At 61.2% G+C, this 56,170-nt stretch carries 56 protein-coding genes (2 of these 56 cut by a window edge); 41 read left to right on the top strand and 15 right to left on the bottom strand.

What is annotated here, in order from left to right; translation table 11 throughout:
- On the top strand, positions 1 to 124 hold the final stretch of the coding sequence (gene aceA / locus RMQ97_RS07735; protein ID WP_413660283.1) for an isocitrate lyase. It extends 1,169 nt beyond the left edge of the window; 124 of the gene's 1,293 nt are visible here — the last part of the coding sequence; the start codon falls outside the window, past its left edge; the stop codon is at positions 122 to 124.
- Between the two features lie 84 nt (positions 125 to 208).
- Positions 209 to 1,849 (top strand): malate synthase A, encoded by a 1,641-nt coding sequence (gene aceB / locus RMQ97_RS07730; protein WP_413660282.1) that lies wholly within the window; start codon positions 209 to 211, stop codon positions 1,847 to 1,849.
- An 81-nt stretch (positions 1,850 to 1,930) separates the two neighbouring features.
- Here the strand turns inward: aceB and RMQ97_RS07725 are convergent, their stop codons facing one another.
- Together RMQ97_RS07725 and acs are read right to left on the bottom strand one after the other, a co-directional pair.
- On the bottom strand, positions 1,931 to 2,293 hold the full coding sequence (locus RMQ97_RS07725) for a hypothetical protein (protein WP_413660281.1): 363 nt from the start codon (positions 2,291 to 2,293) through the stop codon (positions 1,931 to 1,933).
- Between the two features lie 216 nt (positions 2,294 to 2,509).
- On the bottom strand, positions 2,510 to 4,456 hold the full coding sequence (gene acs, locus RMQ97_RS07720; RefSeq protein WP_413660280.1) for an acetate--CoA ligase: 1,947 nt from the start codon (positions 4,454 to 4,456) through the stop codon (positions 2,510 to 2,512).
- Positions 4,457 to 4,635: 179 nt separating this feature from the next.
- Between acs and RMQ97_RS07715 the strand changes: the two genes are divergently transcribed.
- The 9 genes from RMQ97_RS07715 to RMQ97_RS07675 all read left to right on the top strand — a co-directional run bounded on the left by RMQ97_RS07715 (position 4,636) and on the right by RMQ97_RS07675 (position 13,685).
- On the top strand, positions 4,636 to 4,944 hold the full coding sequence (locus RMQ97_RS07715; RefSeq protein ID WP_413660279.1) for a YerC/YecD family TrpR-related protein: 309 nt from the start codon (positions 4,636 to 4,638) through the stop codon (positions 4,942 to 4,944).
- Entirely contained in the window at positions 4,941 to 5,822 is an 882-nt protein-coding gene (gene hisG, locus RMQ97_RS07710; protein ID WP_413660278.1) for an ATP phosphoribosyltransferase, read from the top strand. Before RMQ97_RS07715 ends, hisG begins: the two co-directional genes overlap by 4 nt.
- A gap of 4 nt (positions 5,823 to 5,826) precedes the next feature.
- Positions 5,827 to 7,722: a histidinol dehydrogenase gene (gene hisD, locus RMQ97_RS07705; RefSeq protein ID WP_413660277.1), complete on the top strand. Its 1,896-nt coding sequence runs from the start codon at positions 5,827 to 5,829 to the stop codon at positions 7,720 to 7,722.
- Positions 7,719 to 8,318 (top strand): imidazole glycerol phosphate synthase subunit HisH, encoded by a 600-nt coding sequence (gene hisH, locus RMQ97_RS07700; protein WP_413660276.1) that lies wholly within the window; start codon positions 7,719 to 7,721, stop codon positions 8,316 to 8,318. The genes hisD and hisH overlap by 4 nt, the downstream gene beginning before the upstream one ends.
- Positions 8,318 to 9,052 (top strand): 1-(5-phosphoribosyl)-5-[(5-phosphoribosylamino)methylideneamino]imidazole-4-carboxamide isomerase, encoded by a 735-nt coding sequence (hisA, locus tag RMQ97_RS07695; protein ID WP_413660275.1) that lies wholly within the window; start codon positions 8,318 to 8,320, stop codon positions 9,050 to 9,052. The genes hisH and hisA overlap by 1 nt, the downstream gene beginning before the upstream one ends.
- Positions 9,034 to 9,801, top strand: coding sequence for an imidazole glycerol phosphate synthase subunit HisF (gene hisF, locus RMQ97_RS07690; protein WP_413660274.1), 768 nt, complete (start codon positions 9,034 to 9,036; stop codon positions 9,799 to 9,801). Before hisA ends, hisF begins: the two co-directional genes overlap by 19 nt.
- Entirely contained in the window at positions 9,798 to 10,421 is a 624-nt protein-coding gene (hisIE, locus tag RMQ97_RS07685) for a bifunctional phosphoribosyl-AMP cyclohydrolase/phosphoribosyl-ATP diphosphatase HisIE (RefSeq protein WP_413660273.1), read from the top strand. Before hisF ends, hisIE begins: the two co-directional genes overlap by 4 nt.
- Positions 10,422 to 10,538: 117 nt before the next feature.
- A complete protein-coding gene (locus RMQ97_RS07680) occupies positions 10,539 to 12,488 on the top strand; it encodes a TonB-dependent receptor (RefSeq protein WP_413660272.1) in 1,950 nt (649 codons plus the stop codon).
- Positions 12,489 to 13,685: a serine hydrolase domain-containing protein gene (locus RMQ97_RS07675; protein ID WP_413660271.1), complete on the top strand. Its 1,197-nt coding sequence runs from the start codon at positions 12,489 to 12,491 to the stop codon at positions 13,683 to 13,685.
- On the opposite strand, the gene hutC is transcribed toward RMQ97_RS07675, so the two are convergent.
- Together hutC and RMQ97_RS07665 are read right to left on the bottom strand one after the other, a co-directional pair.
- A complete protein-coding gene (hutC, locus tag RMQ97_RS07670; RefSeq protein WP_413660270.1) occupies positions 13,682 to 14,419 on the bottom strand; it encodes a histidine utilization repressor in 738 nt (245 codons plus the stop codon). The genes RMQ97_RS07675 and hutC overlap by 4 nt on opposite strands.
- A complete protein-coding gene (locus tag RMQ97_RS07665) occupies positions 14,416 to 15,786 on the bottom strand; it encodes a formimidoylglutamate deiminase (RefSeq protein WP_413660269.1) in 1,371 nt (456 codons plus the stop codon). Before RMQ97_RS07665 ends, hutC begins: the two co-directional genes overlap by 4 nt.
- A gap of 79 nt (positions 15,787 to 15,865) precedes the next feature.
- Between RMQ97_RS07665 and hutI the strand changes: the two genes are divergently transcribed.
- Genes hutI through hutU form a run of 4 tightly spaced genes read left to right on the top strand, consistent with a single transcriptional unit; the run spans position 15,866 to position 21,073 of the window.
- Positions 15,866 to 17,074, top strand: a complete 1,209-nt coding sequence (gene hutI / locus RMQ97_RS07660; RefSeq protein WP_413660268.1) for an imidazolonepropionase — start codon at positions 15,866 to 15,868, stop codon at positions 17,072 to 17,074.
- On the top strand, positions 17,071 to 18,594 hold the full coding sequence (hutH, locus tag RMQ97_RS07655; RefSeq protein ID WP_413660267.1) for a histidine ammonia-lyase: 1,524 nt from the start codon (positions 17,071 to 17,073) through the stop codon (positions 18,592 to 18,594). The genes hutI and hutH overlap by 4 nt, the downstream gene beginning before the upstream one ends.
- Positions 18,594 to 19,406, top strand: coding sequence for an N-formylglutamate deformylase (gene hutG / locus RMQ97_RS07650; RefSeq protein ID WP_413660266.1), 813 nt, complete (start codon positions 18,594 to 18,596; stop codon positions 19,404 to 19,406). Before hutH ends, hutG begins: the two co-directional genes overlap by 1 nt.
- Entirely contained in the window at positions 19,403 to 21,073 is a 1,671-nt protein-coding gene (gene hutU / locus RMQ97_RS07645) for a urocanate hydratase (RefSeq protein WP_413660265.1), read from the top strand. The genes hutG and hutU overlap by 4 nt, the downstream gene beginning before the upstream one ends.
- A gap of 3 nt (positions 21,074 to 21,076) precedes the next feature.
- Here the strand turns inward: hutU and RMQ97_RS07640 are convergent, their stop codons facing one another.
- Both RMQ97_RS07640 and RMQ97_RS07635 read right to left on the bottom strand, forming a co-directional pair.
- Positions 21,077 to 21,739 carry an HAD family hydrolase gene (locus RMQ97_RS07640; RefSeq protein ID WP_413660264.1) on the bottom strand — a complete coding sequence of 221 codons (663 nt, stop codon included), beginning with the start codon at positions 21,737 to 21,739 and terminating at the stop codon, positions 21,077 to 21,079.
- A 140-nt stretch (positions 21,740 to 21,879) separates the two neighbouring features.
- Complete coding sequence (locus RMQ97_RS07635) at positions 21,880 to 22,743, bottom strand: DUF5694 domain-containing protein (RefSeq protein ID WP_413660263.1); 864 nt, start codon at positions 22,741 to 22,743, stop codon at positions 21,880 to 21,882.
- A gap of 194 nt (positions 22,744 to 22,937) precedes the next feature.
- Between RMQ97_RS07635 and kbl the strand changes: the two genes are divergently transcribed.
- The 9 genes from kbl (at position 22,938) to RMQ97_RS07590 (ending at position 31,181) form a co-directional block, all read left to right on the top strand.
- Entirely contained in the window at positions 22,938 to 24,140 is a 1,203-nt protein-coding gene (kbl, locus tag RMQ97_RS07630; protein ID WP_413660262.1) for a glycine C-acetyltransferase, read from the top strand.
- A gap of 194 nt (positions 24,141 to 24,334) precedes the next feature.
- Positions 24,335 to 25,513, top strand: a complete 1,179-nt coding sequence (locus RMQ97_RS07625; protein WP_413660261.1) for a hypothetical protein — start codon at positions 24,335 to 24,337, stop codon at positions 25,511 to 25,513.
- 154 nt (positions 25,514 to 25,667) lie between these two features.
- Positions 25,668 to 26,825 carry a hypothetical protein gene (locus RMQ97_RS07620; RefSeq protein WP_413660260.1) on the top strand — a complete coding sequence of 386 codons (1,158 nt, stop codon included), beginning with the start codon at positions 25,668 to 25,670 and terminating at the stop codon, positions 26,823 to 26,825.
- Between the two features lie 9 nt (positions 26,826 to 26,834).
- Complete coding sequence (locus RMQ97_RS07615) at positions 26,835 to 27,029, top strand: hypothetical protein (RefSeq protein ID WP_413660259.1); 195 nt, start codon at positions 26,835 to 26,837, stop codon at positions 27,027 to 27,029.
- Positions 27,030 to 27,151: 122 nt separating this feature from the next.
- The gene (locus tag RMQ97_RS07610) at positions 27,152 to 27,538 is read left to right on the top strand and encodes a membrane protease subunit (RefSeq protein ID WP_413660258.1); all 387 of its coding nucleotides are present in this window, start codon (positions 27,152 to 27,154) and stop codon (positions 27,536 to 27,538) included.
- Between the two features lie 370 nt (positions 27,539 to 27,908).
- Positions 27,909 to 28,580 carry a hypothetical protein gene (locus RMQ97_RS07605; protein ID WP_413660257.1) on the top strand — a complete coding sequence of 224 codons (672 nt, stop codon included), beginning with the start codon at positions 27,909 to 27,911 and terminating at the stop codon, positions 28,578 to 28,580.
- Positions 28,581 to 28,604: 24 nt separating this feature from the next.
- The gene (gene tdh / locus RMQ97_RS07600) at positions 28,605 to 29,633 is read left to right on the top strand and encodes an L-threonine 3-dehydrogenase (protein ID WP_413660256.1); all 1,029 of its coding nucleotides are present in this window, start codon (positions 28,605 to 28,607) and stop codon (positions 29,631 to 29,633) included.
- A gap of 51 nt (positions 29,634 to 29,684) precedes the next feature.
- Entirely contained in the window at positions 29,685 to 30,356 is a 672-nt protein-coding gene (locus RMQ97_RS07595; RefSeq protein WP_413660255.1) for a nitroreductase family protein, read from the top strand.
- A gap of 123 nt (positions 30,357 to 30,479) precedes the next feature.
- A complete protein-coding gene (locus RMQ97_RS07590) occupies positions 30,480 to 31,181 on the top strand; it encodes a nitroreductase family protein (RefSeq protein WP_413660254.1) in 702 nt (233 codons plus the stop codon).
- Here the strand turns inward: RMQ97_RS07590 and RMQ97_RS07585 are convergent.
- The gene (locus RMQ97_RS07585) at positions 31,178 to 31,384 is read right to left on the bottom strand and encodes a superinfection immunity protein (RefSeq protein ID WP_413660253.1); all 207 of its coding nucleotides are present in this window, start codon (positions 31,382 to 31,384) and stop codon (positions 31,178 to 31,180) included. The genes RMQ97_RS07590 and RMQ97_RS07585 overlap by 4 nt on opposite strands.
- A gap of 193 nt (positions 31,385 to 31,577) precedes the next feature.
- Entirely contained in the window at positions 31,578 to 33,221 is a 1,644-nt protein-coding gene (locus RMQ97_RS07580; RefSeq protein WP_413660252.1) for a long-chain-fatty-acid--CoA ligase, read from the bottom strand.
- Positions 33,222 to 33,377: 156 nt separating this feature from the next.
- Here RMQ97_RS07580 and RMQ97_RS07575 point away from each other — a divergent pair, with 156 nt between their 5' ends.
- Positions 33,378 to 34,370, top strand: a complete 993-nt coding sequence (locus RMQ97_RS07575; RefSeq protein WP_413660251.1) for a threonine/serine dehydratase — start codon at positions 33,378 to 33,380, stop codon at positions 34,368 to 34,370.
- Positions 34,371 to 34,530: 160 nt separating this feature from the next.
- Here the strand turns inward: RMQ97_RS07575 and RMQ97_RS07570 are convergent, their stop codons facing one another.
- Both RMQ97_RS07570 and RMQ97_RS07565 read right to left on the bottom strand, forming a co-directional pair.
- The gene (locus RMQ97_RS07570; protein ID WP_413660250.1) at positions 34,531 to 35,604 is read right to left on the bottom strand and encodes a DUF2268 domain-containing putative Zn-dependent protease; all 1,074 of its coding nucleotides are present in this window, start codon (positions 35,602 to 35,604) and stop codon (positions 34,531 to 34,533) included.
- A 115-nt stretch (positions 35,605 to 35,719) separates the two neighbouring features.
- Positions 35,720 to 37,795 carry a transglycosylase SLT domain-containing protein gene (locus RMQ97_RS07565; protein WP_413660249.1) on the bottom strand — a complete coding sequence of 692 codons (2,076 nt, stop codon included), beginning with the start codon at positions 37,793 to 37,795 and terminating at the stop codon, positions 35,720 to 35,722.
- 147 nt (positions 37,796 to 37,942) lie between these two features.
- Between RMQ97_RS07565 and dapA the strand changes: the two genes are divergently transcribed.
- Both dapA and smpB read left to right on the top strand, forming a co-directional pair.
- Positions 37,943 to 38,830 (top strand): 4-hydroxy-tetrahydrodipicolinate synthase, encoded by an 888-nt coding sequence (dapA, locus tag RMQ97_RS07560; RefSeq protein ID WP_413660248.1) that lies wholly within the window; start codon positions 37,943 to 37,945, stop codon positions 38,828 to 38,830.
- 5 nt (positions 38,831 to 38,835) lie between these two features.
- The gene (smpB, locus tag RMQ97_RS07555; protein WP_413660247.1) at positions 38,836 to 39,303 is read left to right on the top strand and encodes an SsrA-binding protein SmpB; all 468 of its coding nucleotides are present in this window, start codon (positions 38,836 to 38,838) and stop codon (positions 39,301 to 39,303) included.
- Here the strand turns inward: smpB and RMQ97_RS07550 are convergent.
- The 3 genes from RMQ97_RS07550 to RMQ97_RS07540 all read right to left on the bottom strand — a co-directional run bounded on the left by RMQ97_RS07550 (position 39,300) and on the right by RMQ97_RS07540 (position 41,885).
- Positions 39,300 to 40,358: a GlxA family transcriptional regulator gene (locus RMQ97_RS07550; protein WP_413660246.1), complete on the bottom strand. Its 1,059-nt coding sequence runs from the start codon at positions 40,356 to 40,358 to the stop codon at positions 39,300 to 39,302. The genes smpB and RMQ97_RS07550 overlap by 4 nt on opposite strands.
- A gap of 271 nt (positions 40,359 to 40,629) precedes the next feature.
- Positions 40,630 to 41,355, bottom strand: coding sequence for a uracil-DNA glycosylase (locus RMQ97_RS07545; protein WP_413660245.1), 726 nt, complete (start codon positions 41,353 to 41,355; stop codon positions 40,630 to 40,632).
- Positions 41,355 to 41,885 (bottom strand): NYN domain-containing protein, encoded by a 531-nt coding sequence (locus tag RMQ97_RS07540; protein WP_413660244.1) that lies wholly within the window; start codon positions 41,883 to 41,885, stop codon positions 41,355 to 41,357. Before RMQ97_RS07540 ends, RMQ97_RS07545 begins: the two co-directional genes overlap by 1 nt.
- A 19-nt stretch (positions 41,886 to 41,904) precedes the next feature.
- On the opposite strand from RMQ97_RS07540, the gene folK reads away from it, so the two are divergent.
- From folK to era, 8 genes are all read left to right on the top strand, one after another.
- On the top strand, positions 41,905 to 42,447 hold the full coding sequence (gene folK / locus RMQ97_RS07535; RefSeq protein ID WP_413660243.1) for a 2-amino-4-hydroxy-6-hydroxymethyldihydropteridine diphosphokinase: 543 nt from the start codon (positions 41,905 to 41,907) through the stop codon (positions 42,445 to 42,447).
- 84 nt (positions 42,448 to 42,531) lie between these two features.
- Entirely contained in the window at positions 42,532 to 42,915 is a 384-nt protein-coding gene (gene rpoZ / locus RMQ97_RS07530; protein WP_413660242.1) for a DNA-directed RNA polymerase subunit omega, read from the top strand.
- 17 nt (positions 42,916 to 42,932) lie between these two features.
- Positions 42,933 to 45,152, top strand: coding sequence for a RelA/SpoT family protein (locus RMQ97_RS07525; RefSeq protein WP_413660241.1), 2,220 nt, complete (start codon positions 42,933 to 42,935; stop codon positions 45,150 to 45,152).
- Entirely contained in the window at positions 45,149 to 45,733 is a 585-nt protein-coding gene (pyrE, locus tag RMQ97_RS07520) for an orotate phosphoribosyltransferase (RefSeq protein WP_413660240.1), read from the top strand. Before RMQ97_RS07525 ends, pyrE begins: the two co-directional genes overlap by 4 nt.
- Entirely contained in the window at positions 45,733 to 46,479 is a 747-nt protein-coding gene (locus RMQ97_RS07515; protein WP_413660239.1) for a pyridoxine 5'-phosphate synthase, read from the top strand. The genes pyrE and RMQ97_RS07515 overlap by 1 nt, the downstream gene beginning before the upstream one ends.
- 1 nt (position 46,480) lies before the next feature.
- On the top strand, positions 46,481 to 46,894 hold the full coding sequence (gene acpS / locus RMQ97_RS07510) for a holo-ACP synthase (RefSeq protein ID WP_413660238.1): 414 nt from the start codon (positions 46,481 to 46,483) through the stop codon (positions 46,892 to 46,894).
- Positions 46,887 to 47,579 carry a ribonuclease III gene (rnc, locus tag RMQ97_RS07505; protein WP_413660237.1) on the top strand — a complete coding sequence of 231 codons (693 nt, stop codon included), beginning with the start codon at positions 46,887 to 46,889 and terminating at the stop codon, positions 47,577 to 47,579. Before acpS ends, rnc begins: the two co-directional genes overlap by 8 nt.
- Positions 47,572 to 48,546 (top strand): GTPase Era, encoded by a 975-nt coding sequence (era, locus tag RMQ97_RS07500; RefSeq protein WP_413660236.1) that lies wholly within the window; start codon positions 47,572 to 47,574, stop codon positions 48,544 to 48,546. Before rnc ends, era begins: the two co-directional genes overlap by 8 nt.
- On the opposite strand, the gene RMQ97_RS07495 is transcribed toward era, so the two are convergent.
- Positions 48,543 to 49,241: an SdpI family protein gene (locus RMQ97_RS07495; protein WP_413660235.1), complete on the bottom strand. Its 699-nt coding sequence runs from the start codon at positions 49,239 to 49,241 to the stop codon at positions 48,543 to 48,545. The two genes, era and RMQ97_RS07495, sit on opposite strands and share 4 nt — an antisense overlap.
- Positions 49,238 to 49,573: a metalloregulator ArsR/SmtB family transcription factor gene (locus RMQ97_RS07490; protein ID WP_413660234.1), complete on the bottom strand. Its 336-nt coding sequence runs from the start codon at positions 49,571 to 49,573 to the stop codon at positions 49,238 to 49,240. Before RMQ97_RS07490 ends, RMQ97_RS07495 begins: the two co-directional genes overlap by 4 nt.
- Positions 49,574 to 49,659: 86 nt before the next feature.
- Here RMQ97_RS07490 and recO point away from each other — a divergent pair, with 86 nt between their 5' ends.
- The 6 genes from recO to RMQ97_RS07460 all read left to right on the top strand — a co-directional run.
- Positions 49,660 to 50,388, top strand: a complete 729-nt coding sequence (recO, locus tag RMQ97_RS07485; RefSeq protein WP_413660233.1) for a DNA repair protein RecO — start codon at positions 49,660 to 49,662, stop codon at positions 50,386 to 50,388.
- A gap of 84 nt (positions 50,389 to 50,472) precedes the next feature.
- Positions 50,473 to 51,225, top strand: a complete 753-nt coding sequence (locus RMQ97_RS07480) for an SDR family oxidoreductase (protein WP_413660232.1) — start codon at positions 50,473 to 50,475, stop codon at positions 51,223 to 51,225.
- A 142-nt stretch (positions 51,226 to 51,367) separates the two neighbouring features.
- A complete protein-coding gene (locus RMQ97_RS07475) occupies positions 51,368 to 52,642 on the top strand; it encodes a hypothetical protein (protein WP_413660231.1) in 1,275 nt (424 codons plus the stop codon).
- A gap of 78 nt (positions 52,643 to 52,720) precedes the next feature.
- Entirely contained in the window at positions 52,721 to 54,994 is a 2,274-nt protein-coding gene (gene parC, locus RMQ97_RS07470) for a DNA topoisomerase IV subunit A (protein WP_413660230.1), read from the top strand.
- Between the two features lie 45 nt (positions 54,995 to 55,039).
- Positions 55,040 to 55,591, top strand: a complete 552-nt coding sequence (locus RMQ97_RS07465; RefSeq protein WP_413660229.1) for a LemA family protein — start codon at positions 55,040 to 55,042, stop codon at positions 55,589 to 55,591.
- A gap of 29 nt (positions 55,592 to 55,620) precedes the next feature.
- Positions 55,621 to 56,170, top strand: partial view of a M48 family metallopeptidase gene (locus tag RMQ97_RS07460; protein WP_413660228.1) — the 5' portion only. 494 nt of this gene lie beyond the right edge of the window; 550 of the gene's 1,044 nt are visible here — the first part of the coding sequence; it begins with the start codon at positions 55,621 to 55,623; its stop codon lies off the right edge, out of view.

Genomic DNA, 56,170 nt, shown 5'->3' with positions numbered 1-56,170 from the left:
CCAGCGCGAAGTGGGTACCGGCTATTTCGACAAGGTCTCCCTGGCCATTTCCGGCGGTAATGCATCCACCACCGCCATGGGTGAATCCACCGAGACCGCCCAGTTCACCACGGCTGCTGAATAAGCAGTCGTGACCGAGGCCCGGGGCGGGCAGGTCCGTCAGACTGCCTGTCCGTCCCGGCTTTGATCCCGAAAGGAGGCAAATGCCATGACACATGTATCGCCGAGCGGCGTTGATATTCTGGGCCCGCTGGAGCCCGGCTATCGGGACATTCTCTCTCACGACGCCCTGAGCTTTCTTGCCGAACTGCACCGTCGGTTCGAGCGCCGTCGCCAGTCCCTGCTGCGTCGCCGCAAGGAGCGCCAGGCTGAACTCGACCAGGGTGCGGTTTTGTGTTTCCCGCACGAAACCGCCGACATCCGGGCTGCGGACTGGAAGGTCCGTCCGGCCCCCCATGACCTGCAAGACCGCCGCGTGGAAATCACCGGCCCGGTCGACCGCAAAATGGTCGTCAACGCCCTGAATTCCGGCGCGCGCTGTTTCATGGCCGATTTCGAGGACGCGTCCACGCCGATCTGGGAAAACATGGTTTCTGGCCAAATCAATCTACGCGATGCCATTCGTCGCGAGATCGATTTCGAAGATCCCAAATCCGGCAAGCGCTACAGCGTTAACTCCAATGCGGCGACCCTGATTGTACGTCCGCGCGGCTGGCATCTCGACGAGCGTCATGTCCGTGTCGGGGGTGTGCCGGTGTCCGGATCCCTCTTCGATTTCGGCCTCTATCTCTTCCACAATCACGACGCGCTCAAGGAGCGCGGCACCGGTCCGTATTTCTATCTGCCCAAATTGGAAAACCGCCACGAAGCTCGGTTGTGGAATCTGGTCTTCCGCCATGCCGAAGACCTGCTGGGACTGGAGCTGGGCACGATCCGTGCCACCGTGTTGATTGAGACCCTGCCGGCGACGTTTGAGCTCGACGAGATCCTGTACGAGCTGAAGGATCACATTGTCGCGCTGAACTGCGGTCGTTGGGACTATATCTTCAGCTATATCAAGCGGCTGCGTGCGCATCCCGGTCACATCCTTCCCGACCGTTCCGCGGTGACCATGACGGTGCCTTTCATGCGGGCCTATTCAAAACGCGTGATTTCGGTCTGCCATCGTCGGGGCGCCCACGCCATGGGGGGCATGTCCGCCTTCATTCCGGTCAAGGGCGATGCCGAGGCCAATGAGGCAGCCCGCGCCAAAGTGCGTGAGGACAAGCTGCGCGAAGTGACCGACGGTCATGACGGGACCTGGGTGGCTCATCCCGATCTGGTTCCGATCGCCATGGATGTCTTCGACACGCATATGAAAGGGGCCAATCAGATTGATGAAGAGGTCGTCAGCACGGTCTCGGCCCGTCAGCTGTTGGAAGCACCTGAAGGCGCGATCACCGATGCGGGCGTGGATGGCAATATCGATGTGGCAATTCGCTATATCGCCGCCTGGATTGGTGGGCGCGGTGCTGTGCCGATCCATGGTCTCATGGAAGATGCGGCCACCGCCGAGATCGCCCGGGCCCAGTTGTGGCAGTGGCGGACCTATGGCGCCCAGACCGAGAGTGGCACAGCCCTGACGGCTGACTATCTCGAGGGCCGTATTGCCGAGATCGCGCAGAGCATCAAGGCAGAGGCCGACGGCAATGACGCGCTGAAACTGCGCATCGAGACCGCCACCGGCCTGTTGCGGGACCTCGTGATGTCGGAGGATTTCGAGGAATTCCTGACCCAGCCGGCCTATGACGTGCTGACAGGGTCTCTCAAGACGCCCATGCGTCTGACCGAGTTCGAAGACGAGCTTTAATGATCTCGATCATCACTCCTTGAGCGATCAGGTGTGATGCCTCCGGGACACTCAGGCTGGCTGCCGGTCCTTCTCGCAGGGTCAGGCGGTCAGCCATTTTTCTGCGGTGTCGCGATCCGTGAACGTGCGCACACCACCGCCTTTCAGGAAATTCTTGGTATCGGTGAGCATGGACTGGTCGCGCTGGCTGATGGCATTGAACACCATGGCGACCTGCAGGCCCGATCCCAGTCGATCAAACCAGTCGTCCAGCCGGCCCATGAATTCCGCGTGCGTAATACTCAGCGCACCTTCGGACCAGTCGACAAGTACGGGCCGGTTGGAGCCGGACAGGTGTGCCGCCAGCTCATCCAGCGCCTGATCGATATCGGTCAGAAGTATCGTGTCCGAATAGACAATGCGGAGATACATGGCATCTCCGTCAGCCTCGATATGTACGCTCATGGTGATGTGCACGCCCCAAACAATTGACAGCGAGAGTCATACCGGACGGCGTCATAAAATGAATAGAAATATTCCGTCTAAGTGTCTTAATCTGCACGCAGTTTCCCAAGAGTACCACAAAAGGACCACGCCCAGTTGCGGCCGAGCGGGCTTGCCCGAAATAGGGGCGTTTGTGTGCTTCCGCTTTCTCGCGTGAGTTGAAGGGTTTGCGCGAGTTTACCGGTTGAGGCGACCGGCGATGAGAGAATCAACCACACCGGGATCCGCGAGCGTGGATGTGTCCCCCAGATTCGCGAATTCATTCTCCGCGATCTTGCGCAAAATACGCCGCATGATCTTTCCCGAGCGGGTCTTGGGCAGGCCGGTGGTGAACTGGATGAGGTCGGGGGTGGCCACCGGTCCGATCTCATGGCGCACCCATTGTCGCAGGGTCCGGACATCGTCTTCGGCGGCCTCACGTCCGCCCATCAAGGTGACATAGCAATAAATGCCCTGACCCTTGATATCGTGCGGATAGCCGACCACGGCGGCTTCGGCGACATCAGGGTGAGCGACTAGCGCACTTTCAATTTCCGCAGTGCCCAGGCGGTGACCGGAAACATTGAGGACATCATCCACCCGGCCGGTGATCCACCAATAGCCGTCCTCATCCCGGCGTGCGCCATCTCCGGTGAAATAGAGGCCGGGATAGGTGGAGAAATAGGTGTCGATAAAACGCTGGTGGTCGCCATAGACGGTACGCATCTGACCCGGCCAGGAGCGTTTGATCACCAGATTACCTTCCACCGCTCCGGTGTCGGGCAGGAACTGGCCGTCATGATCGACCAGGGCGGGCTCGACGCCCAGGAAGGGCATGGAGGCTGAGCCGGGTTTGAGCTCGGTCGCGCCGGGCAGGGGGGTGATCAGGGCGCCGCCCGTCTCTGTCTGCCACCAGGTATCCACGATTGGACAGCGCTCCTCACCCACCACGCGGTGATACCAGAGCCAGGCTTCCGGATTGATAGGCTCTCCCACCGTTCCCAGCAGTCGGAGGCTGGTGCGTGCATGCTGTTTGACGGGGGCGTCGCCCTCGCGCATCAGCGCACGAATGGCTGTGGGCGCGGTATAGAAGATCTCGACCTTGTGCTTGTCGACCACCTGCCAGAAACGATCCGGGCCGGGATAGGTGGGCACGCCTTCGAACATGAGGGTTGTCGCGCCATTGGCGAGCGGTCCGTAGACAATATAGGTGTGCCCGGTGACCCAGCCGACATCGGCCGTGCACCAGTAGATTTCACCCGGGCGGTAATCGAACACGTATTCATGGGTCATCGAGGCCCAGACCAGATACCCGCCCGTGGTATGCAACACGCCTTTGGGTTTGCCTGTCGAACCCGAGGTATAAAGAATAAAGAGCGGGTCCTCGGCGGCCATGGGCTCGGGATCGCACTGGGCGGGAAGGCCTGCGGTCAGTTCGTGATACCAGTGATCGCGTCCGGTCTCCCATGCGATCTCGCCACCGGTGCGTTTGACAACCAGCACGCCGTCGACACCGCCCGCAATGCGCGCTGCTTCATCGACATTGCGTTTCAGCGGTATCGGCCGACCGCCGCGGACACCTTCGTCGGCGGTTATGACAAACCGGCTTTCACAATCGGAAATACGCCCCGCCAGCGCGTCGGGTGAGAAACCGCCAAACACCACTGAATGTACGGCGCCCATGCGGGCACAGGCCAACATGGCGTAGGCGGCTTCCGGGATCATCGGCATGTAGAGTGTGACCCGATCGCCTTTTTTCACGCCCATGGCCTTGAGACCATTGGTCAGCCGCGCGACATGATCATGCAGGTCCTGATAGGTGATGTGAGCATCATCGGCGGGGTCATCGCCCTCCCAGATAATGGCCGTGTCGTTGGCCCGGTCCGGCAGGTGCCGGTCGATGCAATTGACCGAGACATTCAGCACACCATCGGCAAACCAGCGGATATGCAGATCATCTGTGTCCCAGGACACGTCCGAGATCTGGGTGGGCGGTGTCATCCAGTCCAGACGACCGGCCTCGCGCGCCCAGAATGTATCCGGACTGTCCAGCGCTTCGCGTGAAAGCGTGGCGTAACGATCCGCGGTGATATGCGCCGTGGTGCGGCGATCTTCCGGAATGGCAAAGCGTTGGGTCTGTGACATGGGGCACTCCTCGCATCAGAATGGCGAGGTTAGCGTCATAGTTTCCTGGCGTGAACCGGGTGGGTCGGGTGAAAGGTGTTCGGCACTGTAATTGTCCGCTTGTGTTAGCGCGCTAATACGCTATATCGCTCCTGACGACGCAGCCGAACCGGCCGTGTCCCGCGTTGAAAGGTGGTCTGATGAGCGATGCACACGCGTCCAATTCGCCCGATATGGGCCCGCTCGTGGCCGCGGTCCTGTCCCTGCGTGATGAGACCGAGGCCGAACGGTTTTTGCGCGATCTGTTGACGCCGGGTGAAATCAAGACGCTGACCGAGCGCTGGCGTGTTGCCGGCCTGCTCGATGAAGGCGGGTATTCCTATCGTGAAATCAGTGAAATGACCGGGGCGAGCACGACCACGGTCACGCGGGTTGCCCGCTTTTTGTCCCAGGAGCCCCATCAGGGCTATCGACTGATCCTTAATCGGCTGAAGGAGGCCGGATCATGACTCGTTTGCGACTTGCCGTTCAAAGCAAGGGCCGCCTCTCGGAAGGTGGCATGGATCTGCTCAAGAAATGCGGATTGCGCTTTGCTTATGGACGCGACCGTCTGCATCAACGCGCCGAAAACCTCCCGGTCGACCTCATGCTGGTGCGCGATGATGACATTCCCAGTTTTGTCGCCTCGGGAGCCTGTGATTACGGCATTGTGGGTGAAAACGTCCTGCTGGAGAAACAGAAGGGCGGCGGCAAGCCGGCTGATCTGGAGATCGCCCTGCGTCTGGGTTTTGCCAAATGCACGCTGAAACTGGCTGCGCCCAAGGAAGGCGAGATCCGTTCGATCGCCGATCTTGAGGGCAAGACAATTGCCACCTCCTATCCGGATCTGACCCGCGATTATCTGGCCGAGCGCGGGATCACCGTGGATGTGGTGGAGATGAGCGGTTCGGTCGAAGTGGCACCGCGCCTGAAAATCGCCGATGCGATCTGTGATCTGGTCTCCTCTGGCGCGACCCTGGAAGCCAATGGTCTGGAAGCCTTTGAAACCGTGCTGGTCAGCGAGGCGGTTCTGATCCGTCGCAAGGGGGAGGGCGATGCCGAGATCGAGGCCATTGCCGACATTCTCAAGCGTCGCTCGGAGGGGGTGATTGCCTCGGCCCAGACCAAGTACATCCTGTTGAACGCACCGACCGATCGTCTTGAGGCGATCAAGGCTCTGCTGCCCGGTGCGGACGCGCCGACCGTGGCCAGCGTGGCCGGTCGTGATGATGTTGTGGCGGTGCATGCCGTGTGTCGCGAACGGGTGTTCTGGGAAACCCTGGAGGCACTGAAGGCGGAGGGCGCCCGCGCCATCCTCGTTCTGCCGATCGAAAAAATGTTGAGCTAGTCCAATGCTACGAGTTCTCGACTGGGCCAGCGCCAGCGAAGCCGAACAGGTTCGCGCGCTCAAACGCCCGGATGATACCCGCACCGCTGATGCGGCGGCACGCGATATCGTCGATGCCATTTATGCCCGTGGAGGCGAGGCAGTCCGTGAATATGCCCAGCGTCTGGACGGGTATGCGCCGCAGGATTTCCGGGTCTCGCCCGACGCCCTCAAGACGGCCCGCGATGCCCTGGGTCACGATGAGACCGAGGCGATCCGGGCTGCAGCGGATGCCGTGCGTCGTTTCCATGTCGAGCAGGGATATCGCAGTTATGCTGTGGAAACCTGGCCCGGTGTCACGGCATCGCGCAAGGCGAGCCCTGTGGATGTGGCGGCGCTGTATGTGCCGGCCGGATCTGCACCGCTGGTCTCCACCCTGATCATGCTCGCCATTCCCGCCCAGCTGGCCGGTGTGCCGCGGATTGTCGTTGTTGCGCCGCCGCGCGGTGCGGACGGGGTCGAGCCGACCCTGTTGGCGGCAGCCGATATTCTCGGCCTTGATGAGGTCTACGCCATCGGCGGTGCCCAGGCGATCGCGGCGCTGGCGACCGGCACAGCCGGTCTGCCCCGGGCGGACAAGATTTTCGGTCCGGGCAATGCCTATGTGGCTGCGGCCAAATCCTATGTGTCGCGCCGGGCGGATGGCCCCGCCACCGATCTCCCCGCCGGGCCGAGCGAGGTTCTGGTTGTGGCCGATGAGAGCGCGGATGCCAGCTTTGTGGCTGCGGATCTGCTCAGCCAGGCCGAACACGATCCCATGGCGCAAGTCGTTCTCGTGACCGAGGACCGGGCCGGGCTGGACGCGATCTCCCGCGAGCTGGACGCCCAGCTGGATCGCCTGCCCCGCAAGGATGTGGCACAGGCCGCGCTGTCTCAATCCGTTGCGATCGTGTCGAGCGATCTCGATGCGTCGATGGCGATCTCCAACACCTATGCGCCGGAACACCTGATCCTGCACGTCAAGGATACCGACCGTGCTCTTGATCGTGTGCGTCATGCCGGTTCGGTCTTTGTGGGTGAGTGGACACCGGAAGCGGCGGGCGATTACGCCGCCGGCCCCAATCACACCCTGCCGACCGGCGGGGCTGCCCGCGCCTATGGCGGGGTGACGGTCGAGGCTTTCCAGAAGACGATCACCGTCCTCAAGGCGACACCGGATGGGGCCCGCGCCATGGCCCGCACGGTGGAAAAACTCGCCGAGATGGAAGGACTGGACGCGCACCGTATCGCCATGGCCAAACGCCGCGAGAAGGCCGGACCTGCACCGGACGCCGGGAGCTCGGGGCCGCGCGCAGCCACCAAGCGTCGCAAGACGGCGGAGACGGATATCACGGTGACCATCAATCTGGAGCAGGAAGGCCCGGCGCGTATCCGCACTGGTGTCGGCTTCTTTGATCACATGCTTGAACAGGTCTCCCGTCACGGTGGATTTGCGCTTCAGGTCGATGCGGTCGGAGACCTGCATATTGATGATCACCACCTGGTCGAGGATGTCTGTCTGACGTTCGGGGAATGCCTGATGGAGGCCCTCAAGGACCGGCGCGGTATTGGACGTTTCGGATTTGAATTGCCGATGGATGAGACCCGGGCCGGTGTCTGGATCGATCTGTCTGGCCGTTCCTATTGCCGGTTCGAAGGTGAGATCCCGGGTGAGCGGGTCGGGAGCTTCCCGGTGGAAATGGCGCCGCACGCTTTTCGTTCCTTCGCTGAAGCGATGAAGGCCTCGATCCATGTCACGGTGGATGGCGAGAATGCGCACCACATGATCGAAGCCTGTTTCAAGACGTTTGGCCGCGCCTTGCGCCAGTGTGTGCGGATCGAAGGCGATCTTCTGCCCTCTACCAAGGAGCACCTGGCATGAGCCGCGTGGGCCTGATTGATACCGGATGCGCCAACTTGGCCTCGGTCCGCTTTGCACTGCAACGCCTGGACGCCGATATCGTGGTGTCGCAAACACCGGACGGTCTGGCCGATTGTCCGCGCCTTGTTCTGCCCGGCGTAGGGGCCGCCGCCCCGGCCATGGCACAATTGCGACGGGCGGGCTGGGACGAGGTTCTGAAAACCGATACCCGGCCCTTGCTGGGCATTTGTCTGGGCATGCAGCTCCTGTTCGACCGCTCTGCGGAAGGCGATGTGGCCTGTCTGGGGTTGATCCCCGGACGGGTGGATAAATTGCCTCGCCCGGATGACGGTGTCTGGCCGCATATGGGGTGGAACACGATTGAAGCCATTCACGACGATGAGCCATTGCTCAAAGGCGTATCCCTGCCTGAACATGTCTATTTTGTGCATGGTTTCTACGTGCCGACCGGCGATGCCGCGCGTGCGATCACCACGTATGGAACCGGTATTACTGCCATGGCCCGTCACGGTCATGTCGCAGGATGCCAATTCCACCCGGAGCGTTCGGGCAAGACCGGCGCCGCCATTCTTCAAAATTTTCTCGAGCTGAACTGATGATTCTCTATCCTGCCATTGACCTTCTCGACGGCCGTGTTGTGCGCCTGCGTCAGGGTGCCTTCAATGCGGTGACTGAATATGACCAGACCCCTCCCGAAGCGGCGCGGGCCTTTGGTGAAGCCGGGACGTCCTGGTTGCATGTGGTTGACCTTGCGGGCGCCCGCGACGGTGCGCGGCGTCAGACCGAGTTGATCGCCGAGATCTGCAAGACCGGCCTTCGGGTCCAGACCGGTGGCGGTGTGCGCAGTTCGGAAGACATTGAAAACCTCCTGGCTGTTGGCGTGGAGCGTGTGGTGATCGGATCGCTGGCCGTATCCCAGCCCAGCCAGGTCTCCGACTGGATCCGCCAGTACGGACCGGAACACATCGCCCTGGCTCTGGATGTGCGTAAGCTGGGGGAGACCTACAGGCCCGCGCTGCAGGGCTGGACGGATACACATTTCTCCACACTTCAGGAGACGATTGACGCCTATGAGAGTGTCAGCCTGCGTCATGCCCTGGTCACCGATATCGGGCGGGATGGTGCGCTCGCCGGGCCCAATCTGGCGCTCTATTCCAGCCTGCTCAGGGATTATCCGGGCGTGGACTGGCAGGCCTCCGGTGGCGTGTCGAGCCTGGGAGATTTGCGGGCCCTGCGGGATATGGGCGTGGCGGGTGCGATCACCGGCAAGGCCCTGTATGAGGGCAAATTCACCCTCGAGGAGGCGCTGGCATGCTCGCAAGGCGTATAATTCCCTGCCTCGACGTGCGCGACGGGCGGGTCGTCAAGGGTGTCAAATTCCGCAATCACGAAGATGTCGGTGACATTGTCGAACTGGCCCGGCGCTATGCCGAAGAGGGGGCAGACGAACTCGTCTTCTACGATATCGCGGCCAGTGCACGCGGCGATACCGTCGAGCCGGCCTGGGTCAGCGCCGTGGCCGAGGTGATTGATATTCCCTTCTGTGTGGCCGGCGGGATCAAGACGATCGACGATGCCCGGGCACGATTGTTTGCCGGGGCGGACAAGGTCTCTGTCAATTCGCCGGCTCTGTCTGACCCGTCCCTGATTGATCGCCTGGCCGCCGAGTTTGGTACGCAATGCGTGGTGCTGGGCGTGGATAGTCGTGAGATTGAGGGCGTGTGGCGCGTGCACCAGTTTACCGGTGATCCGGACAAGACGGTCACCGTGCCTCGGGCGACGCTCGACTGGATCGCGGAAGGTGTGGATCGCGGGGCCGGAGAGGTCGTGCTCAACTGCATGGACCAGGACGGAGTGCGCGATGGCTATGACCTCGACCAGCTCTCGGCCGCGCGCGAAATCGCCTCTGTCCCCCTCATTGCCTCGGGCGGGGCAGGGCGCCGGGAGCATTTTGCTCGCGTGTTTCAAACAAGCCGTGTAGATGGCGCTCTGGCGGCGAGTGTCTTCCACAAGGCCCTCATCCATATCGGTGAATTGAAGGCCTATCTGGCCGATGAAGGTATTGAGATCCGACCATGATCAAAGCCAAGACGCTGGACTGGGACAAGGGCGAGGGCCTGCTCCCGGCGATTATCCAGGACGCGACCACGCTGCAGGTCCTGATGCTGGGTTACATGAACAAGCAATCCTTCAAACTGACCCAGGAGACCGGGATCGTCCACTTCTACAGCCGGTCCCGGCAGGAGATCTGGAAGAAGGGCGCGACCTCGGGCAACACGTTCAAACTGGTGAAGCTCCAGGTCGATTGCGACAACGATACCATCCTGGCGGAAGTCGAGCCCAAGGGACCGGCCTGCCATCTGGGACATGTGACCTGTTTTGGTGATGATCCCGGTCCGGGGCTGGGCTTTCTCGGTCATCTCAAGCGCATTATCCGTCAGCGCCGTGAGGAGAATGTCAAAGGCTCCTATGTGAGGGGGTTGTTCGAGAAGGCCCCCAAACGCCCCGCCCAGAAAGTGGGTGAGGAAGGCGTGGAAGTCGCCATGGCCGCTGTTTCGGAGAGTGATGAGGCGTTGACCGAGGAAGCGGCGGATCTAGTCTTCCACCTCATGGTGCTGCTGGAATCGCGGGACCTGGAGATGGAAGATGTGATCAAGGTGCTGCGCAAACGTCATGCGGTGCGTGCGGCGGAAAAATAGTCAGGCTTTTTGATGCGTAAGATGGTTCTGGTCACCACGGGAGCGGTTCTTGCCGCTCCCTGTTTGTTTGGCGCTAGCGTTCAAGCACAGGGCGCGCCCGCGGAGACAATGACCCCCGTGGAGACAATCACTATTGTCGAGCGCCGGGGGCTGACGGACGATCTGGCGGCCGGCATTCTCCCGGCCAGCGTCCTGGATATCGAACGCATCGCGGAGACCGGGGCGCATCACCCGGCCGAACTGGTCAATCAAATTCCGGGCGTGGGGCTGCATCGCGGCTCCGGGGCTGAGCATCTTACGGCGATCCGCTCTCCCGTTCTGACCGGCGGTGCGGGAGCGGGCAGTTTCCTGTATCTTCAGGACGGAATTCCACTACGCGCGGCCGGGTTCGCCAATGTCAACGGCCTGTTTGAAGCGCCGACGGATCTTGCAACGGGGCTCGAAGTGGTACGCGGACCGGGTGGGGCGCAATATGGCTCCAACGCCTTGCACGGGCTTGTCAATGTCCAGACCGCGCGGCCGGGCGAGGGCGGATACGCACTGACAGCGGAAGGCGGAAGCTTTGGTCGCTATCGCGGATCCTACCAGCAGGATTTCTCGGACCAGGGATTGCCGCTGGTTGTGGGTGTGGCGGGACGCCATGAGGATGGCTGGCGCGATGAGGCCGGGCTGGATCACGTCACGGGCCTTGTGCGGTTCGCCGGGACGCTGGGCGAGGACATCGCCTGGCTGGCGCGTGTGGACGGGGTGTCGCTGAACCAGGAAACCGCCGGTTTTATCTTTGGCGACAGGGCCTATGAAGACGAGGCCGCGTCGCGGCGCAATAATGATCCCGAAGCCTTTCGCGATGCCTGGGCCTTGCGCGCCTCGATGGATGTGGATGGCCGGATCAATGAGGCCTGGTCCTGGCAAGTGACCCCGTTCTGGCGACGCAATGAGATGGATTTTCTCATGCATTTCCTCCCGTCCGAGGCGTTGGAGGAAAGCGGGCATGAGAGTGTGGGCTGGCGTTCGGCACTCCGCTATGACGGTGAGACACAGCGCATCGCTCTGGGGCTGGATACCGACTGGACCGACGGTTTTCTGCGCGAGACCCAGGAGCGACCGACGCTGTTCAGCTTCGTACAGGGGCCTCACTATGATTATGATGTCGAGGCCCGGGTTATGGCGCTATATGCTCGCGGCGAGCAGGACCTGTCGGACCGGCTGCGGCTGAGTGGCGGTCTGCGGTATGAAAACACCCGGTATGACTACACCAATAATCTGCCCTCCAACACTGTGGGGCGTTTCCTTCGCCTGCCGGATCGCGAGGATGAGTTCGATACGCTGACCGGGCAGATTGGCGTGCATTACCAGATCACTGAGACAAGCAGCGTGTTCGGCCGGGTGGCGCGCGGCGCCCGCGCTCCGCAAACGGCTGAACTCTATCGTCTTCAGCCCACCCAAGAGATCGAAGAGATCGAACCGGAAGAGATCGACAGTGTGGATCTGGGCTGGCGCTATCAGTCTGTCGATGGCCTGTCCGTCGAGCTGGTCGGGTTTGTGATGCAAAAACAGAACGTGTTTTTCCGCGACGCCGACGGGATCAATGTCACGGATGGTCAGACCAATCACATCGGTGTGGAGTTTGATGTTTACCTGCCGCTGGGTGAGGCGCTCAGCGCACGTTGGTCCGGGATATGGGCTGAACACACCTATGCGTTCGACCGCCTGACCGGATCGGCAACCGAGAGCATTACCGACGGGGATGCCGTGGACACAGCGCCGGAATGGCTCTGGACCGCGGGGATGAACTGGCAGGTCACACCGGCAGGATCCGTCTCGCTCGACTGGAGCCATGTCGGCGAATACGCCACCGATGCAGCCAATGCGCATGAGTATGACGGTCACGATATTTTCAGCCTGCGTGGCCGGTATGCACTCACAGAAAGCTTGGTCCTGTTCGCAAGCGTGCGTAACCTGTTTGATACCCGCTATGCCGAACGCGCCGATTTCGGCTTTGGCAATGATCGTTATTTCCCGGGTGAGGGGCGGGGTGTGAGCCTGGGTCTACGCCTGGAGGGCTAGATGCACACACGCGTGCTGACCGGATGTCTTGCGGCCTGGGTAATCGCCGCGTCTGCGCAGGCCCAGGACTATTTCCCGCCATCGGGCGATGAGAACTGGCAGCGCCGTGCGCCCGCCGAACTGGGTTTGGACCCCGACGCGATCGAGGCGGTGGTTCGGTTTGCGCAGGAACATGAAACCGCGCCACGTGAGGGCTGGGAGGGTGTCAATCCTCGCGAGCTCTCGGTCTGGGTTCCACTGGGCTGGGCGTTTGAACCGTTCTCCAGCCCGCTGGGTAATCTGCCCGACCGGGGCGGTCCGGCGGGGCTGATCCTCAAGGACGGCTATATCATCGCGCAATGGGGCGATGTTGACCGGGTCGATATGACCTTCTCCATCTCCAAGACTTTTCTCAGCCATGTTGTGGGTCTGGCTGTCGATGACGGGCTGATCGCGGATGTCTCTGATCCCGTGTCCAGCGATGTCGAAGATCCGCTCTTTCACACCGCACACAATACGCCGATCACCTGGGAGCAGATGTTGCGGCAGACCTCGGGCTGGTCCGGCACACTGTGGGACAAGCCGGACTGGGCCGATCGGCCCGCGCGCGATAATCCGGCCCGTGACCTCGTCGCCGGTCCGCCGACACCGGGCGAACACTGGGAATACAATGATGTCCGCGTGAATGCGCTGGCACTCGCTGCCCTGCATGTGTGGGAGGAGCCACTGCCGGACGTGTTGAGACGGCGCATCATGGACCCGATCGGGGCGAGTGATCGCTGGCAATGGCAGGGCTATCGCAACAGCTATGTCGAGATTAATGGCGAGACGATGTGGTCGGTCTCGGGCGGCGGACATTGGGGCGGCGGCATGATGCTGACGGCCTATGACCAGGCGCGGCTGGGTTTGCTGGGCCTGCATCGCGGGACGTGGGACGGGCGGCAAATCCTGTCCGATGACTGGTTCGAGGCCTCGCTCACCCCGACCGATGTCGCACCGCACTATGGCTATATGAATTTCTTCCTCAATCGCCCGGGCCTGGCGGGAGCGACCATCGCGGTTGATACGGCTCCCGACAGCAGTTTTGCCTATCTGGGCGCGGGCGCGAACATGGTCTTCATCGATCCCGAGCATGATCTGGTGGCCGTGGTCCGCTGGATCGAGGCCCGTGAACGCGGAGAATTTATCCGTCTTTTGATGCAGGCGGTCGAAGACTAGCCCGGCATGAAACGTTCGGTCATGCGATGGCGGTCACCGGGATGGGTGAGCCGGGCATAGGTTACCACGTCATCGCCCTGGAATGTCCGTCGTTCGAGCAGCAGACAGGCCCCACCGGGGGACATTTCCAGCAAGCCCGCCTGGTCCGGCGTGGCATTGAACGCCGAGATCGTGTGTTCCGCCTCGGTCCAGGGTGCAGCATTGAGCAGCCAGCCACCGGGCGGGGTGGTGTGGAAATCGGCCTCGTTCGCTGCGGGAAGCAGGGCGAGATTGATCCAGCGTTCTTCCAGTTCCACGACCACTTCATCGGCGCGGTGCAGCGCCTGGATATGCAGGAGGGGATGGCCCGGCGCAGCATTGAAGGCCCGGGCCAGACGCTCATCGGCGGGCACCGTCTGCGCGATGCGACAGGTATAGGCATAGGCCTGGCCGCGTGCGGGAATGGCCTTGGCCATGTCGGTGATTTCCAGCAGGGCAGTGGGCGCTGCGGGCTGGGCGACAAACGAGCCGGCACGTCGTCGCCGCTCGATCCAGCCGGCTTCTGCCAGTTCTTTAAGCGCCCGGTTGACCGTCATGCGAGCCGTGTCGAAATGCCGGGCGAGATCCTCCTCGCCGGGAATACGATGACCGGGCGGCCAGGTGCCGGTCTGGATCAGGTCCAGGAGCGCGGTCTTGATCTGGTCATACACGGGACCCGTCCCGGTCAGGCTGAGCTGGGATTGCCAGGACGTCATGAGCCCATCCGCTCCAGCACCCGTCGCGCCGTGTCCGCATAGCTCGCATTGACGCGATCGCGGCACAGGGCGCGGCCGTTGTCGACCACGCGGCGTCCTCCGACCCAGACGGTTTTAACCTGCCGACTGTCGCCCGCGAAGATCCAGGTGTCGAGCGCGCGGTCAGCCCGGCGGCCCGCCAGCATGGGGTCGTCGGGATCGAGCGCGATAATGTCGGCCCGTTCGCCCAGATCGATTCCGCGTGCAGGCTGGTTGAGGGCCTGGGCTCCGCCGGCCAGTGCTTTTTGGAACAGCCAGCGACCATTGCTGACATCTTCTTCGGTCAGACAGGTCCGGCTGCGCTGGATCAGGCGCTGGCTGTATTCCAGCGTTCGCAATTCCTCGGACAGGTCGATGCGAATATGACTGTCCGTGCCGATACCAAACTGGCCGCCTTGCACCTGGAAGGGCCGAGCAGGGAAAATACCATCGCCCAGATTGGCCTCAGTCTGAGGACACAGGCCGATAATGGCATCTGCGCTGGCAATACGTCCGCTCTCGGCGGGGTTGATATGCGTGGCATGAACCAGGCACCAGCGCTCATCCACGGGCAGATGATCGAACAGAAAGGCCACGGGACGGCGGGCATGCGCCTTGAGGGAGGCCTCCACTTCAGCGATTTGTTCGGCGATATGGATATGGACCGGCCCGTCAGTAATCAGGCCCAGGGCGGACTGGATGTCGTCGATCGACACGGCGCGCAAGGAGTGGGGCGCAATGCCCAGCCGCGCATTGTCCAGTCCGGCCAGGGCCAGCTGACTGGCTTCAACCAGCGCCGCATATCCGTCGCGGTCATGGTAGAAGCGCGCCTGACGCGCGGATAGAGGGGCCTCATCAAACCCGGCGCGACGATAAAAGACGGGCAGCAGGGTGAGAGCGATACCGGTCCGGTCGGCGGCGGTGGCAATGCGGCGACCCATTTCGGCCCGATCCGCATAGGGTGTGCCGTCGCGATCATGATGGAGATAGTGAAACTCACCAACGCTGGTGAAACCGCTCTCCAGCATTTCGCAATAGGCCAGTGCCGCGATGGCCTCGACATCGTCCGGGTTCAGTTCGGCCACGAAGGCATACATGCACTCCCGCCACGTCCAGAAATCATCGCGCTGGGCGGTCTTGAACTCAGTCAGCCCCGCCATGCCGCGCTGGAAGGCGTGGGAGTGGAGATTGCCCAGACCGGGCAAACCGATCGCGACGATTTCATCGCCCGGCGCAGCATCCACACCGATGTGAAGACGGTCGATCATGCCGCGTGCATCCACACGCACCCGCACATTGTGAACCCAGCCATCGGGCAAGAGCGCTTCTGTGAAATGGAAATGCATCATCGGTTCAACTCGCAGCTGGACACGGGAGCGGTCCGGACTTAATTGTATAGACAAAAGAAAATTTGCCTAGGGGAAGACCATGCCATTTGACCGGGTTTTGACCGGAGCGCGACTGGCCTGCATGACGACGGGCGCAGCGCCTTACGGACAGGTCGACGATGCGGTTCTCGCTATTGAGGCGGGTCGGATCGCGTGGATTGGACCGGCGGACGCTTTGCCGAGTCCCGCCCTTCAGACCGATCATCTGGATGGTCGCTGGATAACCCCGGCGCTGATTGACTGCCATACCCATCTCGTTTTCGGCGGGAACCGGTCGGACGAGTTCGAACGACGGCTCAAGGGTGAAACCTATACTCAAATTGCACAGTCCGGTGGTGGAATAAACCGAACGGTTAAGGAGACGCGACGCTTGCCGGCCCTTCATCTGGCGGCAGACACCTTGCGTCGCCTGGAGACCTATACGGCAGAGGGTGTCGGGACCGTCGAGATAAAGACAGGGTATGGCCTCGATCGTGACAGCGAGCTGAACATGCTCAAGGCCATCCGGGCAGTCACGCATAGTGCGGATGTGCGGATTTGTGCAACCTTGTTGGCCGCTCATGCCATTCCCGTCGAATATGAGGGCCGGTCCGCCGACTATATCGACGAGGTCTGTATTCCCCTGGCGCGGCAAGCGGCCCAGGAGGGGCTGGCCGACGCCGTGGATGCCTATTGCGAGCGCATTGCCTTTTCGCCTGAGGAGACCCGGCGCCTTTTCATTGCCGCCAAGGCGGCCGGACTGCCGGTCAAACTGCATGCCGACCAGTTCTCCGATCTGGGCGGTGCGCGCCTGGTCGCCGAATTTGGGGGGCTGTCGGCCGATCACATCGAATACGCCTCGCGCGAAAGCATCGAGGCGATGGCCGCATCGGGCACGGTTGGCGTTATTTTGCCGGGCGCGTTTTACGCCACCCGGGAGACGCAGGCACCGCCGATTGAGTGGATGCGCGAACTGGGGGTGGATATGGCTGTGGCGACCGATGCCAATCCGGGCTCCTCACCCATGCTCTCCCTACTGACGGCCGCCAATATGGCCTGCGTCCTGTTCGGACTGACTGTGGAAGAAGCGCTCGCCGGAATCACACGCAATGCGGCCCGGGCCCTGGGACGTCACGATGAGATCGGCACGCTGGAAGTGGGCAAACAGGCGGATCTGGCCGTCTGGGACATTGAAGGTCCAGCGGATCTTGTTCAGTGGATCGGACACCGTCCGCTGCATGGCCGTTTGATGGCGGGAGAATGGGTATGAGTACGGTGATCACGATCCGCCCGGGGCAGATGACCCTGTCAGGCTGGCGGTCCATCTATCGCGGCGCGCCTATGGCGCTGGATGAGGCCTGCCGGGCCGGGGTCGATGCGTCGGCCCGCACGGTTCAGGACCTCATCGCATCCGGTGCAGCGGTGTATGGCCTCAATACCGGGTTCGGCAAGCTGGCGCAGACCCGGATCGCCGATGAGGAACTGGCCGTCCTGCAGACCCGGCTGGTACTCTCCCATGCCGCAGGTGTCGGCGAGGCCCTGCCGCGTCCGGTCGTGCGATTGATGATGGCGCTCAAACTCGCCAGCCTGGGACGCGGCGCGTCGGGCCTGCGCTGGACGACACTGAAAGCCCTCGAAGCGATGCTGCGGGCCGATGTCCTGCCGGTGATCCCGGCACGCGGTTCGGTCGGGGCGTCCGGGGATCTGGCCCCTCTGGCCCATATGTCCGCCGGTCTGATCGGGCAGGGCGAGGCGTTTCATGCGGGTGAGCGCATGAGCGCCCGGGACGCGCTGGCCAATGCGGGTCTGGCCCCCGTGGAACTGGGTCCGAAAGAAGGGCTCGCTCTGCTCAATGGTACGCAATGTTCCACGGCCCTGGCGCTAGCGGGCCTGTTTGAGGCCGAACAGGCCGCCCGCTCGGCAGTGCTCTCGGGTGCGCTGTCGCTGGACGCGGCCAAGGGATCGGTCGCGCCCTTTGATCCGCGCATTCACGATCTGCGCGGCCATGCCGGTCAGATCGATGTGGCGGCCAGCCTGCGCGGCCTGTTGACCGGCTCGGACATCCTCGACAGTCATAGTGGCTGCGAGAAGATCCAGGACCCTTACTGCCTGCGCTGCCAGCCCCAGGTGATGGGGGCCGTGTTCGACCTGTTGCGCCAGGCCGCGTCGACCCTCGACATTGAAGCCAATGCGGTCACGGATAATCCGCTGGTCTTCACCGATACGGGTGAGGCCATTTCGGGCGGGAATTTCCACGCCGAACCGGTGGCGTTTGCTGCGGACCAGATCGCGCTGGCTGTCTGCGAGATCGGCGCAATCAGCGAACGGCGGATTGCCCTGCTCACCGATCCTGCCGTGTCCGGACTGCCCGCCTTCCTGACGCCCAATCCGGGTATCAATTCAGGCTTCATGATCGCCCATGTCACGGCGGCTGCGCTGGTCAGCGAGAACAAACAGAAAGCCTATCCCGCTTCGGTCGATAGCATTCCAACCAGTGCCAATCAGGAAGACCATGTCTCCATGGCCACACATGGGGCCTATCGCCTGCTGCAGATGACGCAGAATCTGCGCGATGTGATTGCCGTGGAACTCCTGTGTGGGGCCCAGGGCGTGGATTTCCACAGCCCGCTGAAAACATCGCCAGCCCTGGAAACGGCCAAGGCCCGTTTGCGTCAGGACGTGCCGGTCTATGGTGATGATCGCTATTTTGCCGATGATATCCAGGCCGCCTCAGCCCTGATCGCGTCGGGGGAGCTGGTGGCGGATCTCGATCTGCCGGGCGTGACGTAATGGATGTCTACACGCTAAGCGCTGGCACCGGGCCGCTCGTGGTCTCGATGCCGCATTCCGGACTGGCTCTCTCGCCGGACCTGGAGTCACGCCTTTGCGACCAGGCCCGGGCGCTGCCGGATACGGACTGGCATATTCCGCAGCTTTACGAGTGTCTCGATGATCTCAACGCGTCAGTGATCCGCGCGAATTATTCGCGATATGTCGTTGATCTCAATCGGGATCCGTCGGGTAAATCGCTTTATCCCGGACAGGCGACGACTGGTCTTGTGCCGACGGAGTTTTTCGATGGCGCACCCCTCTATTTGGAGGGAGAGGGCCCGGACGCTGCCGAGATTGAGGCGCGCCGACGCGCCTATCACGCGCCCTATCATCAAGCCCTGTTGGACCGCATCGATCATGTTCGTGCCGTGCATGGTTATGCTGTCCTGTGGGACGCTCATTCCATCGCCAGCGTGGTGCCGCGCCTGTTCGAGGGGCGTTTGCCGGATCTCAATCTGGGCACCCATTCCGGCCAGTCCTGTGCGCCGGAGATCCAGGCCGCAGCCGAGGCCGCGATGGCGAACGCCACCGACTATGAGACGGTGTCCAATGGCCGGTTCAAGGGGGGCTGGATTACCCGCCATTACGGCCAGCCCGCGCATCATGTGCACGCCCTGCAAATGGAGATCGCCCAAATTGCCTACATGGCCGAGGGCGCGCCCTACACATTTCACGCCGACAAGGCCAACCGCCTGCGTCCCGTCCTGAAATCCATCCTCAAGGCCGCGCTCGATGCGGCGGCCCGCCTTTATGCCGGAGACCCGTCATGACCGCCTCCCGTCTCGATAACACCCGTCTCATCCGCGCCAAGCATGGTTCGGAACTCGATGCCCTCAACTGGGCGGCAGAAGCCCCGCTGCGCATGTTGATGAACAATCTCGATCCGGATGTCGCGGAAAAGCCGGAAGAGCTGGTTGTCTATGGCGGTATCGGTCGTGCGGCGCGGGACTGGGAGAGTTTCGACCGCATTGTGGCGACGCTGAAACGGCTCAAGGAAGACGAGACCCTGCTGGTTCAGTCGGGCAAGCCGGTCGGTGTGTTTCGCACCCACACAGATGCGCCGCGTGTCCTGCTTGCCAATTCCAATCTTGTGCCGGGCTGGGCGAACTGGGAGCATTTCCGCGAGCTGGATCAAAAGGGCCTGATGATGTACGGCCAGATGACGGCCGGATCGTGGATCTATATCGGCTCGCAGGGCATTGTGCAGGGCACGTATGAGACCTTTGTCGAGGCCGGGCGCCAGCATTATGACGGCGACCTCACCGGAAAATGGATCCTGACCGGCGGTCTGGGGGGGATGGGTGGAGCCCAGCCCCTTGCCGCGACCATGGCCGGAGCCTGTATGCTGGCGGTGGAATGTCAGCCGAGCCGGATCGAGATGCGGTTGCGCACCGGCTATCTGGACAAGCAAGCCACAGATCTCGACGAAGCCCTGGCGATGATTAAGGACGCCTGTGCCAAGGGGCAGGCGATTTCGGTGGGGTTATTGGGCAATGCGGCCGAGATCTTCCCCGAACTGGTCCGGCGCGGCGAACATCCTGACATGGTGACGGATCAGACGTCCGCCCATGATCCGGTCAATGGCTATCTGCCGCTGGGCTGGACACTCGAGGAGTGGGACGCCAAGCGTGAGCGCGCGCCGGATGAGGTGGCGGCGGCGGCCAAGGCCTCCATGGCGGTCCAGGTCCGGGCCATGCTGGAGTTCTGGAAACAGGGCGTGCCCACACTCGATTACGGTAATAATATCCGCCAGATGGCGCTGGATGAAGGGGTTGCCGACGCGTTCGATTTCCCCGGATTTGTCCCGGCCTATATCCGCCCGCTCTTTTGTCGCGGGATTGGTCCGTTCCGCTGGGCGGCCCTGTCCGGTGATCCCGAAGACATCTACAAGACCGATGCAAAGGTGAAGGAGCTGATCCCGGATAATCCGCACCTGCACCGCTGGCTCGACATGGCCAGGGAGCGCATTCACTTCCAGGGCCTGCCAGCGCGCATCTGCTGGGTCGGGCTGGGCGAGCGCCACAGGCTGGGACTGGCGTTCAACGAGATGGTCAAAAAGGGCGAGCTGTCTGCGCCGGTCGTGATCGGTCGCGATCATCTGGACAGTGGCTCGGTCGCCAGCCCCAACCGGGAAACCGAGGCGATGATGGACGGCTCAGACGCCGTCGCCGACTGGCCGCTGCTCAATGCATTGCTCAATACCGCATCCGGTGCGACTTGGGTGTCGCTCCACCATGGCGGGGGTGTGGGCATGGGCTATTCCATGCATTCCGGCCAGGTCGTGTTGGCCGACGGTACGGATGAGGCTGCCGCGCGTGTCGGGCGTGTCCTGTGGAATGATCCGGGTACTGGCGTGATGCGTCACGCGGATGCGGGATATGAGATCGCGAAGGCGTGCGCGAAAAAGCAGGGGCTGGATCTGCCGAGCGTGGACTAGGCGTCAGGCGCGCACCCGCGCAATGGCCTCCCTGACCGCGTGCAGATCGATCATCACAGCCTGACACAGGGCCCGGATATCGTCGGTGGGTTGAAGCAGGTCCGGGATCATCACGGTCTGGGTGCCTGCCGCATGGGCCGCGCGCACCCCGGTGAAACTGTCTTCCAGCGCCAGGCAGGCGCCCGGATCCATGCCCAGTGCGGCGGCAGCCGCGAGGAAGGGTTCGGGATGGGGTTTGCCATGGGTCACATCACTGCGTGTCACCAGGGCCTTGAGGTGCGGGAGGATGCCCGCGCGCGCCAGTCGGTCGGGAGCGTCGGGGCGTGAGGTGGATGTGGCGACGGCCATCGGGATCTGACGTGCGTTGAGCGCCTCGATCAATTCAAACACGCCCGGTTTGAGGGGAATGGCCTCGGCCATTTCCTGTTCGAGCAGATCATGCATCCTTGTATTATAGCGGGCGAAGGGAAAGTCCTCGCCCAGATCGGCGCGCATCACCGGCTCGCTTTCGGCATTGGGCACGCCGATCAGGCTGCGGTGCAAGGCCTCGCTCATCTCATATCCGAGCTCGCGACAAGCCTGCGTCATGACCTGTTTATAGAGGCATTCCGTGTCGATCAGCGTGCCGTCCATGTCGAAAATGACGGCGGAAAAGGCCTGGAGCATGATGCGTGATCCGGGGTGAGGGCTGTGCGGGCGGGAGGCGGAGATGGCGCGAGCGTCCGCGTCCTGTCAAGGATCAAAACGCCTCGCTGGAGACAGCAAACCCCGTTCGCTCGCACAGCCCGGTCCGCCCGCGCGATGCCCTAGTCCTCCGTGTTCAGACGATCGCTTGCCTCCTGGAGATAGGGCAGAACCGGTTCAAGCTCATATCCCGAGGCGCGGTCGACCAGCTCGCGCAGCCAGTGATTATGACCCGAGCCATAGATCACCACGACACGGTCGCCCGGCTGTGTCACCTGTTGCAGCTTGTTGAAGATCTTCGCATTGCGCAGGAACCAGCCGGCGGCGAGATCCGCTCCGGGCTGGGTTTCGCCGTCACCAAAGGCAATGATATCCCAGTAAAACTGGTCCATGCCCTCATCATCATTGCTCATGACGAGCAATTCCGGGATGGAGGCTGTGCGCTGGGCGGTCTCGAAGGCGGCGACCATGTCGGACATGTCCGCAATCGCCTGGAGGTCGGCCATGCGGCCGGTGGTTTCCGCATGCGCTGCCACGGCCCCAAACGGGAAATAGTCGGGCTCGTCTGCTGCGGGTTGTTCATCAATTGAATAGACCCGTTCGACGCCCGCGCTGTGGGCCAGGCGATAGCCGATCTGAACCGCTTCCTCGCGCACCTCGCCCAGCTGCTCCAGGGTGAACGTCTCGTAGGAGGTGTCCCGATAGGGCGGTGCCGCCTGGCGTTCGAGCGCGATCACTGTGGGCTGAAACTCCAGCAGCACCGTGTTCAGCATGGCCAGTTCGGCCTGGCGGCGATCGCTGAGCACATCATCGGCTTCCATATTGTTGAGATCCATCCCCGGATTGCCGAAATGATAGGTGCCCAGCACCATCACTGTAACAGGCTCGTCGGACTGCGCCTGAGCAGGTGCGGCCAGAACGGGCGCGGCCAGTAACGATGTGGACAGGAACAGGCTGGTGGCCAGAAGACGTGTGAACAAACGCATGGTGTTTCCCCAATCTTTGCCGGCGTCCCCGTGAGCGCCGGTCTACACAGTCTGGATGCGCTGACCCTTGCATTTGGATGCAGGCGGAGGTGTTGCGCGCAATACGGGCAAGGCCAAGTGCGTGCGCATCAGCGCTGGTCTTGGCGGCATAGCCGTCCTAGATAGGCGGTCAAACGTCTGACTCGGAGGCCCTTATGTCGTCTGGCTTTTATGATTTCCTGTCCCAAGAACTGCAGCAGATCGAGGCGGATGGTCTCTACAAGCGCGAGCGCATCATCACCTCGGAGCAGTTCTCCGAAATTGATGTGAATCAGGATGGCAGCGAGAGCCATGTGATCAATTTCTGCGCCAATAATTATCTGGGCCTGGCCAATCGTCCCGAACTGGTGGAGGCGGCCAAGGCCACGCTCGACACGCACGGTTTTGGCGTCGCATCCGTGCGTTTTATCTGCGGCACCCAGGATATCCACAAGGAGCTGGAAGCGCGCATTGCGGCCTTTGCCGGACAGGAGGACGCCATCCTCTATGCAGCGGCGTTCGACGCGAATGGCGGCGTGTTTGAGCCGTTACTGGGTCCGGAAGATGCGATTATCTCCGATGCCCTGAACCATGCATCCATCATCGATGGTGTGCGCCTGTGCAAGGCCAAACGCTATCGCTATGCCAATTCGGACATGAATGCCCTGGAAGATCAGCTCAAACAGGCCCGGGCTGATGGCTGTCGGCACATTCTGATCGTCACCGATGGCGTGTTCTCCATGGATGGTTATATCGCCAAACTGCCCGAGATTGTCGCTCTGGCCGAAAAATATGACGCACTGACCATGGTCGATGATTGCCATGCCCACGGCTTCATGGGCGCCAAGGGGCGCGGTACGGCGGAGCATTGCGGCGTGCTGGGCAAGATCGACATCATCACCGGAACGCTGGGCAAGGCGCTGGGCGGTGCCATGGGCGGTTTCACCGCGGCGCGCAAAGAAGTCATCGACATGCTGCGCCAGCGTTCGCGGCCCTATCTGTTCTCCAATTCCCTGGCTCCGTCGATTGTTGGCGCCTCCCTCAAGGCGCTTGACATGGTCGAGGCCGGCGATGATCTGCGGGCCCGCCTGTTCGACAATGCGGCGCGCTTCCGAACGGGGATGAGCGAGGCCGGATTTGATCTTCTGCCGGGTGAGCACCCGATCATTCCGGTCATGCTGGGTGATGCGGCTCTGTCGCAGCAAATGGCGTCCAAGCTGATGGATGAGGGGGTTTATGTGATCGGCTTCTTCTATCCGGTTGTGCCCAAGGGTCAGGCCCGCATCCGCACGCAGATGTCAGCAGCGCATACGCCGGAGATGATTGACCGCGCCGTGGCCGCCTTCACCAAGGTGGGCAAGGAGCTGGGGGTCATCTGACCCCACACGGACTTAGGGGCGGGACAGACCGCCCCACATTCCCCCCAATTTCTCCGCGTGATCGCCGTTTTGGGTCTCGAAAATTCTCCCGTCCTGGGAGAATATGCATCTGTTTGATCGCTTGGGGGCATCAACAGCTTCGTACACCTTCTTCGTATGGATGGCCCATACAGGTTTGCAAGCGGGGGACCGGCATGACCGACACTGATATCGCACCATCATCCAGCGCGCGTCCATCGGACGAGATGCTGCCTTTTCTCAACAATTTCCACGACATCTTCACCACGATCGGGGTTTTGATCCTGCTGGGCGGCATCAGCCTGGGTATCGGCCAGGTGATGGGCACGCTCAATTTGCCTGAAGGTGAGATCAGCTGGCAGCTGGCCCTGATGGGGCTGATCGCCGGAGCCACAGTGCTTGTCTGGCTGCTCTCGGCCCTTCTTGTCGGCAAGCAGCGCCGGATCTTGCCGGGCATTGTTCTGGCGGGCGCCTTCATGTTCGCCTGCACAATCTTGCTGGTGTGGGGATATACACAAATCCTGGTGCAGGGCCTGGGGCTGGAAGAGGGGGCTGTCGAGGCCGCCTTTGAAGCCGCCGAAGGCATGGAGTTTGGACGTCCGGCCGTGGCCGCCGTGACCTCGCAACTGCCCTGGTCCATTCGCCTGATCCCGGTGATCGCTGCGCTGGCCGCCTTTCTGCCGGCCTTCCTCTATTACCGCCAATTCCGTCTGCCCTTCGCAGGTGGCCTGTCCGGCGTGGGTCTTGTGGGCCTGGCTGTGGCCATCGCCTTCACGATCGAGCCCTATACCGTTGCGCTGTATCTGCCGACCGTGAATGTGCTGGCCGGTCTGGGACTGTTGATCGCTGGAATCGTCTTTGATGCCCGTGACCCGGCCCGCGAAACCCGTCTGGCCGGAACGGCGTTCTGGCTGCATTTCTTTGCGGCGCCTATCCTTCTGAGCGCGGTGGTGAATGTCACGCAGATGGGCTGGTCTTTCAAAGGGTTCGATGTGGACAATCCGGAGGCCGTCAACATGTTTGCCGCCATGGCCGCAAATGATGACCGCGCCGCCTCGCTGGCCATGACCGCACTGGCCGTGATCGGTGTGTTTGCGCTGGTCTCGCTGTTGATCAATCGCCGCGCCCTGATTGTGTCCGGTCTTTTGACGGCGGGATTGTCGATCGCGGTTCTTGTCAACGCCGCCGGTCTGGGTGCCGGCGCCATGATTGCCGTGACCTTGCTGGTGCTCGGCGCCGTGGTCGTGGTGCTGGGAGCCGCGTGGAACCCGATCCGCTCGGTTCTGCTGGCGCCTTTCCCGAGCGAAGGTCCGCTTGCGCGCCTCTTCCCGCCGGTCTCCGCCCGCGAAGGATAGGCCCGGTCAAAAAGGCTGATGTCAAAGGTTGTGCGGGGGTCTGTTGCCCTCGCACCACACGGCAGGCGAAAAGGTTAACAATATTAACCAAAACTTTTGACGCCCGTCGAAACACATGCCCCCATGCGCCCAAAGCGTATGGGGGTGCGTAGTTATGAATTTGCTTCGATTGACCGCTGCCGGTCTTTTCTTTGGTCTTCTGGCCGCTGTGGCCTGGATTGCCTTTTCTCAACACATTGATGCCCAGGTGCTGACGCTTGCGGGCGAACAGGCCAATGTTGAGGACCGGGGTGCGGCCGGTGATTTTCTCAATGTGAAGATCGGATTGCCGATTGCTGCCATCGGAGCGGTGGCCGGTGTTGTCATCACACTGTTCGCCGGCTTGCTGGCCTACAGGCAGGGCGATGTGGATGTCATGCGCTTTGTGGAAGAGAGCATCACGCCCGCTTTGAACCTGCAGAGTAACCTGGCTCGACAGCTATCCTACACGCTGACGCTCTCGCGTCGGTGCTGGCACTGTGCCCATAGCTATTTTGACGCTCAGAACCTCAGTGAGCGAACCGCCCAAGAGCGACAAGAAAAAGAAGACGAGGTAGCGAGGGCAAAAGCCAGTTTCGATGGGGAATTTGCAAAGGCGCGAACGGCCATCCAGGGTGTATTGCGGTCGCTGCGTGATGCTGATGAAAACATGTATGCCAGCAAGCTTCTGCGTGAACAGATCCGCGGCATTCCGGCGAGCCGCGACATGGTGCGGTATCTCATGGACTACGTGCCGGAGAAATCGGTGCTGCGTGCAAACATTTATCCGCACGACCTGATCTACAGCATCAATAATCTCGAGCGTTTCGGGGATGAATCCGATTTCGACGAAGCATTGCGGGCTTATGCCCAATTGCCTGTCGGAGACACGGATATCGAGTATCTGGGCTATTTGCTGTTCCGCTGGTATCTGCGAGTGGATGAGCCCATCCCGGTCAAGGGCGGACAGATCGAAGTGTTCACCCTGAATGTGGGCGCGGCGCTGTTGATGTCGCTTTATGAGCTTTTGCCCAACAAGACCGTGGCGTTGCGACTGTTCAACGAGATTTTTGGCGGTCGTTCAGATGTCGCCCGACGCATTTTGCGGGTGGCTGGACCGAGCCGGGAACAGGTCGCCACACAACGTCTCCAGGACGCCATGGAAGAACAGTTCCAAAATCCCAGCCACTTGATCACCGTGGGTATCAGGGACAAGAATGGCTATCTCGATTGGAAGTATTATGATCGCAAGGTTCATGGCGCCATCCCGCCGGGCCATATGTTGAGCGAATAGGAATCCATCATGCTTGAATCCCGAGAAGAAAAGAAACAGCGTGTTCTGTCGGCTTTGGCCAAGAAGGCCTCGAAGGGGCAGGACGTGGCCGAAGGGGATCTGGGCAAGGACCAGATTCCGCCGGAAGACCAGGTGGACGCGCCCGAGGCGAGCGATGCGAGCCGATCAGACTGGAGCGGCAATACCTCAAACAAGCGCGTTTGATCGCCCCGGATTCGTCCCGACAGGATCCCGCTTTAACCGTCACATACTCTGGCTAGACTTCTGATGGATGGCTGACGACGCTCATGGGGGGCGCGTGCGGCCTTTGATGTCAGGAGGCTATCATGAAGCTTGGAAGCGTTCTTGTTCTGATCGGTGTTGTTCTGGCCATTCTGGGGGGTCTGCTGTGGGGTCTGCCGATTTATGGCGTCTGGCAGCAGGAGCTCGCCGGACGGGCTGAACTGGTTCGTGCGGAACAAAACCGCCGCATCGCTGTTCTCGAAGCCCAGGCCCGCCTGGAAGCCGAGGAATTGAATGCCGCCGCCGAAGTCGCCCGGGCCCGCGGTGTGGCCGAAGCCAATGCCATTGTGGCTGAAGGGCTGGGCGGACCGGAAGGATATTTGCGGTATCTGTGGATCCAGTCGCTGGGCGAGAACGGTCAGGACGTGATCTATATTCCCACCGAGGCCGGCCTGCCCATTCTGGAAGCCAGCCGCCCTCTGCAGGATTAAGCCCACGCCCTTTCGCCCGGGCTGGCGGTTCGGACCCCACCGGTCTCAGGCAGCGGCGCTCTTCGGAGCGCCGTTCTTTTTTGGTCATTAATCATGGGCATCACGGACTGTCTGCCGGCAGGCGATTAATCTGTGTGTTCAAGACAGGGTGTGCAGACAGTCCATGACCCGGTGAAGCCGATTAAGCCGGGCGGATAGGAAGCTCGTATACCGATCGACAGCGTCACCCTGAACAGGCTGTGGTGTGCACCCGATCGCGCGTTCAGTGAGGGAAGTGTAAGCGATCACAACGCCCGGAGGATAAGTCTGGTATTCTCGCTTTGAGTTTGGTCGAATTAAACTAAGTCTCGATCCCGGGAGGAGATTGGTAATGGTGCGTATCTGTTTCGGGATCAGTCTGGCGCTGGCGCTCGCGGTGATCGTGTTGAGCTTGCTCATGGGCGGGAATCCGCCACTGGGCGATATGCCGATGAAACCCGGCTTTGCCACGCCGATACTGGCACTCGAATTTGCCCAGACCCAGGCCGAGCTTGATTTTATCCGCGGTGCCGCCGCCGCCGCACTGCGCGATCATTTGCGGACCATTCAGTATTGGGATCAATTCTTCCCCTTCGCCTATGCCGGCATGGCCATTGCGCTCATGCTGGCCCTGGGGCTGCGTGGTCAGCGTCTGGCCTGGCTGGCTCTGGGATTTGCCGTGCTTGTCATCCCCGCGGACTGGATGGAGAATAATGTCCTCAACCTGTTGATCGCGGATGCGGAAGCGGGGGAGGTCTCGTCCGACCGACGATTGCGGGCCCTGCACGCCCATACCTGGATCAAATGGGCAGCCATCGCGGTGTATGGTTGGTTGTCCGGCCTGGTATTTTGGCTGGATCGGCACCGGATCGAGGCCTTGATGGTCTGGCCGGGTGTGCTGTCCATTGTGATCGTCTGGGTCACCGATTCCAGTGGCCTCGCGGCAGAAGTGATGAGCGTGCTGATGATTCCGTTCATGTTGGCTTTTCCTGTCGCCGCAATCCGCTATCTTGCACAAAAATAGTCGAGATTATGTGCGGGGAGCGCCATGAAAGCCCTGGTTAAAGCCAAAGCGGAAGAAGGTCTGTGGTTGGACAATGTGCCTGAGCCGCAGATCGGACCGGATGATGTCCTGATCAAGATCCGCAAGACCGCGATCTGCGGGACGGATATCCATATCTATAACTGGGACGACTGGGCCGCGAAAAATGTCCCGGTGCCCATGGTTGTCGGACATGAATATGCCGGTGAGATCGTGGATCTGGGCGCCAATGTCACGCGGGTCAAGGTGGGGCAGCGCGTGTCGGGTGAGGGACATGTGGTCGGCGATGCCAGCCGTGCGGTGCGGGCCGGCCGTTTCCATCTGGATCCGGAAACCAAGGGGATCGGCGTGAATGCGCCGGGGGCGTTTGCGGAATATCTCTGCCTGCCGGCGTTCAATGTCGTGCCTTTGCCCGATGCGATCCCTGACGAGATGGGCTCGATCCTCGACCCGCTGGGCAATGCCGTCCACACGGCGCTCAAATATGATCTGATCGGCGAGGATGTTCTGATCACCGGGGCGGGTCCGATCGGCATTATGGCCGCCGCTATTGCCCGCCATGTCGGCGCACGTCATGTCGTGTTGACCGATATCAACACCCACCGTCTCCACCTCGCCAGCCAGGTCGCGCCGAATATCCGCACCGTGGACGTTTCAAAAGAGGATCTGTCGGACGTGATGGCCGAGCTCAATATGAGTGAAGGGTTTGATGTGGGACTGGAAATGTCCGGCGCTCCGCAGGCCTTCGACACCATGCTCGACAAGATGATCATGGGCGGCAAGATCGCCATGCTCGGCCTGCCGGCCAAACCCGTGCCTGTGGATTTCGGCAAGCTTGTCCTCAAAGCCATTCGGCTGGACGGGATTTATGGCCGGGAGATGTTCGAGACCTGGTACAAGATGATCGCCATGCTGGAGAGCGGACTGGACGTCTCGCGCATCATCACACATCGGTATCCGGCCGATGAGTTTCAGAAAGGCTTTGACGCCATGCGTTCGGGTAAATCCGGCAAGGTCGTCCTCGACTGGAACTGATCGTTCTGTTTGATCCTGGAGGTAACGCCCGGTCAGGGGCGGGGAATCACTATGACTGATAAACGCGTGCCGCTTGAAAACTATGTCGAATATCCCGGACCGGACATGCTGTCGCGCATCACGGCGTTCACCGCCGATCTGAAACGCCGTCGGTCAGTGCGCGATTTTGATAATCGCCCCGTCGATGACGCGGTGATCCACGCAGCGATTGACGCAGCGGGCTCCGCACCATCCGGCGCCAATCACCAGCCCTGGCATTTCGCGGTCATCCAGGATCCGGTCAAGCGCCGGGCCCTGCGCGAGGCCGCCGAAGCCGAGGAACGCGCCTTTTATGAGGGCAAGGCGGGTGAAGAATGGCTCGATGCACTCGCCCCGCTGGGCACGGATGCCAGCAAGCCCTTTCTGGAACACGCGCCCGTCATTATCGCCATTTTCGCGCAAAAGCGCGGCGGTGTGACCGTCGAGGAAAGTCGCAAGAATTACTACATCAATGAGAGTGTCGGCATTGCCTGCGGTTTCATGCTGGCGGCGCTGCATCAGGCCGGTCTGGTGACATTGACCCACACGCCCAATCCGATGCGTTTTCTCAACACGGTCTGCGAGCGGCCTGCGGACGAGAAGGCCTTCATGCTGATTGTGGCAGGCTATCCGGCGCCGAACGCCACGGTGCCCGAACACGCCCTGATCAAGAAATCGCTGGACGATATCTCCAGCTGGATCTGACCCGCCACGTCGAATTGGTTAGCGATAACATGCTTTAAGCCACCATACGTCTATACCCGTAGAGACGTTGTTAAACTCTCCGGGGTATTCCTGCGTCATGGTGATGGGTGGTTGAGGTGTGATGTGAGCCAGCTGGATGCCCTGGGCGGCGGACGAAATCTGAACTTGGACATCCCCAGTCCGGGGGATGAGGGGCGTGTAGCCGCTGCGCAGTCGTTGCAACGCGAAATGGCCACCCGGCGCTCGATCCGGGCCTTCTCCGATCAGGCTGTACCCAAAGAGGTTATTCGTTCAGCGCTGGAAATTGCTGTGGCGGCCCCCAGCTCGGCCAATCGGCAAGCCTGGCGGTTTGTCGCCATTTCAGATCCTGATATTCGCCGCACGGTTCGCGAACTGGCGGAGGCAGAGACCCGCGATTTTCTGCATACACACGGTCATAAATCCTGGATGAGCGGAACCAACCCCTATTGGCGCTCAAGCTCGCGTGCCCATCTGGAAGAGGCACCCTGGATGATTGCGGTGTTTGATCGTGAGCCCAAGGATGCAGAAGAAGTGCTGCGCCAACATCTGATGACACGTGAGAGCGCCTGTATTGCCACCGGTTTTCTGGTCAGCGCGCTTCACCTGATGGGGTTGGGCACGCTGGTGCATGGCCCGGCTGCGTCGGACTATCTTGAGGAGGTGGCCACCGATGATGAGGGGGAGCGCCTGGCGCTGCTCGTCCTGGTCGGCCATCCGCGCGAGGATGAGGGCGAGACAACGCCCGCCTTTACCCCCAAAAAACCCTTTCACTCGGTCGCCAGCATCCTGGACGGTGATCGCTAGCTGGCGTGATACCGTCGACGTTTGGCAGTGAAGGACCAGATCAGGGCGACGATCCAGCCAATGCCGGTCCAGCCGAGCAGGAGATTGGTCAGAAAGATCGCGAACGTATTGTGATGGCCGCGGATCAACGCGATCAGCGTGGGCAGAAAGCCGAAAATCAGTCCGGCCAGCGCGACTTCAGGACCCATGATGTAAACTTCCATAATTCATCACCTTATCGATTTTCGATAAGTTACGAGGTCTGGCGACAGGCTTCAAGTCGTCATGGGTGGGATTTTCGACTGTTCGGTCCCGCTTTGCCATGTCTCGGTAAGGTCGAAAGCTGGCGCAGTTTTGAGCCAAACGAAAACCCCGGCCACGATGGGCCGGGGTGTCCTGGTGCTTTAAAAGGCCAGATCAGGCGTCGACATTGGGGAATTCATACCCCGCATAGATCTCGCGCAGCTTGGTCTTGAGGATTTTGCCGGTCGCACCAATCGGCATTTCATCGATGAATTCGATGGCATCCGGCAGCCACCACTTGGCCACTTCATTCTTGAGATAGTCTAGGATGGATTGCGGATCGGGCTCCGCGCCCTCCTTGAGCTGGACGATGAGCAGCGGGCGTTCCTGCCATTTGGGATGAGGCATGCCCACCGCAGCTGCCATAGCGACATCAGGGTGCCCCATGGCCGCGTTTTCCAGATCGATGGAGGAGATCCATTCGCCACCGGATTTGATGACGTCCTTGGAGCGGTCCGTGATGGTCATATAGCCATCCCCGTCGAGATGAGCGACGTCGCCCGTCTTGAACCAGCCATCATCGGTGAAACTGTCCGCGCCGGCCCCGCGGTAATAGGCCGATGCAATCCACGGTCCACGGACGTGGACATGGCCGGAGGACTGGCCGTCCCAGGGCAATTCCTGGCCTTCATCATCAACGATGCGCATGCCGACACCAAAGACCAGACGGCCCTGTTTCAGCTTGATCTTGACCTCTTCCTCACGGTCCAGCGCATCATGCTTGGGCAGGGCGGCATTGACAGTGCCCAGCGGGCTCATTTCCGTCATGCCCCAGCCTTGCTGCATGATCACATCATACTTGTCCTCATAGGCGCGCAGGAGGGCTTCGGGCAGGGCAGAGCCGCCGATCAGCACGCGTTCAATCGTGTCGATGCGATTGCCGCTTTGCTCCAGATACTGCAGCAGGCCGAGCCAGACCGTGGGCACACCGGCGACGTAATTGACTGTCTCGCTTTCAATCATCGCATGGATGGAGGGTCCATCAAGCTGTGCGCCCGGCATGACCAGTTTCGCCCCGTTCATCAAGGCGGCGTAGGGAATGCCCCAGGCATTGACGTGGAACATCGGTACGACAGGCATCAGATTGCCCCGCGCGCCCACACCGATCACGTCCGAGGCGGAGCAGGCCATGGCGTGGAGCACGCTGGAGCGATGGGAGTAGAGCACGCCTTTGGGATCACCTGTAGTGCCAGACGTGTAACACAGGCCCGCCGCCGTATATTCGTCAAACACCGGCCAGTCATACCGTGTGTCCTGCTTGGCGATGAGGCTTTCATAATCGCGCGATTTGGTCTTGGCCGCGTCGAGATGGGTCTCGTCCGTCAGCATGATCCAGTTCTTCACCGATTTGGCGTGAGCGGCGATTCCGTCGATCAGCGGGGCGAACGTCTTGTCGTAAAACACCGCCTTGGCCTGGGCATGGTCGAGCATCCAGATCAGCTGGCGCGGATCAAGGCGCGGATTGACGGTGTGAACCACAGCGCCCATGCCGGAGATGGCATAATAGAGTTCCAGGTGACGATGCGTGTTCCACGCAATCGTGGCGACCCGGTCGCCTTCCTTGATCTTCAGATCCTTGATCATCGCATTCGCGAGCTGACAGGACCGCTCATGGGTGGTGGCATAGGTCTGGCGATGAATCTCGCCGGTTTCGGGAAGCCGGGTCACGACTTCCTGTTCGCCATGGCATTTGGCGGCGTGGACGAGAATGTCCGAAATCATCAACGGACAATCCATCATATGGGCGCGCAAGGTCATGTATCTCCCCTTTATCTTCTGACGCGGCGGGTTGTCCCGCTCTTCGCTCTCTCCATGAAAAAGCCATCCGGCTCACAGCGCAATCCCTTTGATCCATCTGGTCAAAGGGATTATCGCTCAACTCCCGGTGTCTTCCAGTGTGGAGTTATGGTTCGAATGCTCGCAGTTTCCACTTCAATCCCGACGTTTGAGGACGTTCAAGACGCCGCACGACAGATCCAGGCCGAGGCCGTGCGCACGCCGCTCTTGCGTCATGACCGCCTGGATGAGGCCGTGGGTGGCCGGGTTTTTATCAAGGCTGAAAACCTGCAACGCACCGGGTCCTTCAAGTTTCGCGGGGCCTATAACCGGATTTCCCGCCTGACACAGGACGAAAAATCACGCGGCATCATGGCCTATTCCTCGGGCAATCATGCCCAGGGTGTGGCCGCTGCCGCGAAACGGGTCGGAACCTCGGCCAAGATCCTGATGCCGGCAGATGCGCCTGCGTCCAAGGTCGACGGGGTGAGGTTTTACGGCGGCGAGGTCATTGCCTATGACCGGGCGCGGGAGAATCGCGAAGCCATCGGTGCCGAGATCGCCGAGCGGGAAGGCCGGATACTGGTTCCGCCTTATGAGGACCCGTATATCATGGCCGGGCAGGGCACGGCGGGTCTGGAGGCCTGTGAGCAATTGGCCGAGCAGGGCGTACGTGCTGACCTTGTGGTGTGCTGTGCAGGGGGCGGCGGTCTCATTGCCGGTGTGGGCCTGGCCTTCAAGGCCTTGCAGCCCGAGGCGCGTATTTTTTCTGCCGAGCCTGAAGGCTTTGATGATCACCGACGCTCTCTCGAATCCGGCACACGTCAGCGCAATAGCCGGCTGTCCGGATCGATCTGTGATGCCATCCTGACGCCTGAACCCGGTTCCATGACCTGGCAGCTCAATCAGAAACAGCTGAGCGGCGGGGTGGCTGTGAGCGATGAGCAGGTATTGGAGGCGATGGCCTTTGCCTGGCGTCATTTCAAACTGGTGGTGGAACCGGGCGGGGCTGCGGCTCTGGCCGGATTGCTTTCCGGTGAACTCGATGCAAAAGGCCGCACCAGCTGTGTCCTGGTCACGGGCGGCAATGTGGATCGTGAGATCTTTGCCCGGGCGCTGGACCTCGCCTGATCCCGCATCAGCCCGGCTGTCACGGTCGGAACTAGGAGCGATCCCAATAGGGGGCGCCATTGCGCCCCCTGTCGAGGATTTTGATTATCCGGACATCAAACTGTCCGGGTATCGGGTGAGGGCCATGCCCAAGGGATGATCGAAATCGGGTGCAGCGGCGTTATTCGACCGCGTCGACGGGATTGTAACCGCTGGCCTCGAGGACGGCGTAGGGGTCGTTGAAATTCATCAGTTCGGCCAGGGCCTCGACCTCATTGCCGTGCTGTTCCACATAGGCCGTGACGATCTGTCGACCGACCCAATAGCCCGCCTCATGCGGCCAGCCCTCCGGGGCGTTCTGATAGTTTTGCAGCCAGCGCAATATGGCCGCCTGCATCTCGGGGGAGCGATTATTGAGGTCGGACCCGTTGGCGACTGCCGCTTGTACAATCTCACGATCCTGCTGGAATTCCTGCCACAACCAGGCTTCGCGTTCGCGGGCCCAGCTATCACGCTCCGCAGAGGGCGCTGCGTCGGTTGCACGCCAGGCCACATAATCGGCAAGGCCTTCCATGATCACGCCCGCCAGCAGGGGATCGCGGGACCAGTCAATGGTCGAGAAGTCCTGCATGGTGTGCACGGTTTCATGGGCGAAAAACATGCGGAACGAGGCGCGGATTTCCTCTTCGGTAGTATTGACGGCGCAGATCACCTCCAGCCCCAGGACCTGGGCACCCGGACCCGCCGTGCCGCCGGAATTGCCACCGCCAAATACGACATGGATGTCCGGCAGGGCCTGGCCCGGCAACAGGGTCGCAAGGCGGCTATAGATCTGGTTGAGTTCCTCATTGCTGTCTTCTGCAATCGGCAGGCAGACATCAATGGCGCGTTGATAGGCATCAGGATTGTCGGCGATCCGGCCGGCCAGGTTCTTCGCGCTGACAATGCGATTGGGCGTGAAGATTTCGACCCCGCGGCCTGCACCATCCAGATATCCCGCTTGCAGATCCTCTTCGGTCGGTGCGCCGTGTGTGGCGTTGAAGACCTCGACAAACCGGCGGGCATCGTCGGAATTGACCCGATAGGCCTGGGTTTGCGGTGTAGACTCGGTTTGCGGTGTAGCCTGGGCCTGCGCCGTTGCGCAAAATCCCACCAGGCTGGCGCTGGCAAGCGCAGCGCTCAGCGTGACATTCATACGTCCCATGAACTGGGTTCCCTCAACAAAAATATGACCGAACCCCATACGGTCGGTCATGATGTTCACGCCCCCAAGCGTTGCCCTAATCTAGGAAGACTTCCCCGACTTGTCACCGAGTAAAGTATGAAGATTATGCAAGGTCGTGCCGTTTGCCTCGGCCTGAACGCAGGTGCTAGCGCCCCTGGGCACCGGGATGGATCTGGAACACCGCCTGGGGTGTTGATCCGCGATCCAGATCATCCTCGATCAACAGGGGCGTGCTCTCATCCGCATTGAGACGCGACCGGTAGACCTGAAGATTTTCCATCACGCGCATCACATAATTACGGGTTTCCGAGAAGGGGATGCTCTCGACCCAGTCGATCGGATCCACATCCGGATCGCGGGGATCCCCATAGGCCTCGATCCACTGGCGGGCACGATGACCACCGGCATTATAGGCTGCCAGGGCAACGACATAGGAGCCGTCATAATCTTCGACGACTTCACCCAGATGGGCCATGCCCAGGGTCAGATTATAGTCCAGATCATCGGTCAGCCAGTTGAACCGATAGGGTTCACCCAGTGATCGCGCGGTCTGGCGGGCGGTGGCGGGCATCAATTGCATCATGCCGCGTGCGCCGGCCCCCGAGACAGCCCGCTGGGAAAACTCGGTTTCCTGACGGATCACGGAATGAACCAGCGCATCTTCCGGAGCGATGAATTCGGAATCGGGCAGGCTGATGGTCGGATAGGCGCTTTCCGGCAGGATCATCCCGTTCTGACGCGCCGCCTTGGCCGCCCGCACCGACTGGCGCGTATAGAGATAATCATTGGCCAGTTCCGCGAGCAGCACGGCTTCCTGCGGATTATCAATCGTGTCGTCCATGCGGTAGATGAAGAGGCGGAAATAGTAATCCTCGCCCTGTTCCGCCAGCAAATGCATGGCGCGCACCTGGGGACGAGTCTCGAAATGCAGGCGGGCCTCTTCGGTTGGCACAGGATCCACGCCCAGATCCATCACAGCTTCATCGCCGTGCAGGGCGGTCAGGGCGAGCTGACCGTAATAGGCGGTCGAGTGTTCACCCGCCGCTTCGTAATACTGCGCCGCTTGATCCGCATTGCCCATCGCATCGGCGGCGCGTGCCATCCAGTACCAGGCCCGCGAGGTGGAGACCGGAGAGGTCACGTTTTCGCGCAGATGGGTGAAATGTCCAAGTGCAATGCCCGGCTGATCGAGATGCACCAGGGCCAGCCAGCCTGACACAAATTCGGCATCCGCAAAATCAGCACCACGAGACATGCCGTGCGCCGCAGCGAGGTCATAAGCCGTTTGATAATCCTGATCGCGGATCAAGGTGAGGATGGAGAGTTTGCGCTCGGTCCACATGCGCTCCAGCGCTGTGGTATTGCCGTGTGCGTCCGGTAATTGCAGCAACAGGGGCAGGGCGTCATCGCGCAATCCCGAGCGGCGACGCCAGCGGGCGCGTTCAAAGACCAGGCCCGGATCATTCTGCAGCGAGGCCGGGACCCGGTTGACGGCGGCATCAACACCGCTCTGGCGACCGGCCAGGCGCAGACGCGCATCGGCGAGCGCGCGGTCCGATCCGCTCAGCAATCCCACCATGCGGCGAGCCAGCGTGCGCTGATTGGTCCAGATCAGATAATCCGTCCGGGCGGCGTGATCCTGCGGGCGCAGACGATCGCCGTGCGCGCGGAACACATCGCGCTGATGCTCCGATGCAAAGCGGCGGCTTTGCCAGGCTGTCCGGATGAGCTCGGTGGCTTCCGCGTCCAGACCCAGTTCCAGCTGGGCTTCGGCCTGGGCGATCATGCCCATCCCGCTCACCGGCGGATGCTCTTCAAACCAGTCCTGGATGAAGGCGGCGGACAGGCCGGACGTAGCGATCTTGGATTCGGCCTCCGAGCGGATAAAACTGTCGCGCGGCCAGTTGTCCAGCGTGTCGAGCGCCATGTTGAGTTCGAAAAACGTGGTGCGCGGATCATTCAGGGCCATGCGCCACAACAGGAGGTCGCGTGCGGCACTGTCGCTGAGCTGGTCGCGGATACGCCGGACCTCGACCCAGTTCTCGTCATCCGCCGCATCGAGACCGGAGCGAAAAAGGACAAAGTCCGCATCGCTCAGATATCTGGAATGGTTGACAGGTTCCGGTCGCTGACGGGGCACGGGCTGCGCCTCCGCGACGGAAAAAACGGGCGCCGCCAGACAGGCGGACAGAGCAATCAGGAGCAGTCCTCGATTGATCATCGATCCAGTTACACCTCTGTTCCGGTAAGGCACACAACTTCACCGCAAATGCCGGCCACTGTCCAGTCTTGAACGAAGAGTTTGATCCCGGCGTGACAGATGGATAAGGTCCGCGCCCTTTGCAGTGGAAAATAGCAGGATTTAAACATGTTCAAGGGCTCCCTTCCCGCACTCGTCACGCCATTCAAGAACGGTGCCGTCGATGAGGATGCGGTGATCAAGCTGGCCGAGCGCCAGATTGATGCGGGTTCGCATGGTCTTATTCCCTGCGGAACAACCGGTGAATCGGCCACGCTCACCTTTGAGGAACACATGCGCGTCGTGGAACTGGTGGTCAAAACCGCCGCCGGACGTGTGCCCGTCATGGCCGGAACCGGGTCAAATTCCACGGCTGTCGCCATCCAGAACCAGGCCCGCGCCGCCGAGGTCGGAGCCGATGCCGGGCTGGTGGTCGCGCCGTATTATAACAAGCCCAATCCGGAGGGGCTCTACCAGCATTTCAAGGCGATTTCCGACGCCGTGGACCTGCCCATCTATGTCTATAACGTGCCGGGCCGCACGGTGATCGATATCGATCCCGATACGGTGGCCCGTATTGCCGAGCTCGAACAAGTGGTTGGCATCAAGGACGCCTCGGCGGACATGGCGCGGGTGTCAGCCCATCGCCGCCTGATCGGTCCGGATTTCATCCAGCTGTCCGGTGATGATCCCAGCATGGTCGGGTTTAATGCCACCGGAGGTGTGGGCGTGATTTCCGTGACCGCCAATGTCGCTCCGGCCCTGTGTGCCCAGATCCAGACGGCAACGCTGGAGGGACGTTGGGAGGAGGCGCGTGCGCTGCAGGATCGGCTCCTGCCGCTGCATGAGGCGATGTTTGTGTCCGCCAGCCCGGGACCGGCAAAATACGCGCTTAGCCTGCTGGAAGGCATGTCGGACGCGCTGCGTCTGCCGCTCACGCGGCCTGATGAGGCGGCCTGCCGCCGGGTGCGCGAGGCCCTGGTGATTGCCGGTCTTCTGGAGACGGCGGAGGTCTGACATCCATGGCAGAAACACTTGAAACCGGAACGGTGGCCGTCAATCGGCGAGCCCGGTTCGATTACGAAATCGAAGAGACGTTTGATGCCGGTCTTGTGCTGCAGGGCTCGGAGGTCAAATCGCTGCGCGAAGGTCGCGCGAATATCGCGGAATCCTATGTCAGTGCCGAGGATGACGAGATTTGGCTGATCAATGCGGATATCCCGCTCTATGGTCCGGCCAATCGGTTCAATCACTCACCGCGGCGCCGCCGCAAACTCCTGCTCAAAAAGCGTGAAGTGGCCAAGCTGACCGGTTCAGTGACACGTGACGGACGGACGATTGTCGCGCTCAGCCTCTATTTCAACGGACGGGGTCTGGCCAAGCTTAAAATCGGCCTGGCGCGCGGCAAGAAGACCGTGGATAAGCGCGAGACGATCAAGCAGCGCGACTGGAACAAGCAGAAGGCGCGCCTGATGAAAGATCACGGCTAGTCCGTGAGCGAGGCGACATCGTCCGCGTGCGGCTCCGCGCGCTGGCTGGTCGCGAACCGGTCGCGATAGGCCTGGGGCGAGACACCGAAATGGCGCAGGAAGCTGCGCCGCAGGCGTTCCAGATTGCCATAACCACAATCGTCGGAAATCGACCGAATGGTGTCGGTCGTATCCTCCAGCCGGGCCTTGGCGGCTTCCAGGCGGAATATATCCACCATCCGGGCCGGTGTCTGACCGGTCTCCTGGGCATACAGGCGGGCAAAATTGCGCGGGCTCATACCGCACCGTGCCGCGAGCGCCTCGACCCGCATATCCGCAGTCAGATTATCTCGCATCCACAGGTGAAGCGCATCAAACCGGCCGGGCCGCGGGCGCGGCATGTCCGGTTCGGGCAAGGACGCCGGTGTCTGCAGAGTTGAAAACTGGGCCTGGCCGCCCTGGCGGTTCATGAACACGAGCAGGTTGCGGGCCAGCGCCTTGGCGGTGTCCGGACCGTGATCCTGTTCGACCATGGCGAGGGCGAGATCGATGCAGGCCGTGCCGCCGCCGGAGGTCCACACCTTGCCGTCCTCGATATAGACCGGGTCCGGATCCACCTGGATTTCGGGATGTTTGTCCGCCAGGGCATCGCATTCCGCCCAGTGCGTGACAACGCGATGCCCGTCCAGCATGCCGGTCCGGGCGAGCAGGAAGGCACCGGTGCAGGTTGATGCAATACGGCCGCTCTTGGCGGCGTTCTGGCGGATCACCTCGACAAATCGCGCATTCTCTGCGGCTGCAAAGACACCGCGCCCGCCACAGACCAGGAGGGTGTCGTTTTCATCCGCGCCGATACCGGCCATGCGACGTGAATTCAGGGCGACACCAGTATCAGTATCCACAGGGCCGCCGTAAAGCGAGCCGATCACCGTGCTGTAGGCTTCGAAACCCAACACCTCGTTCGCATCTGCGAAGACCTGGAGCGCGCCTGTCAAATCAAGCAGTTTGACGTCAGGAAAAATGACAAAGGAGACACGGCGGCGTATCGATCGGCGTTTTGCTGGCAAAGTCGACATCGCGTGTTGAGGCTCGGGTGAGTCTGTTGGGTTTCGGCTCATATATTATTAATGGAAATGAACGCGAGGGACAGGGCGAAGACCGAAAAAATGTCGCGTGCCGGCACCCAATCGCACGCTTCGATGCCGGATCGCCTCGTTTTCGACCGAAAATCAGGCGGCGTGACACGTTTGCGACCCGTCGCTGCGACCCGTCGCTGTAAGGCGTCGCCGTCGCGATTCGTCACAAACTGATTCCCGAAGCCGGCCCGTTCTGCGGGCGTCGGTCCTGCTAGGAAGGTGACGCGGCGCCCGAAGGGGCTGTTCTGTCGTGAGACGTGTCTGCACTGTCGAGATAGGCGCAGATATCCCGAAACACATCGTGGAACATGCTTTCGGTCAGGCGGCCGGTATTCGTGTTGTATCGCGAGCAATGATAGCTGTCGAACAGACGCACCACGCCGTTTGGCCCGCTGACATCGGTAGCGGCTCCGTGAGCGAAAACAGCTGTTTTCAAGGGCAGTCCGAGTGCGCGCAGCGTGTTGTCATGCGAAATCTTGCCCAGGCATAAAACGGCTTTCAGCTTTGGAAGTGCGGCGAGCCGGCGTGACAGGAAGGGGCGGCACGCATTGGCTTCCGCTCCGACAGGCTTGTTTTCAGGCGGCACACAGCGCACGGCATTGGTGATCATGGTGTCAGGCAGGGTCAGACCGTCGCCGGCATGGCTGTCATACGTGCCACGCGACAAACCGAAATGGTCCAGGGTGGCGTAAAGCAGGTCTCCGGCCCAGTCACCGGTAAAGGGTCGGCCGGTTCGATTGGCACCTCTCACGCCCGGGGCCAGTCCGATGATCAGGAAACGCGCGGTCTCCGGGCCAAAGGACGGCACGGGCGCATTGAACCAGTCCGGGTGATCGGCCTGATTGGATTTACGGTAATCCACAAGTCGCGGGCAAAGGTCACAGTCGAGCGGTGCTTCGGGCGTGTCCGCGACGGGCAGGGGACGTGGGCTGGGCATCAGTTCGCGCGGCCGATCAGGTCAGCCAGGTCCACCACATCGATGAAATCATCGGCCTGACGGCGCAGGTCGTCGGCGATCATGGGCGGGGTGGACTTGACCGAAGAGATGACGGTGACACGCGTGCCCTTGCGCTGGGCGGCCTCGACGGCGCGCCGGAAATCTCCATCGCCGGAGAACAGGATGATGTGGTCGAGATAATCGGCGCATTCGACCAGATCGACGGCCATTTCCACATCCATGTCGCCCTTGATCCGGCGGCGTCCATCCTCGCCGGTGAATTCCTTGGCACGCTTGGTGATGACGGAAAACCCGTTATAATCCAGCCAGTCGACCAGCGGCCTCAGCGGGTTGTAGTCTTCCTGCTCCAGCAGCGCGGTGTAATAGTTTGCGCGGATAAGTCGGCCGCGTTTCTTGAACTCTGCAAGAAGCCGCTTGAAGTCGATATCAAAATCCAGTGAGCGGCTTGTCGAGTGCAGGTTGGCACCATCAATAAACAGACCAATGCGTTCATCAGCGTAAAATGTCATGACGGGATATCCTCAAAATATGCGCGGAAGTAAGACTTCATCTGGGGGAATCTATATCGCGCTTGGTTCAAATTTACCATGGCAGGACTGTGCGCCTCGCGACACGCTGGCGCGCGCCTTGCGGGTCATTGAAACGAGCGGCATGCAGGTTGTGGCGCGGTCTTCGGACTGGTCCAGCCCGGCCTGGCCTGATCCTGCTGATCCGCCCTATGTCAATGCAGTGGTGGAAGTGGCGAGCGAGCTCGACGCACCAACCGTCATGGCGTGTCTGCACCAGGTCGAACTGGCCTTTGACCGCCAGCGCGATGTGCGGTGGGGGTCGCGGACGCTGGATCTGGACCTGATTGATTATCGCGGCGAGGTGAGGGCCGCGACGGATGAGACGGATCTGCACCTGCCGCATCCCCGGGCGACCCAGCGTGGGTTTGTACTCTATCCGCTTATTGAGATCGCACCGTTTTGGATCGACCCTGTGACGGGCCGCGATATCAATGCCTTGATCGATGATCTTGAGCCGGCCAGCCGGAACGGGCTGGAACAGCTGCAAAGCGTGAGTGTTTGAACCGTCACGCGGCCTTGCCAAGATGGTATAATATCGCTATCGAACGCGTTTCCTAATTCAGCTGGATCCAAGGAGATCGCGCGCATGGCTCGCGTCACCGTCGAAGACTGCATCGATAAAATCCCCAACCGCTTCCGTCTTGTTCTGCTGGCGGCGCACCGGGCCCGGAATATTTCCGCTGGCTCGAGCCTGACCATTGATCGCGACAACGACAAGAACCCGGTTGTGGCTCTGCGTGAGATCGCCGATGAGACCCTCGACATGGACATGCTGAAAGACAGCCTGGTCACGGGCCTGCAGCGTGTTCTGCCGAGCGAGGACGAGGAGCAGGAGCGTGCTGCTGCCGAGACCCCGGTTGAGGCCGAGCCGATGGAAGCCCTGCCGGCCCCGCCGGTCGAACTGGACGAGAGCGAAATGCTCAAGGCGCTCCAGGCTGACCGTGACGGCGCACCCGACGGTCGTATCTGATCAGGCGGGGTCCGCACGTGACCTCCGCGCCTGATACCGAACCACCTGCACCCATCCCCTCTGCGGATGAGCTGATCGCCCGGATCGACCGCTATTTTCCTGCGGTCGATGGCGATTTTGTGCGTCGGGCCTATGATTTTGCCGAATTGATGCACCGGCCGCAAAAGCGCCAGTCCGGTGAGCCGTATTTTGCCCATGTGGCAGCAGTGGCGATGATCCTTGCGGATCTCAAGATGGATGTCGCGACCGTCTGCACGGGTTTGCTGCACGACACGGTCGAGGATACCGAAGCGACGTTTGAGGATCTGACGCGCGAGTTCAGCGACGAGGTCTCCACGCTCGTCAATGGCGTCACCAAGCTCGGTCAGATGGAGCTGCGCTCCAAGCGGACCAAACAGGCGGAAAACCTCCAGAAACTCGTCGTCGCGATTTCGTCTGATGTGCGTGTATTGATCGTCAAACTCTGTGACCGACTGCACAATATGCGCACGCTGGGCCATATCCCCCGTGCTGAAAAGCGCGAACGCATTGCCCGCGAGACGCTTGAGATCTACGCCCCGCTGGCCCGCCGCATCGGGATCAACCGGGTGTGTGTCGAGCTGGAAGACCTGGCGTTCAAACACATTAATCCGGCGGCTTATGAGAGCATTACGCGCCGTCTTCATGATCTGCGCCAGACCCATGCGGAAGAAGTGTCGAACGTCTCCGAGGCGATCGTCGAGCGGCTCAATGCGTCGGGCATCGACTCGCGGATTTTTGGTCGTGAGAAACGGCCCTATTCGATCTGGCGCAAGCTCGAACGCAAGGGTCTGACCTTCGAGGAGATCGCGGATATCTATGCCTTCCGACTGATCGTGACCGAGCCGGATGAGTGTTACACGGCGCTGGGCGTGATCCACCAGTCCTGGCGCTGTGTGCCGGAGCGTTTTCGCGATTTCATCTCCGTGCCCAAGCCCAATAACTACCGCTCGCTGCATACCACGGTGATCGGTCCCAATTCGGTCCGGGTGGAGTTGCAGATTCGCACCGAGGGCATGGAAGCGGTGGCCGAGAGTGGTGTGGCGGCTCACTGGCGGTACAAGGACAAGTCCTATTCCTATGACGAGGAAGCCGCGGCTGAGGCCGGGGGCGATCCGCTGGAGCGCCTGCGCCCGTTTGTGGAGATCCTCAACCAGGGCGGCGATCCGGACGAGTTTCTCGAGCACGCCAAGCTCGAAATGTTCGCCGACCAGGTCTATGCCTTTACACCCAAGGGTGATCTGATTGCCCTGCCGACCGGTGCAACCCCGCTCGATTTTGCCTATGCCGTGCATACCGAGCTGGGCCATCATACCGAAGGCGCCAAGGTGAACGGTCGCGAACGACCGCTGCGCACGCCTCTGCGCAATGGGGATGTGGTCCAGATCATCAAGGGCGGCACTCGCAAACCGCCCAAGGGCTGGGAAAACCTCACAATCACCGGGCGGGCGCGGGCGGCGATCCGGCGCCTTGTGCGCGAGAGCGAGCGGGAGGAATTCCTGCGCATCGGCCGCATCATGGCCGACCATGCCTTCCGCCGCGAGGGGCGCACCCTGATCGAGGAGGATCTGGAAGAGGCGCTCAGCCGGATGGAATTCGGCACGGTGGAAGAACTTTATGAAAGCATGGGGCGCGGGCGCGTCACCTCTAACGACCTGCTGGATGCGGTGTTCCCGGGTCGCCTGGATGACCGCGAAGATGTGACGGACCGGGCCCTGATCGAGGACGAAAAAGCCCGGCTCTATGTGCGTGGTCGCGGATTGACCGAGGGCATTACTTTGCACTTTGCAGAATGTTGTTCACCCTTGCCCGGGGACCGGATTGTCGGACTTTTGCAGCCCGATCGCGGGGTGGAAGTGCACACCATATTCTGCGAACGCCTCGCTCAGTTCGAGGAGATATCCGGGGATCGCTGGGTAGATCTGGCCTGGACACCCGAGGCCGAGGCCAATGCCGTATCGATCGCGCGGATCAAGGCGATCATGCACAATAATACCGGCGCTCTGGCGGATATCGCCCGAACCGTCGGGGAGAATCGCGGCAATATTGCGCAGGTGAAAACGCTGTCGCGGACCGCCGATTTCTTTGACATGGAATTTGATATCGAAGTGTTCGATGCCCGGCACCTCGCCAATCTGCTCGCGGCCATTCGCATGTGCGATTCCGTCGTATCGGCAGAGCGTTTCGGGGCCGATGCCACAGAGGATGATGTGAGATGAACCAAGCTGAAGTTCTGGCCGAGTTTCGTGCCGCAGGCGCCTTGCTGGAGGGACATTTCATCCTGTCCTCGGGTCTGCGTAGCCCGGTTTTCCTGCAAAAGGCCAAGGTCTTTGCTGAACCGGCCCGTACCGAGAAATTGTGCCGGGCCCTGGCCGACAAGCTCAAGGCCGAACTCACCGAGACCCCGACCGTGATCGTCTCACCGGCTGTGGGCGGGCTGATCCCGGGCTATGAGACGGCCCGCCATATGGGTCTCAAAGCCCTCTATGTCGAGCGCGAGAACGGCGAGTTCACCCTGCGCCGCGGGTTTGAATTGTCCAAGGATGACAAGGTTCTGGTGATTGAGGATATCGTTTCCACAGGTCTGAGTTCGCGTGAATGCATCGCGGCCATCAATGCGACGGGTGCGACAGTGATCGCCGAGGGTTGTCTGGTGGACCGGTCGGCGGGAGAGGCGGATGTCGGTGTGCCGCTCATTGCGCTAACCCAATATAAGGTGCCGGCCTATCCGGCGGATCAATTGCCACCCGAGCTGGAAGCCATTCCCGCGATCAAGCCCGGCAGTCGGGGGCTCGTCTGATGGCCCTGCCGCCCGTTCGCCTTGGCGTCAATATCGACCATGTTGCCACGATCCGGAATGCGCGGGGCGGGGAGCATCCCGACCCTGTTCGCGCAGCGCGCCAGGCATCAGAGGCTGGTGCCGATGGCATTACTGCGCATCTGCGTGAAGATCGCCGTCACATCACCGATGGCGATATCGACCGTTTGATGGAAGAGATTGATCTGCCGCTCAATCTGGAAATGGCCACGACGCCGGAAATGCTGGATATCGCCCTGCGCCATCGTCCGCATGCCTGCTGTCTCGTGCCGGAAAAACGCGAGGAACGCACCACGGAAGGCGGTCTGGATGTGGCGGCCGGTCACAATCATATCGCCCCCTATGTGCGTCAGCTTTCCGACGCCGGTATCCGTGTCTCCTTGTTCATCGAGCCGGACCCGGTCCAGATCGCGGTCGCCGAAGCCATGGGCGCGGCCGTCGTCGAACTGCATACCGGCGCGTACTGCGAGGCCGCGTTGCGCGGGGATGTAGACGAGGCACAACACCTGCTGGAGCGTTTGAGCCTGGCGTCCACAATTGCGCATGATCGCGGGCTGGAAGTGCATGCCGGTCATGGCCTGACCTATGACACGGTGACACCGGTCGCCGCGATCCCGGAACTGGTCGAGCTGAATATCGGTCATTTCCTGATGGGGGAGGCCATTTTCCGCGGTTTGCGCGAGGCTGTCTCTACAATGTGCGGTCTGATCGCCGACGCGCGGTCGTGACATGATCATCGGTCTCGGCTCAGATCTCTGCAATATCGAGCGGATCCAGGGTTCTCTCGACCGGTTTGGTGATCGGTTCGTGCAGCGCTGTTTCACTGAAATCGAACAGGCGAAATCGGATCGCCGCCGCGAGCGTGCGGCCAGTTATGCCAAACGTTTTGCCGCCAAGGAGGCCGGGGCCAAGGCGCTGGGCACCGGGATTGCGCGCGGCGTCTCCTGGAAAGAGATCGGCGTGGTCAATCTGCCAAGCGGTAAACCCACCCTGGAACTGAAGGGACGGGCGCTGGAACGGGCTGAGGCCCTGACCCCGGACGGCATGACGTTTCGCATCCACATCACCATCACGGACGACCACCCCTGGGCCCAGGCCTTTGTGGTGCTCGAAGCGGTTCCGGAGGGCACGCCCCATGCGTGAACCCGATCAGGTCAAGGCGCTTGAAACCCGGCTGGGGTATGAGTTCAAGGATCGCGGTCTTCTCGACCGGGCGTTGACCCATGCCAGTCACGGGCATGGTCGCAAAGGGGCCAGCTCGTATGAACGTCTGGAGTTTCTGGGCGATCGTGTACTGGGTCTGATGACGGCTGAAGCCTTGTTCAAACTCTTCGACAATGCCGATGAAGGTGCGCTTGCGCCGCGTCTCAATGCCCTGGTGCGCAAGGAAACCTGTGCTGATGTGGCCCGGGCGATCGGTCTGGGCGAAGCCTTGAAAATGGCGCCAGCCGAACAGCGCGGGGGCGGGCGTGACAAGACCTCCATTCTGGGAGATGCGTGTGAGGCGCTGATCGCAGCGCTTTATCTGGATGGCGGGCGCCAGGCCGCGCAGCGCTTTTATGATACCCATTGGTCGGCCCGGATCGAGGCTTTGAAGTCCAAGCCCCGGGAGCCCAAATCCCAGTTGCAGGAATGGGCGGCGAAGAAGGGTTTTGCCCAGCCGCGCTATGAGTTAACCGGCCGCAGCGGGCCGGACCATCGCCCCGTCTTCAAGGTGCAGGTCCATGTGGACCCTCTCGCTCCGTGTGACGGTGAGGGCGGATCGAAACAGGCGGCCGAACGCGATGCCGCCGAGAAATGCTTGGCCCGGGAGGGCGTGAATGTCTGACTTAGAACACGAAAACGAACACACGGCGGACGGGCCGATGCGTTGCGGCTTTGTCGCCGTGATCGGCTCACCCAATGCCGGTAAATCTACACTCACCAATGCCCTGGTGGGCGAGAAGGTCACCATCGTGACCCACAAGGTGCAGACGACCCGCTTCGCTGTGCGCGGCGTGGCGATTGCCGGTCCGACCCAGATCGTTCTGGTCGATACACCCGGCGTGTTTGCCCCTCGTTCGCGTCTCGACAAGGCGATGGTCAATGCGGCCTGGAATGGTGCGGATGATGCCGATGCTATTGTCCACGTCATCGATGCGGGCGCGCGTGTGCGTCTGGAACAGGGCGAGGCCAAGAGCGGCGACCGGCGCATGGTCGAGGATGATGAGCGCGTGATCGAAGGGCTCAAGACGGCGGGCAAGCAGGCCATCCTGGCGCTCAACAAGATCGATCTGATTTCACGCGATTACCTGCTCAAACTCTCCCAGGAGCTGTTCGAGCTGGGCTGTTATTCGGACGTGTTCATGATCTCGGCCAAACGCGGTTATGGCACGGATCAGCTCAAGTCCGATCTCGCCGAGCGCATGCCGACGGGCGTGTGGCATTATCCCGAGGATCAGGTCGCGGATCTGCCATCGCGCATCCTGGCCGCCGAAATCACGCGCGAGAAAGTCTATCTGCGCCTGCATGAGGAATTGCCCTACGCCTCCATGGTCGAAACCGAGGAATGGAAACGTCTGCGTGACGGATCCATTCGGGTATCGCAAACCATCATCATCGAGCGTGACAGCCAGAAACCCATTGTCATCGGCAAGGGGGGCTCAGCCCTGAAAGCCATTGGCGAGGCCTCCCGGCTTGAGCTGGAAGAGGTCATGGGCTGCAAGGTCCACTTGTTCCTGAATGTGAAAGTGGACCCGAAATGGATGAACCGTCGGAGCCACTACACCAATGTGGGTCTGGACTTCGACGCCTAGCGCTCTGATGTGTGCTGAACATCACGCCAGGCGAAATAGGAATAGACCGTCAGGATTAGTACCGAGAGAATGGCGGGTCCGGTGGCACCCAGCGTGATCCAGATCCCGTCCAGCACGACGGCGCAGACAATGCCGATCACGCCAGCCAGCATGAAGAGCGGTCCGCCCAGCCTGTGTGTGCGCTCCCAGACCGTATCATCGCTCAGGGTCCAGGGTGTGCGGATGCCAAACGAGAAACTGCGCCGGGTCTTGGGCAGGAAATTGCCCATCACCAGCATGAGCAAGCCGACACCAACAAGAATCCAGCGCACGGTTTGATCTGTGCCGGCCCCTGCCGTATCGCCGCGGATGTAAAGCAGGGCGATGCCGGTCGTCAGGGCGGTGAGCAATCCCATCACGCCCAGCCAAACCGCCAGATAGGCCGTGCGGCTTTCGTCGACATTTCTCTTCTTCGGATCGATCGAGGGCATCACGGCCAGAATCAAGGTCAATCCCACCGCGATCGCGGGCTGTAGCCATAATAAAAACAGGGCCTCGCTGCGGTTGCCAAACCGGTCGGGCTGGCCCGAGGGGCCCCAATGAAGGGGGAAGGGGCCGTCGGCGGGCAGGGCCTGCATCGCCCACAGACAGACGGCACTCATGACGCTGATCATCAGGGCCGACCAGATCAGGCCCGTACGCACATAGGCTTTCATTCTTCACTCTCCGGGTTGGGCGGGATGTCAGACAGGGCGTTCTCGGACCCGTCCGTCTCGTCTTGCGCGGGTCGGGTGCCAGCCAGAGCCAAAAGGGCGGCCGCGGCGTCTTCGACCACGCTGGTTTTCACGCGATACAGGATCTTGGTGCCCTGACGCTCAGCGGTGATGAGATCTGCATCCTTGAGCACTGCCAGGTGTCGCGACAGGCTGGGCCAGCTCATTTCGAACCGGTCGGCCAGATCGCCTGAAAGGCGCGGTCCCGAGCGCAGAATGGCCAGGATATCGCGTCGAACAGGGTGAGCCAGAGCCTTGTAGATGTTACTGAGCATTTTTGCTAATTAGCATAATTGCTAAATATAGTCCAGACCTGTCCTCAAGGCTTCGCTTGTGTCGCGAAACAGCCTAGCAGGGTGGGATGGAATGGTCTGATCGCGGCATTATCCTCAACGTTCGCCCGCACGGTGAAACCAGTGCGATTGTCGACGTATTGACGCCTGAACAGGGTCGGCATGCCGGATTGGTACGTGGCGGGCGATCCCGCAATCTGCGCCCGGTCCTGCAGCCGGGTAATGAGGTGAGCCTGACCTGGCGTGCGCGTCTGGCCGATCATCTGGGTCAGTTTGCGCTCGAACCGGATCAGCTCCACGCAGGTCTGATCATGGAAGATCGTCTGGCCCTGGCCGGGCTGAATGCCGCATGTGCTCTGGCGCTGAACGCCTTGCCGGAACGTGAAGCACACCCCGCCGTCTATGAGGGGTTCCGGGTGTTTCTCCACGCCCTGGCGGACCGGGATATCTGGCCCGCCCTCTATGTGCGCTGGGAGGCCGGGCTTTTGTCCGATCTGGGTTACGGGCTCGATGTCAGCCAGTGCGCGGTGACGGGACAGCTCGACGAGCTGACCCATGTCAGTCCACGGACCGGCCGGGCTGTGTGTCGGGAAGAAGCGGAACCCTATGCGGCAAAACTCCTGGCCCTGCCACCCTTCATGACCGGACAGGGTGTGATCGAGGCGGGGGATATCCTGACAGGTCTGGCTCTGACAGGATATTTCCTGGAGCGCCGGGTGTTGTGGCCGGTGGACCGGCCCTTGCCCGAAGCTCGTCAGCGCCTGATCGCCGAGCTGGAGAAGGACGGGCGCGGCTGAGGTAGCCCGTTTTCGCCCGCAATAATCGGGTGGCGAGAGCCGGTCGTGCCTGACACCTCTGACACACATGTGTTGGAGGACTTCATGGAACTGGAACAGAAAACCGTACTGATCACCGGTGCGAGCAGTGGTATTGGCGAGGCATCCGCGCGATTGTTTGCTCGCGAAGGCGCACGGCTGGTTTTGAGCGCCCGGAGGCGAGCCCGTCTGGATGCGCTTGTCGACGAGATCATCTCCGATGGTGGCGAGGCCGTGGCCCTTTCAGGAGATGTGACCGAGCCCGATCATGCCGATGAACTGGTGGCCCTGGCGCAGTCCAGATTTGGCGGTCTGGATGTGGCGTTCAACAATGCGGGGACATTGGGAGAGCTGGGTCCACTGGACGTTATGAGTGACCAGGCCTGGCGGATGCTCATGCAGACCAATCTGGATGCGGCCTTCTACGGGGCCCGAGCCCAGATCCCGGCCCTGAAACACGCAGCGGCAGGATCGCTGATCTTCACCTCCAGTTTTGTGGGCCACACCATGGGGCTGCCGGGCATGGCGGCCTATGGCGCCAGCAAGTCGGCGCTTGTCGGGCTCACTCAATGTCTGGCCGCAGAGCTGGGGGCCGACGGCGTGCGGGTCAATGCGCTGATGCCGGGCGGCACACGGACCGAGATGGCGGGCACCGATCCGGTGAGCCATCAAAGGATTGCGGGCATGCATGCGTTGGGTCGCATGGCGAGCGCGGAGGAGATCGCCCGGGCGGCCCTGTTCCTGGCCTCACCAGCGTCCAGCTTTGTGACGGGGACCGGTTTTCTGGTTGATGGCGGAAACTCGATCTTCAAGGGCTGAAGCCTGGCGAATGCTGACTGAGTGATCGGCAAGACGGGGATTGCCTCAATGAGGATCCCCGTGCTGTCGGGTCGCGCGGATACAGACAGGGTGAGGAGCACCGGCTAGGATCCCCGCTTGCCAACCCGCCTGTGTGAGTGCCATGAAATTCGTCCTGCCTGTCTTGTCTGTCCTGTCTGTCCTGTCTGTCCTGACCCTGACCTCCTCGCTCCATGCGCTGCCGCCCGGCGATGTGGCCCTGTGGGAAGAGGATCTGGAGGTCTACGCCCAGACACTGGAGGCCCGGCATATTGATCTGTTTCACACCCGGTCGCAGCGCGAGTTTGAAACAGATCTACAGGCCTTGCGTCGGGATCTGCCCCGGCTCACCGAGGCCGAATTGGTTACACGACTAATGGAGGTACACCACCGGATCGGAGATGGGCACACGGCTATTCCGCTCTGGGAGCGCGCGTATGACCGTTTCCCGCTGGATGTGGAAATTGTCCAGGGGCGGGCAATCCTGACCGGTCTGGGCGATGACCATGCCGACATGCTGGGCGGTGAAATCCTTTCGATCAATGATCGGCCGATTGACGAGGTGCTCGCGCGCGTCTTTCCCGTCGTGCCCTTCACAGAAAACGCAGGATCGGATGCGGTTCGTGTTGCGGCCTATTTGCCGGTTGCACCATTTCTTCACGCGCTTGGTGTGTCAGATACGCCGGACACGTTGCGCCTGCAGGTCGCACAGAGCGGACAGACCCATACCCTGACCTTCCGGGCCGGCCCGCGTGACGCGTACTCCGATGCTCTGACTCATCGGCTGACGTATCGCGACCCCCTTGAGGACAGCATGCTGGAGGCCGTCGCACCCGGTCTGGGCTTTGTCTATGAGGCCGACCATCAGTTGGGATATATCCGGTTTGACCGTTATCCTCCCGCGGCCGAGATGGACCAGTTCGCGCGCGAGGTGGTGTCTGTCATGAGACGCGAGGGCGGACGATATTTGGTCATTGATCTACGCGACAACTATGGCGGTGATTTCTACACCGGTTTGCGGCTGGCGCATCAGCTCAACCTGCTTGACCAGGTCGACTGGCAATCGGGCGTGTTTGTCCTGACCGGGCCGGTGACGTTTTCGGCGGCGATGAGCAATGCGGCGCAATTTTCCGACATTCTGCATGCCCGTCGGGTGGGAGAACCCACAGGGGCCACACCGTGTGGCTATCAGGATATGGGCCAGTTCAACCTGCCCAATTCCGGTTTGTTGATCACTTATTCCAAGCGCCATTTCTGTTTCGCTGAACCTGTGGATGACGCACTTCAACCCGATCACCCTGTTCCGGTCACTGTCGAGCATTGGCGAACCGGTCATGACGCCGCCATGGACTGGGTGCGGGCCGAGGTGGAGGACTTGTCCACGCGTGATTCACGCTAAGCCGCGTGGCTCTGCGCCTCACGCCTTTCGGAACGGGCAAATCGCCTATACTCCAAGGTCCGAATCACGAGGTGAAGCATGGGCGATAAGTTCGATCCGGATGGCGGTCATATCATCGAGGAGGCCTTCGACGAGGCCCTGTCGAAACGCTATCTCGCCTATGCCCTGTCAACGATTACCCAGCGAGCCTTGCCCGATGCCCGCGACGGGTTGAAACCGGTTCACCGTCGCTTGCTGTTTGCCATGCGCGAGCTGAAGCTGAACCCGGATTCGGCCTTCAAGAAGTCCGCGCGTGTGGTGGGTGATGTCATCGGTAAATATCACCCGCATGGCGATCAGGCCGTCTATGACGCTCTGGTGCGTCTGGCCCAGGATTTCGCCTCGCGATATCCGCTGGTGGAAGGTCAGGGTAATTTCGGCAATATCGACGGCGATAGCGCTGCGGCCATGCGGTACACCGAAGCGCGCCTGACCAAAGCGGCCGAACTGTTGCTGGCCGATATCGAAAACGGAACAGTGGATTTCGAGGACACCTATGACGGGTCCGAACGTGAACCCCTGGTCCTGCCGGGCGCCTTCCCGAATCTGCTCGCAAACGGGGCAACAGGGATTGCCGTGGGCATGGCGACCTCCATTCCGCCGCATAATGTCGCCGAGGTCTGTGCCGCCGCACGGGCTTTGATCGACAATCCTGAGGCCGATACCGATGTTCTGCTAGAGCATGTGAAGGGGCCGGATTTTCCCACGGGCGGCACGATTATCGAACCGGCTGCAGCCATTCGTGAAGCCTATGAAACCGGTCGTGGCGGGTTCCGTGTCCGGGCGAAATGGCACAAGGAAGAGATCGGGCGCGGCATGTGGCGCGTGGTCATCACCGAGATCCCGTACCTGGTGCAAAAATCCAAACTGGTAGAACGCATCGCCCAGCTGATGGATGCCAAGAAACTGCCTCTGCTGGATGATGTGCTCGACGAGAGTACCGAGGAAATCCGCCTTGTACTCGAACCCAAGAGCAAGCTGGTTGATCCGGATCTGTTGATGGAGTCGGTCTACAAGCTGACCGATCTGGAAAACCGTATCTCGCTGAACCTCAATGTTCTCGACCCGGCCGGCACGCCGCGGGTGATGTCCCTCAAGGAGACGCTTGAGATCTGGCTGGAGCACCGCCGGGATGTGGTGGTGCGCCGGGCGCAGACCCGGCTGGCCAAGGTGGAGGATCGTCTTGAGGTCCTGGCAGGCTATCTCATTGTGTATGCGGACCTGGACGAGGTCATTCGCATTATTCGCTTTGAGGACAAGCCCAAGGACAAGCTCATGGAGACCTTCTCCCTGAGTGAGCGCCAGGCCGAAGCCATTCTCAATATGCGGTTGCGGTCTCTGCGCAAACTGGAAGAGCTGGAAATTCGCCAGGAGGATGAACGCCTCAAGGGCGAGCGCGACACGCTGAAAACCCTCATCAACTCGCCCGAGACGCAGTGGAAAAAGGTGGATGGCGAGATTGCCGAGGTTGCGGCACTCTACGGCCCCGAGACCGAGATCGGTCGTCGTCGCAGCGTGTTTGGCGATGCACCCACTCATGTGCCCGATAATGTGGAAGCGTTTGTGGTACGCGAACCCATTACCGCCGTCCTTTCGGAAAAGGGCTGGGTGCGGGCGCTGAAGGGCCATAACAACGATATCTCCGCCCTGAAATACAAGGACGGCGATGGTCATGGTTTTGCGGTGAAGTGTGAAACCACCGACAAGCTGTTGATGTTTGCCACGGACGGCAAGTTCTACACGCTCGACGCCTCGAAACTGCCTGGCGGGCGGGGCCATGGTGAGCCGGTCCGCCTGCATATCGATCTGCCCGAGGATACGGGGGTGATCGCGCTGTTCAAGCATGATCCAAACCGGATGATCCTGGTGGCGTCGGGGCAGGGCACGGGTTTCCGGGTTGAGGAAAAAACCTGTATCGCGATGAAGAAGGGCGGAAAACAGGTGCTCAACCTGGTCGATGGTGACGAGGCGCTCCTGTGTATCCCCGCCGCCGGCGATAGTTGTGCACTGATCGGCGAAAACAAGAAATTGCTGGTCTTTGCGGCTGACGAAATCCCGGTCATGACCCGTGGCAAGGGTGTGCGACTGCTGGGCGGCAAGGGCGCACGCCTGTCCGATGCGACAACGTTTGACGCCAAGGATGGCCTAGTCTGGATTGATGGTGCAGGCCGTCGCTATGCGCCGGACGACTGGCATTTGTGGCAGGCCAAGCGCGCCCAGGCGGGCAAGATGGCGCCGCGCGGTTTTCCGCGATCGCTGCGCTTTATGCCCAAGGGTACGGAATTTCTCGCCAGCCCCGTCAAAGACAGCTAGGACAGGCTGACGGGCCAAGGATCAGACAGTTCAAGGGAGAGCCTTATGGACGCCGGCATTATTCTTCTCATCGTGATCATCGGTTTGGGCATTTTTGCCGTGATGATCTACAACCGTCTGGTCGCCCTGCGTCAGACCTGCCAACAGGCCTGGGGCGATATCGATGTCCAGCTGAAACAGCGCCATGATCTGGTGCCCAATCTGGTGGAGACGGTCAAAGGCTATGCCGAGCATGAGCAAACCACGCTCACCGGCGTGATCAAGGCCCGCCAGACGGCGATCGACGCGACCAGCCTCAAAGACCTGGCCGAAGCGGAAAACCTGCTCTCCGGCGCACTGCGTCAGCTGTTTGCCCTCTCGGAAAGCTATCCGGACCTGAAGGCCAATCAAAACTTCCTGTCACTGCAAAACGAGCTGGCGGATCTTGAAAACAAGATCGCCGCCGCCCGCCGCTTCTTCAACAATGCGGTCAGCGAGTACAATACGGCCTCGGAACAATTCCCTGCCGTGTTGTTTGCCAATATTTTCGGATTTACCCAGAAGGACTATTTCGAAGTGGGTGAAGCCGAACGCGGTGCTCCGCAGGTGAAGTTCTAGGTTCGATTGCGTTGCCGGAGGCGTGAACCATGTTTCTTTCAGCCTCCGGACTTCGCACCCATATCTGGAACAATAATCTGCGATCCATTCTGCTTCTGGCCGGATTTCCCCTGCTGCTGATCGCGATCGGTTTTGCGTTTGCGCTGTTGTGGGGCGGACAGGCTGTGACGGCGCAGCCGGGCTGGCGTGGGACGCACCCCTCGGTGGGCACTGAGCACAGTGTGGCCGACGCGCTGAGTACTGTTTTGGCGAACGGGCCGATGATCGCCCTGATCTCCCTGGCCATCACCGCCGTCTGGTTTATCATTGCCTGGTTTTTTCATACCGCCATCATCCAGGCCTCGACCGGCGCGCGCAGTGTCACACGGGCGCAGGAACCTGAACTCTATAATCTGCTGGAAAATCTGTGCATCTCGCGTGGTATGACCATGCCCCGCCTGGCGGTTATCGAAACCGGCGCGCTGAATGCCTATGCTTCGGGGGTGCGCGAAAGCCAGTATACCGTCACGGTCACACGCGGTTTGATGCAGACCCTCGACCGTGCAGAGCTGGAGGCGGTTCTCGCTCACGAGCTCTCCC

Origin of the sequence: Maricaulis sp. D1M11 (assembly GCF_047308265.1) — a bacterium.
GTDB lineage: Bacteria > Pseudomonadota > Alphaproteobacteria > Caulobacterales > Maricaulaceae > Maricaulis.
This window is presented reverse-complemented; position numbering and strand designations above follow the sequence as displayed.

Bases quoted from the DNA above. Each gene is read 5' to 3' on its own strand.
- aceB (WP_413660282.1), top strand. From the start codon at position 209: ATGACACATGTATCGCCGAGCGGCGTTGATATTCTGGGCCCGCTGGAG.
- RMQ97_RS07725 (WP_413660281.1), bottom strand. From the start codon at position 2,293: ATGAGCGTACATATCGAGGCTGACGGAGATGCCATGTATCTCCGCATT.
- acs (WP_413660280.1), bottom strand. From the start codon at position 4,456: ATGTCACAGACCCAACGCTTTGCCATTCCGGAAGATCGCCGCACCACG.
- RMQ97_RS07715 (WP_413660279.1), top strand. From the start codon at position 4,636: ATGAGCGATGCACACGCGTCCAATTCGCCCGATATGGGCCCGCTCGTG.
- hisG (WP_413660278.1), top strand. From the start codon at position 4,941: ATGACTCGTTTGCGACTTGCCGTTCAAAGCAAGGGCCGCCTCTCGGAA.
- hisD (WP_413660277.1), top strand. From the start codon at position 5,827: ATGCTACGAGTTCTCGACTGGGCCAGCGCCAGCGAAGCCGAACAGGTT.
- hisH (WP_413660276.1), top strand. From the start codon at position 7,719: ATGAGCCGCGTGGGCCTGATTGATACCGGATGCGCCAACTTGGCCTCG.
- hisA (WP_413660275.1), top strand. From the start codon at position 8,318: ATGATTCTCTATCCTGCCATTGACCTTCTCGACGGCCGTGTTGTGCGC.
- hisF (WP_413660274.1), top strand. From the start codon at position 9,034: ATGCTCGCAAGGCGTATAATTCCCTGCCTCGACGTGCGCGACGGGCGG.
- hisIE (WP_413660273.1), top strand. From the start codon at position 9,798: ATGATCAAAGCCAAGACGCTGGACTGGGACAAGGGCGAGGGCCTGCTC.
- RMQ97_RS07675 (WP_413660271.1), top strand. From the start codon at position 12,489: ATGCACACACGCGTGCTGACCGGATGTCTTGCGGCCTGGGTAATCGCC.
- hutC (WP_413660270.1), bottom strand. From the start codon at position 14,419: ATGACGTCCTGGCAATCCCAGCTCAGCCTGACCGGGACGGGTCCCGTG.
- RMQ97_RS07665 (WP_413660269.1), bottom strand. From the start codon at position 15,786: ATGATGCATTTCCATTTCACAGAAGCGCTCTTGCCCGATGGCTGGGTT.
- hutI (WP_413660268.1), top strand. From the start codon at position 15,866: ATGCCATTTGACCGGGTTTTGACCGGAGCGCGACTGGCCTGCATGACG.
- hutH (WP_413660267.1), top strand. From the start codon at position 17,071: ATGAGTACGGTGATCACGATCCGCCCGGGGCAGATGACCCTGTCAGGC.
- hutG (WP_413660266.1), top strand. From the start codon at position 18,594: ATGGATGTCTACACGCTAAGCGCTGGCACCGGGCCGCTCGTGGTCTCG.
- hutU (WP_413660265.1), top strand. From the start codon at position 19,403: ATGACCGCCTCCCGTCTCGATAACACCCGTCTCATCCGCGCCAAGCAT.
- RMQ97_RS07640 (WP_413660264.1), bottom strand. From the start codon at position 21,739: ATGCTCCAGGCCTTTTCCGCCGTCATTTTCGACATGGACGGCACGCTG.
- RMQ97_RS07635 (WP_413660263.1), bottom strand. From the start codon at position 22,743: ATGCGTTTGTTCACACGTCTTCTGGCCACCAGCCTGTTCCTGTCCACA.
- kbl (WP_413660262.1), top strand. From the start codon at position 22,938: ATGTCGTCTGGCTTTTATGATTTCCTGTCCCAAGAACTGCAGCAGATC.
- RMQ97_RS07625 (WP_413660261.1), top strand. From the start codon at position 24,335: ATGACCGACACTGATATCGCACCATCATCCAGCGCGCGTCCATCGGAC.
- RMQ97_RS07620 (WP_413660260.1), top strand. From the start codon at position 25,668: ATGAATTTGCTTCGATTGACCGCTGCCGGTCTTTTCTTTGGTCTTCTG.
- RMQ97_RS07615 (WP_413660259.1), top strand. From the start codon at position 26,835: ATGCTTGAATCCCGAGAAGAAAAGAAACAGCGTGTTCTGTCGGCTTTG.
- RMQ97_RS07610 (WP_413660258.1), top strand. From the start codon at position 27,152: ATGAAGCTTGGAAGCGTTCTTGTTCTGATCGGTGTTGTTCTGGCCATT.
- RMQ97_RS07605 (WP_413660257.1), top strand. From the start codon at position 27,909: ATGGTGCGTATCTGTTTCGGGATCAGTCTGGCGCTGGCGCTCGCGGTG.
- tdh (WP_413660256.1), top strand. From the start codon at position 28,605: ATGAAAGCCCTGGTTAAAGCCAAAGCGGAAGAAGGTCTGTGGTTGGAC.
- RMQ97_RS07595 (WP_413660255.1), top strand. From the start codon at position 29,685: ATGACTGATAAACGCGTGCCGCTTGAAAACTATGTCGAATATCCCGGA.
- RMQ97_RS07585 (WP_413660253.1), bottom strand. From the start codon at position 31,384: ATGGAAGTTTACATCATGGGTCCTGAAGTCGCGCTGGCCGGACTGATT.
- RMQ97_RS07580 (WP_413660252.1), bottom strand. From the start codon at position 33,221: ATGACCTTGCGCGCCCATATGATGGATTGTCCGTTGATGATTTCGGAC.
- RMQ97_RS07575 (WP_413660251.1), top strand. From the start codon at position 33,378: ATGCTCGCAGTTTCCACTTCAATCCCGACGTTTGAGGACGTTCAAGAC.
- RMQ97_RS07570 (WP_413660250.1), bottom strand. From the start codon at position 35,604: ATGACCGACCGTATGGGGTTCGGTCATATTTTTGTTGAGGGAACCCAG.
- RMQ97_RS07565 (WP_413660249.1), bottom strand. From the start codon at position 37,795: ATGATCAATCGAGGACTGCTCCTGATTGCTCTGTCCGCCTGTCTGGCG.
- dapA (WP_413660248.1), top strand. From the start codon at position 37,943: ATGTTCAAGGGCTCCCTTCCCGCACTCGTCACGCCATTCAAGAACGGT.
- smpB (WP_413660247.1), top strand. From the start codon at position 38,836: ATGGCAGAAACACTTGAAACCGGAACGGTGGCCGTCAATCGGCGAGCC.
- RMQ97_RS07550 (WP_413660246.1), bottom strand. From the start codon at position 40,358: ATGTCGACTTTGCCAGCAAAACGCCGATCGATACGCCGCCGTGTCTCC.
- RMQ97_RS07545 (WP_413660245.1), bottom strand. From the start codon at position 41,355: ATGCCCAGCCCACGTCCCCTGCCCGTCGCGGACACGCCCGAAGCACCG.
- RMQ97_RS07540 (WP_413660244.1), bottom strand. From the start codon at position 41,885: ATGACATTTTACGCTGATGAACGCATTGGTCTGTTTATTGATGGTGCC.
- folK (WP_413660243.1), top strand. From the start codon at position 41,905: ATGCGCGGAAGTAAGACTTCATCTGGGGGAATCTATATCGCGCTTGGT.
- rpoZ (WP_413660242.1), top strand. From the start codon at position 42,532: ATGGCTCGCGTCACCGTCGAAGACTGCATCGATAAAATCCCCAACCGC.
- pyrE (WP_413660240.1), top strand. From the start codon at position 45,149: ATGAACCAAGCTGAAGTTCTGGCCGAGTTTCGTGCCGCAGGCGCCTTG.
- RMQ97_RS07515 (WP_413660239.1), top strand. From the start codon at position 45,733: ATGGCCCTGCCGCCCGTTCGCCTTGGCGTCAATATCGACCATGTTGCC.
- acpS (WP_413660238.1), top strand. From the start codon at position 46,481: ATGATCATCGGTCTCGGCTCAGATCTCTGCAATATCGAGCGGATCCAG.
- rnc (WP_413660237.1), top strand. From the start codon at position 46,887: ATGCGTGAACCCGATCAGGTCAAGGCGCTTGAAACCCGGCTGGGGTAT.
- era (WP_413660236.1), top strand. From the start codon at position 47,572: ATGTCTGACTTAGAACACGAAAACGAACACACGGCGGACGGGCCGATG.
- RMQ97_RS07495 (WP_413660235.1), bottom strand. From the start codon at position 49,241: ATGAAAGCCTATGTGCGTACGGGCCTGATCTGGTCGGCCCTGATGATC.
- RMQ97_RS07490 (WP_413660234.1), bottom strand. From the start codon at position 49,573: ATGCTCAGTAACATCTACAAGGCTCTGGCTCACCCTGTTCGACGCGAT.
- recO (WP_413660233.1), top strand. From the start codon at position 49,660: ATGGAATGGTCTGATCGCGGCATTATCCTCAACGTTCGCCCGCACGGT.
- RMQ97_RS07480 (WP_413660232.1), top strand. From the start codon at position 50,473: ATGGAACTGGAACAGAAAACCGTACTGATCACCGGTGCGAGCAGTGGT.
- RMQ97_RS07475 (WP_413660231.1), top strand. From the start codon at position 51,368: ATGAAATTCGTCCTGCCTGTCTTGTCTGTCCTGTCTGTCCTGTCTGTC.
- parC (WP_413660230.1), top strand. From the start codon at position 52,721: ATGGGCGATAAGTTCGATCCGGATGGCGGTCATATCATCGAGGAGGCC.
- RMQ97_RS07465 (WP_413660229.1), top strand. From the start codon at position 55,040: ATGGACGCCGGCATTATTCTTCTCATCGTGATCATCGGTTTGGGCATT.